This is a genomic window from Paenibacillus amylolyticus, assembly GCF_047302515.1.
Taxonomy (GTDB): domain Bacteria; phylum Bacillota; class Bacilli; order Paenibacillales; family Paenibacillaceae; genus Paenibacillus; species Paenibacillus amylolyticus_G.
In genome coordinates, this window is the sequence record NZ_CP168019.1 from 6,743,809 (window position 1) to 6,801,479 (window position 57,671).

The 57,671-nt window shown below is 48.1% G+C and carries 50 protein-coding genes, 13 tRNA genes and 4 rRNA genes (2 of these 67 only partly in view); 63 read left to right on the forward strand and 4 right to left on the reverse strand.

The annotated features are described in order from the left end of the window. The 29 genes from rpsS to rpsI form a co-directional block, all read left to right on the forward strand. A protein-coding gene (rpsS, locus tag ACDJ59_RS29480; protein ID WP_017692079.1) for a 30S ribosomal protein S19 crosses the window boundary here: on the forward strand, nucleotides 1-218 show its 3' portion. 61 nt of this gene lie to the left of the window's left edge; the window shows 218 of its 279 coding nt (coding positions 62-279); its start codon lies beyond the left edge, outside the window; the stop codon is at nucleotides 216-218. A gap of 35 nt (nucleotides 219-253) precedes the next feature. Next, the gene (rplV, locus tag ACDJ59_RS29485; RefSeq protein WP_017692080.1) at nucleotides 254-586 is read left to right on the forward strand and encodes a 50S ribosomal protein L22; all 333 of its coding nucleotides are present in this window, start codon (nucleotides 254-256) and stop codon (nucleotides 584-586) included. 15 nt (nucleotides 587-601) lie between these two features. After that, nucleotides 602-1,267 (forward strand): 30S ribosomal protein S3, encoded by a 666-nt coding sequence (rpsC, locus tag ACDJ59_RS29490; protein ID WP_036607182.1) that lies wholly within the window; start codon nucleotides 602-604, stop codon nucleotides 1,265-1,267. 2 nt (nucleotides 1,268-1,269) lie between these two features. Then, nucleotides 1,270-1,704 carry a 50S ribosomal protein L16 gene (gene rplP, locus ACDJ59_RS29495; protein ID WP_017692082.1) on the forward strand — a complete coding sequence of 145 codons (435 nt, stop codon included), beginning with the start codon at nucleotides 1,270-1,272 and terminating at the stop codon, nucleotides 1,702-1,704. Continuing rightward, nucleotides 1,694-1,891, forward strand: a complete 198-nt coding sequence (gene rpmC, locus ACDJ59_RS29500; protein WP_017692083.1) for a 50S ribosomal protein L29 — start codon at nucleotides 1,694-1,696, stop codon at nucleotides 1,889-1,891. Before rplP ends, rpmC begins: the two co-directional genes overlap by 11 nt. A gap of 48 nt (nucleotides 1,892-1,939) precedes the next feature. Further along, entirely contained in the window at nucleotides 1,940-2,206 is a 267-nt protein-coding gene (gene rpsQ / locus ACDJ59_RS29505; protein ID WP_017692084.1) for a 30S ribosomal protein S17, read from the forward strand. 35 nt (nucleotides 2,207-2,241) lie between these two features. Beyond that, nucleotides 2,242-2,610 carry a 50S ribosomal protein L14 gene (gene rplN / locus ACDJ59_RS29510; RefSeq protein WP_017692085.1) on the forward strand — a complete coding sequence of 123 codons (369 nt, stop codon included), beginning with the start codon at nucleotides 2,242-2,244 and terminating at the stop codon, nucleotides 2,608-2,610. A 39-nt stretch (nucleotides 2,611-2,649) separates the two neighbouring features. After that, nucleotides 2,650-3,003, forward strand: coding sequence for a 50S ribosomal protein L24 (gene rplX / locus ACDJ59_RS29515; RefSeq protein WP_017692086.1), 354 nt, complete (start codon nucleotides 2,650-2,652; stop codon nucleotides 3,001-3,003). Between the two features lie 32 nt (nucleotides 3,004-3,035). After that, the gene (gene rplE / locus ACDJ59_RS29520; protein WP_017692087.1) at nucleotides 3,036-3,578 is read left to right on the forward strand and encodes a 50S ribosomal protein L5; all 543 of its coding nucleotides are present in this window, start codon (nucleotides 3,036-3,038) and stop codon (nucleotides 3,576-3,578) included. A 73-nt stretch (nucleotides 3,579-3,651) separates the two neighbouring features. After that, on the forward strand, nucleotides 3,652-3,837 hold the full coding sequence (locus ACDJ59_RS29525) for a type Z 30S ribosomal protein S14 (protein ID WP_013312154.1): 186 nt from the start codon (nucleotides 3,652-3,654) through the stop codon (nucleotides 3,835-3,837). A 32-nt stretch (nucleotides 3,838-3,869) separates the two neighbouring features. Beyond that, complete coding sequence (gene rpsH, locus ACDJ59_RS29530) at nucleotides 3,870-4,268, forward strand: 30S ribosomal protein S8 (RefSeq protein WP_017692088.1); 399 nt, start codon at nucleotides 3,870-3,872, stop codon at nucleotides 4,266-4,268. 30 nt (nucleotides 4,269-4,298) lie between these two features. Continuing rightward, nucleotides 4,299-4,841, forward strand: a complete 543-nt coding sequence (rplF, locus tag ACDJ59_RS29535) for a 50S ribosomal protein L6 (RefSeq protein WP_017692089.1) — start codon at nucleotides 4,299-4,301, stop codon at nucleotides 4,839-4,841. Between the two features lie 117 nt (nucleotides 4,842-4,958). After that, nucleotides 4,959-5,327, forward strand: coding sequence for a 50S ribosomal protein L18 (gene rplR, locus ACDJ59_RS29540; RefSeq protein ID WP_017692090.1), 369 nt, complete (start codon nucleotides 4,959-4,961; stop codon nucleotides 5,325-5,327). Between the two features lie 27 nt (nucleotides 5,328-5,354). Next, entirely contained in the window at nucleotides 5,355-5,852 is a 498-nt protein-coding gene (rpsE, locus tag ACDJ59_RS29545) for a 30S ribosomal protein S5 (RefSeq protein WP_017692091.1), read from the forward strand. 13 nt (nucleotides 5,853-5,865) lie between these two features. Then, entirely contained in the window at nucleotides 5,866-6,051 is a 186-nt protein-coding gene (gene rpmD, locus ACDJ59_RS29550; RefSeq protein ID WP_017692092.1) for a 50S ribosomal protein L30, read from the forward strand. Between the two features lie 43 nt (nucleotides 6,052-6,094). Further along, nucleotides 6,095-6,535: a 50S ribosomal protein L15 gene (gene rplO, locus ACDJ59_RS29555; protein WP_017692093.1), complete on the forward strand. Its 441-nt coding sequence runs from the start codon at nucleotides 6,095-6,097 to the stop codon at nucleotides 6,533-6,535. After that, a complete protein-coding gene (gene secY, locus ACDJ59_RS29560) occupies nucleotides 6,535-7,833 on the forward strand; it encodes a preprotein translocase subunit SecY (protein ID WP_074096564.1) in 1,299 nt (432 codons plus the stop codon). The genes rplO and secY overlap by 1 nt, the downstream gene beginning before the upstream one ends. Before the next feature lie 90 nt (nucleotides 7,834-7,923). Then, nucleotides 7,924-8,568, forward strand: a complete 645-nt coding sequence (locus ACDJ59_RS29565) for an adenylate kinase (protein WP_036607188.1) — start codon at nucleotides 7,924-7,926, stop codon at nucleotides 8,566-8,568. Nucleotides 8,569-8,571: 3 nt separating this feature from the next. Continuing rightward, the gene (gene map, locus ACDJ59_RS29570) at nucleotides 8,572-9,324 is read left to right on the forward strand and encodes a type I methionyl aminopeptidase (protein ID WP_413407098.1); all 753 of its coding nucleotides are present in this window, start codon (nucleotides 8,572-8,574) and stop codon (nucleotides 9,322-9,324) included. 10 nt (nucleotides 9,325-9,334) lie between these two features. Continuing rightward, a complete protein-coding gene (locus ACDJ59_RS29575; protein ID WP_091039171.1) occupies nucleotides 9,335-9,643 on the forward strand; it encodes a KOW domain-containing RNA-binding protein in 309 nt (102 codons plus the stop codon). 3 nt (nucleotides 9,644-9,646) lie between these two features. Next, nucleotides 9,647-9,862: a translation initiation factor IF-1 gene (gene infA, locus ACDJ59_RS29580; RefSeq protein WP_017692098.1), complete on the forward strand. Its 216-nt coding sequence runs from the start codon at nucleotides 9,647-9,649 to the stop codon at nucleotides 9,860-9,862. A gap of 152 nt (nucleotides 9,863-10,014) precedes the next feature. After that, complete coding sequence (gene rpmJ / locus ACDJ59_RS29585) at nucleotides 10,015-10,128, forward strand: 50S ribosomal protein L36 (protein WP_003333770.1); 114 nt, start codon at nucleotides 10,015-10,017, stop codon at nucleotides 10,126-10,128. A gap of 20 nt (nucleotides 10,129-10,148) precedes the next feature. Further along, nucleotides 10,149-10,517 carry a 30S ribosomal protein S13 gene (rpsM, locus tag ACDJ59_RS29590; protein ID WP_017692099.1) on the forward strand — a complete coding sequence of 123 codons (369 nt, stop codon included), beginning with the start codon at nucleotides 10,149-10,151 and terminating at the stop codon, nucleotides 10,515-10,517. Nucleotides 10,518-10,536: 19 nt separating this feature from the next. Next, entirely contained in the window at nucleotides 10,537-10,932 is a 396-nt protein-coding gene (rpsK, locus tag ACDJ59_RS29595; RefSeq protein WP_017692100.1) for a 30S ribosomal protein S11, read from the forward strand. 136 nt (nucleotides 10,933-11,068) lie between these two features. Further along, the gene (locus ACDJ59_RS29600) at nucleotides 11,069-12,013 is read left to right on the forward strand and encodes a DNA-directed RNA polymerase subunit alpha (protein WP_017692101.1); all 945 of its coding nucleotides are present in this window, start codon (nucleotides 11,069-11,071) and stop codon (nucleotides 12,011-12,013) included. Between the two features lie 34 nt (nucleotides 12,014-12,047). Beyond that, nucleotides 12,048-12,413 (forward strand): 50S ribosomal protein L17, encoded by a 366-nt coding sequence (rplQ, locus tag ACDJ59_RS29605; protein ID WP_017692102.1) that lies wholly within the window; start codon nucleotides 12,048-12,050, stop codon nucleotides 12,411-12,413. A 159-nt stretch (nucleotides 12,414-12,572) separates the two neighbouring features. Beyond that, complete coding sequence (gene truA, locus ACDJ59_RS29610; protein WP_413407099.1) at nucleotides 12,573-13,346, forward strand: tRNA pseudouridine(38-40) synthase TruA; 774 nt, start codon at nucleotides 12,573-12,575, stop codon at nucleotides 13,344-13,346. Nucleotides 13,347-13,551: 205 nt separating this feature from the next. After that, a complete protein-coding gene (gene rplM / locus ACDJ59_RS29615; RefSeq protein WP_024633564.1) occupies nucleotides 13,552-13,989 on the forward strand; it encodes a 50S ribosomal protein L13 in 438 nt (145 codons plus the stop codon). A 19-nt stretch (nucleotides 13,990-14,008) separates the two neighbouring features. Then, complete coding sequence (rpsI, locus tag ACDJ59_RS29620; RefSeq protein ID WP_017692105.1) at nucleotides 14,009-14,401, forward strand: 30S ribosomal protein S9; 393 nt, start codon at nucleotides 14,009-14,011, stop codon at nucleotides 14,399-14,401. Between the two features lie 406 nt (nucleotides 14,402-14,807). Here rpsI and ACDJ59_RS29625 read toward each other — a convergent pair whose 3' ends face one another. Continuing rightward, nucleotides 14,808-14,999 (reverse strand): hypothetical protein, encoded by a 192-nt coding sequence (locus ACDJ59_RS29625; protein ID WP_413407100.1) that lies wholly within the window; start codon nucleotides 14,997-14,999, stop codon nucleotides 14,808-14,810. Between the two features lie 203 nt (nucleotides 15,000-15,202). Here ACDJ59_RS29625 and ACDJ59_RS29630 point away from each other — a divergent pair, with 203 nt between their 5' ends. The 4 genes from ACDJ59_RS29630 (at nucleotide 15,203) to ACDJ59_RS29645 (ending at nucleotide 19,092) form a co-directional block, all read left to right on the forward strand. Further along, nucleotides 15,203-15,895 (forward strand): phosphoadenylyl-sulfate reductase, encoded by a 693-nt coding sequence (locus ACDJ59_RS29630; RefSeq protein WP_413407101.1) that lies wholly within the window; start codon nucleotides 15,203-15,205, stop codon nucleotides 15,893-15,895. 23 nt (nucleotides 15,896-15,918) lie between these two features. Next, nucleotides 15,919-17,088: a sulfate adenylyltransferase gene (gene sat, locus ACDJ59_RS29635; RefSeq protein WP_413407102.1), complete on the forward strand. Its 1,170-nt coding sequence runs from the start codon at nucleotides 15,919-15,921 to the stop codon at nucleotides 17,086-17,088. Between the two features lie 68 nt (nucleotides 17,089-17,156). Then, nucleotides 17,157-17,912 carry an N-acetylmuramoyl-L-alanine amidase CwlD gene (gene cwlD, locus ACDJ59_RS29640; RefSeq protein ID WP_036607212.1) on the forward strand — a complete coding sequence of 252 codons (756 nt, stop codon included), beginning with the start codon at nucleotides 17,157-17,159 and terminating at the stop codon, nucleotides 17,910-17,912. A gap of 79 nt (nucleotides 17,913-17,991) precedes the next feature. Continuing rightward, nucleotides 17,992-19,092, forward strand: a complete 1,101-nt coding sequence (locus ACDJ59_RS29645; protein WP_413407103.1) for a P-loop NTPase — start codon at nucleotides 17,992-17,994, stop codon at nucleotides 19,090-19,092. Nucleotides 19,093-19,177: 85 nt separating this feature from the next. Here the strand turns inward: ACDJ59_RS29645 and gerD are convergent, their stop codons facing one another. Further along, nucleotides 19,178-19,927, reverse strand: coding sequence for a spore germination lipoprotein GerD (gene gerD / locus ACDJ59_RS29650; protein WP_413407104.1), 750 nt, complete (start codon nucleotides 19,925-19,927; stop codon nucleotides 19,178-19,180). Nucleotides 19,928-20,052: 125 nt separating this feature from the next. On the opposite strand from gerD, the gene ACDJ59_RS29655 reads away from it, so the two are divergent. Further along, nucleotides 20,053-20,685 carry a KinB-signaling pathway activation protein gene (locus ACDJ59_RS29655; RefSeq protein WP_413407105.1) on the forward strand — a complete coding sequence of 211 codons (633 nt, stop codon included), beginning with the start codon at nucleotides 20,053-20,055 and terminating at the stop codon, nucleotides 20,683-20,685. Nucleotides 20,686-20,783: 98 nt separating this feature from the next. Here the strand turns inward: ACDJ59_RS29655 and pdaB are convergent, their stop codons facing one another. After that, a complete protein-coding gene (gene pdaB / locus ACDJ59_RS29660) occupies nucleotides 20,784-21,560 on the reverse strand; it encodes a polysaccharide deacetylase family sporulation protein PdaB (protein ID WP_036607219.1) in 777 nt (258 codons plus the stop codon). 122 nt (nucleotides 21,561-21,682) lie between these two features. Between pdaB and ACDJ59_RS29665 the strand changes: the two genes are divergently transcribed. The 19 genes from ACDJ59_RS29665 to ACDJ59_RS29755 all read left to right on the forward strand — a co-directional run bounded on the left by ACDJ59_RS29665 (nucleotide 21,683) and on the right by ACDJ59_RS29755 (nucleotide 29,598). After that, entirely contained in the window at nucleotides 21,683-22,300 is a 618-nt protein-coding gene (locus ACDJ59_RS29665) for a stage II sporulation protein M (RefSeq protein ID WP_413407106.1), read from the forward strand. A 153-nt stretch (nucleotides 22,301-22,453) separates the two neighbouring features. Then, on the forward strand, nucleotides 22,454-22,684 hold the full coding sequence (locus tag ACDJ59_RS29670) for a hypothetical protein (RefSeq protein WP_017692114.1): 231 nt from the start codon (nucleotides 22,454-22,456) through the stop codon (nucleotides 22,682-22,684). Nucleotides 22,685-23,164: 480 nt separating this feature from the next. Then, a 16S ribosomal RNA gene (locus ACDJ59_RS29675) occupies nucleotides 23,165-24,717 on the forward strand. 158 nt (nucleotides 24,718-24,875) lie between these two features. Continuing rightward, nucleotides 24,876-24,992: ribosomal RNA gene (gene rrf, locus ACDJ59_RS29680) — 5S ribosomal RNA — on the forward strand. Nucleotides 24,993-25,028: 36 nt separating this feature from the next. Next, nucleotides 25,029-25,105: transfer RNA gene (locus ACDJ59_RS29685), tRNA-Ile, on the forward strand. A gap of 22 nt (nucleotides 25,106-25,127) precedes the next feature. After that, nucleotides 25,128-25,203 (forward strand) — tRNA-Ala (locus tag ACDJ59_RS29690). Nucleotides 25,204-25,413: 210 nt separating this feature from the next. Next, nucleotides 25,414-28,339 (forward strand): 23S ribosomal RNA (locus ACDJ59_RS29695). Between the two features lie 143 nt (nucleotides 28,340-28,482). Then, a 5S ribosomal RNA gene (rrf, locus tag ACDJ59_RS29700) occupies nucleotides 28,483-28,599 on the forward strand. The 16S, 23S and 5S rRNA genes sit together here with 13 tRNA genes alongside, the layout of an rRNA operon. Before the next feature lie 84 nt (nucleotides 28,600-28,683). After that, a tRNA-Asn gene (locus ACDJ59_RS29705) sits at nucleotides 28,684-28,759 on the forward strand. 3 nt (nucleotides 28,760-28,762) lie between these two features. After that, nucleotides 28,763-28,835, forward strand: a tRNA-Thr gene (locus tag ACDJ59_RS29710). 10 nt (nucleotides 28,836-28,845) lie between these two features. Beyond that, nucleotides 28,846-28,917 (forward strand) — tRNA-Glu (locus tag ACDJ59_RS29715). 7 nt (nucleotides 28,918-28,924) lie between these two features. Further along, a tRNA-Val gene (locus ACDJ59_RS29720) sits at nucleotides 28,925-29,000 on the forward strand. Nucleotides 29,001-29,009: 9 nt separating this feature from the next. After that, nucleotides 29,010-29,084, forward strand: a tRNA-Gln gene (locus ACDJ59_RS29725). 9 nt (nucleotides 29,085-29,093) lie between these two features. Then, nucleotides 29,094-29,169, forward strand: a tRNA-Lys gene (locus ACDJ59_RS29730). A gap of 6 nt (nucleotides 29,170-29,175) precedes the next feature. Next, a tRNA-Leu gene (locus ACDJ59_RS29735) sits at nucleotides 29,176-29,256 on the forward strand. 10 nt (nucleotides 29,257-29,266) lie between these two features. Continuing rightward, nucleotides 29,267-29,341, forward strand: a tRNA-Gly gene (locus ACDJ59_RS29740). A 7-nt stretch (nucleotides 29,342-29,348) separates the two neighbouring features. Beyond that, nucleotides 29,349-29,425 (forward strand) — tRNA-Arg (locus ACDJ59_RS29745). A 15-nt stretch (nucleotides 29,426-29,440) separates the two neighbouring features. Then, a tRNA-Pro gene (locus tag ACDJ59_RS29750) sits at nucleotides 29,441-29,514 on the forward strand. A gap of 13 nt (nucleotides 29,515-29,527) precedes the next feature. Continuing rightward, a tRNA-Gly gene (locus tag ACDJ59_RS29755) sits at nucleotides 29,528-29,598 on the forward strand. A 235-nt stretch (nucleotides 29,599-29,833) separates the two neighbouring features. Here ACDJ59_RS29755 and ACDJ59_RS29760 read toward each other — a convergent pair. Next, a complete protein-coding gene (locus ACDJ59_RS29760) occupies nucleotides 29,834-30,175 on the reverse strand; it encodes a WGxxGxxG family protein (RefSeq protein WP_413407107.1) in 342 nt (113 codons plus the stop codon). Nucleotides 30,176-30,752: 577 nt separating this feature from the next. Here ACDJ59_RS29760 and ppc point away from each other — a divergent pair. The 10 genes from ppc to ACDJ59_RS29810 form a co-directional block, all read left to right on the forward strand. Further along, nucleotides 30,753-33,545, forward strand: a complete 2,793-nt coding sequence (gene ppc / locus ACDJ59_RS29765) for a phosphoenolpyruvate carboxylase (RefSeq protein ID WP_413407108.1) — start codon at nucleotides 30,753-30,755, stop codon at nucleotides 33,543-33,545. Nucleotides 33,546-33,806: 261 nt separating this feature from the next. After that, complete coding sequence (gene sigW / locus ACDJ59_RS29770; RefSeq protein WP_036614044.1) at nucleotides 33,807-34,373, forward strand: RNA polymerase sigma factor SigW; 567 nt, start codon at nucleotides 33,807-33,809, stop codon at nucleotides 34,371-34,373. A gap of 136 nt (nucleotides 34,374-34,509) precedes the next feature. Then, entirely contained in the window at nucleotides 34,510-35,124 is a 615-nt protein-coding gene (locus ACDJ59_RS29775) for a zf-HC2 domain-containing protein (RefSeq protein ID WP_036614042.1), read from the forward strand. Nucleotides 35,125-35,438: 314 nt separating this feature from the next. Beyond that, nucleotides 35,439-36,275: a diadenylate cyclase CdaA gene (gene cdaA / locus ACDJ59_RS29780; protein ID WP_017692119.1), complete on the forward strand. Its 837-nt coding sequence runs from the start codon at nucleotides 35,439-35,441 to the stop codon at nucleotides 36,273-36,275. Continuing rightward, nucleotides 36,268-37,761 carry a YbbR-like domain-containing protein gene (locus ACDJ59_RS29785; RefSeq protein ID WP_413407109.1) on the forward strand — a complete coding sequence of 498 codons (1,494 nt, stop codon included), beginning with the start codon at nucleotides 36,268-36,270 and terminating at the stop codon, nucleotides 37,759-37,761. The genes cdaA and ACDJ59_RS29785 overlap by 8 nt, the downstream gene beginning before the upstream one ends. A gap of 71 nt (nucleotides 37,762-37,832) precedes the next feature. Further along, nucleotides 37,833-39,173 (forward strand): phosphoglucosamine mutase, encoded by a 1,341-nt coding sequence (glmM, locus tag ACDJ59_RS29790; RefSeq protein ID WP_413407110.1) that lies wholly within the window; start codon nucleotides 37,833-37,835, stop codon nucleotides 39,171-39,173. A gap of 748 nt (nucleotides 39,174-39,921) precedes the next feature. After that, complete coding sequence (gene glmS / locus ACDJ59_RS29795; RefSeq protein ID WP_036668148.1) at nucleotides 39,922-41,754, forward strand: glutamine--fructose-6-phosphate transaminase (isomerizing); 1,833 nt, start codon at nucleotides 39,922-39,924, stop codon at nucleotides 41,752-41,754. An 804-nt stretch (nucleotides 41,755-42,558) separates the two neighbouring features. After that, nucleotides 42,559-43,842: a diaminobutyrate--2-oxoglutarate transaminase gene (gene ectB, locus ACDJ59_RS29800; protein WP_413407111.1), complete on the forward strand. Its 1,284-nt coding sequence runs from the start codon at nucleotides 42,559-42,561 to the stop codon at nucleotides 43,840-43,842. Between the two features lie 423 nt (nucleotides 43,843-44,265). Next, nucleotides 44,266-44,388 carry a hypothetical protein gene (locus ACDJ59_RS29805; protein WP_413407112.1) on the forward strand — a complete coding sequence of 41 codons (123 nt, stop codon included), beginning with the start codon at nucleotides 44,266-44,268 and terminating at the stop codon, nucleotides 44,386-44,388. Between the two features lie 161 nt (nucleotides 44,389-44,549). Beyond that, a protein-coding gene (locus ACDJ59_RS29810) for an amino acid adenylation domain-containing protein (RefSeq protein ID WP_413409943.1) crosses the window boundary here: on the forward strand, nucleotides 44,550-57,671 show its 5' portion. 1,857 nt of this gene lie beyond the right edge of the window; 13,122 of the gene's 14,979 nt are visible here — the first part of the coding sequence; its start codon is at nucleotides 44,550-44,552; its stop codon lies beyond the right edge, outside the window.

Here is a 57,671-nt window from a genome sequence, read left to right on the forward strand (position 1 = left end):
AGATGGAAGCTTCAGGTAAGAAGAATGTGATCAAAACCTGGTCCCGTCGTTCTACAATTTTCCCGCAATTCATCGGACACACATTTGGCGTTTACGATGGTCGTAAACACGTGCCAGTGTATGTAACTGAGGACATGGTCGGACACAAACTGGGTGAGTTCGCTCCAACCCGTACGTACAAAGGCCATACTGCTGATGATAAGAAAACAAGAAGATAAATGAATATCTTTAATGTTTGAAAGGAGGTTACACAATGGAAGCAAAAGCACATGCTAAGTTTATCCGGATTGCTCCTCGTAAAGCTCAACTCGTTGTTGACTTGATTCGTGGCAAGCAAGTAGGTGAGGCGGTTGCCATTCTCCGTCACACTCCGAAATCTGCTTCTCCAATCGTTGAGAAGTTGCTTAACTCCGCTATTGCGAATGCGGAACATAACTATTCTTTGGATGTTAACAACTTGGTTATCTCGCAAGCTTACGTGAACCAAGGACCGACAATGAAACGTTTCCGCCCTCGTGCAATGGGACGTGCAAGTCGTATTAACAAACGTACTAGCCACATTACTTTGGTGGTATCTGAGAAGTAGAAGGAGGGGAAATGTGTGGGCCAAAAGGTAAATCCAGTCGGACTCCGTGTCGGAATTATCCGTGACTGGGAATCTAAGTGGTATGCAGGCAAAGACTTCGGTGATCTTTTGATGGAAGACGTGAGAATTCGTGAATTCCTGAAAAATAAATTGAAAGACTCCGCTTTATCTCGTGTAGAAATTGAGAGAGCGGCTAACCGCGTAAACGTAACGATTCACACTGCTAAACCAGGTATGGTTATTGGTAAGGGTGGTTCGGAAGTTGAAAATCTTCGTAACCAAATTACGAAAATTGCTGGCGGTAAAAAAGTACACATCAACATTTCTGAAATTAAGAACCAAGACTTGGACGCTGTTCTTGTAGCTGAAAGCATTGCACAACAATTGGAACGTCGTGTTTCTTTCCGTCGTGCTCTGAAACAAGCAATTCAAAGAACTATGCGCTCCGGTGCTAAAGGTATCAAAACTCAAGTAGGCGGACGTCTTGGCGGTGCTGAGATCGCACGTTCTGAAGGCTACAGCGAAGGAACTGTTCCACTGCACACACTGCGTGCTGACATTGACTATGGTACAGCAGAGGCTCATACTACTTACGGACTTATCGGCGTAAAAGTATGGATCTATCGTGGAGAGGTTCTTCCTACGGCTAAGAAACAAGCTGCTAAGGAAGGAGGCAACTAATCATGTTGGTACCAAAACGCGTAAAACACCGTAAGCAACAACGTGGACATATGAAAGGCCAAGCTAAAGGCGGAACGACTCTGAACTTTGGCGAATACGGTCTGCAAGCTACGGAACCGGCTTGGATTACGAACCGTCAAATCGAAGCGGCTCGTATTGCGATGACTCGTTACATCAAACGTGGTGGTAAAGTTTGGATCAAAATTTTCCCAGACAAACCAATCACTCAAAAGCCTCTCGAGGTTCGGATGGGTAGCGGTAAAGGTAACGTAGAAAAATGGGTTGCAGTAGTGAAACCAGGTAAGATCATGTTTGAACTTGCTGGTGTACCGGAGGAAATTGCACGCGAAGCAATGCGTCTTGCCGCTCACAAACTGCCAATCAAAACGAAGTTCGTGAAACGTGAAGAATTGGGTGGTGAAGCAAATGAAAGCTAGTGAATTTCGCAACCTTACCTCTGCTGAAATCGAGCAAAAGATTGCCGGATTTAAAGAAGAACTCTTTAACCTCCGCTTTCAATTAGCTACCGGTCAGCTGGATAACCCGACTCGCATCCGTGATGTGCGGAAAGAAATAGCTCGTGCTAAAACCATTATCCGTGAGAGAGAATTGGGAATCGGTTAATTAGGGATAGGATGGACAATCCGTCCGTAATCAGGAAGGAGGCCAACAATGAGCGAAGAACGTAACGCACGTAAAGTGCAAACTGGTAAAGTGGTCAGCGATAAAATGGACAAAACGATTGTTGTTGCTGTAGAAACTTACAAAAAACACAACTTGTACCATAAACGCATTAAGGTTACTAAAAAATTCAAAGCGCATGACGAAGAAAACACTGCGAAAATCGGTGACACGGTGAAAATCATGGAGACTCGTCCGCTTTCGAAAGATAAACGCTGGAGACTTACTGAAATCGTAGAAAAAGCGGTTATCATCTAATGCATCAGCAGCATTGCTGAAAGGAGGAATACTAAATGATTCAACCATTTACACGTTTGACTGTGGCTGACAACTCCGGTGCGAAGGAACTGATGTGTATCCGCGTACTCGGCGGTACGGGACGTCGTACAGCTCAAATCGGTGATCTGATCGTTTGTTCTGTTAAACAAGCAACACCAGGCGGCGTTGTCAAAAAAGGTGATGTAGTTAGAGCGGTTGTCGTTCGTACGAAACGTTCTGTACGTCGTAAAGACGGTTCCTACATCGGTTTTGATGAAAATGCAGCGGTTGTTGTAAAAGACGACAGAAGCCCACGTGGAACACGTATTTTCGGACCAGTTGCTCGCGAACTTCGCGATAAAGACTTCATGAAAATCGTTTCCTTGGCTCCAGAAGTTATCTAAAGCTTAATCTCGTGATGTTAGAAACAGGAGGTGTACGAAATGCCAAGAGTGAAAAAAGTTCTGGAATCCCATAACAACAAACTTCACGTTAAAAAGGAAGATACGGTTATGGTGATCAGCGGTAAAGACAAAGGTAAAAAAGGCCGTGTCATCGCTGCTTATCCTCGTGAGAACCGCGTCCTTGTGGAAGGTGTTAACATGGTGAAAAAACACCAGAAGCCTAACCAGCAAAATCCGCAAGGCGGCATTATCGAGAAGGAAGCTCCGATTCACGTTTCCAACGTAATGCACATCGATCCGAAGAGCGGAAAAGTAACCCGTGTAGGTTACAAAGTTTTGGATAACGGTAAGAAAGTGCGCGTTGCTAAACGTTCCGGAGAAATTATCGACTAATTGAACCGAATGAGAAAGGAGGGCTATGATTCATGGCATCAAGAATGAAAGAACGTTACCTGCAAGAAATCGCTCCTGCTTTGATGCAGAAGTTTAACTATACAACGGTAATGCAAGTGCCGAAAATCGAGAAAATCGTTATCAACATGGGTGTGGGCGACGCTGTCCAAAACTCTAAAGTGTTGGATTCTGCAGTAAACGATTTGCAACTGATCGCGGGTCAAAAACCTGTAATCACTCGTGCTAAAAAATCTATCGCAGGTTTCAAACTGCGTGAGAATATGCCTATCGGTGCGAAAGTTACATTACGCGGTGAGCGTATGTACTTCTTCCTAGATAAGCTGCTCAACGTAACGCTTCCTCGTGTCCGCGACTTCCGCGGTGTATCGAGTAATGCTTTCGATGGACGTGGTAACTATACACTGGGTCTGAAAGAGCAATTGATCTTCCCGGAGATCGAATACGATAAAGTTGATAAAGTCCGCGGTATGGATATTGTCATTGTAACAACGGCGAAAACAGACGAAGAGTCCCGTGAATTGCTTACGCAAATGGGAATGCCTTTCGTTAAGTAATGTTGGCATAACGTTTCCGGGTGTCTGGAAAGACTCCCTTTTCTCCGAAATTATTTAGGAGGTGTCAGGCTAAGTGGCAAAAACTTCGATGAAAGTTAAACAACAACGTACACCTAAGTTTAAAGTACGTGCATATACACGCTGTGAGCGTTGCGGACGTCCACATTCGGTCCTGCAAAAGTTCAAAATTTGCAGAATTTGTTTCCGTGAATTAGCTTATAAAGGCCAGATCCCTGGCGTGAAAAAAGCAAGCTGGTAAAAAGTCCTGAACGGGAAGGAGGTTAACTCACAATGACTATGTCTGATCCAATTGCAGATATGCTTACTCGTATTCGTAACGCGAACACTGTTCGTCACGAAACGGTAGAAATGCCTGCTTCGACAATGAAAAAACAAATCGCCGATATCCTGAAGCGTGAAGGTTTCATCCGTGACGCTGAAGTTATCGATGATAACAAACAAGGGATTATCCGTGTTTTCCTGAAATACGGTCAAAATAACGAGCGCGTTATCACTGGTCTGAAAAGAATCAGTAAACCTGGTCTTCGTGTTTACACGAAAAGCAACGAAGTACCTCGTGTACTTGGTGGCCTGGGAATCGCGATCATCTCGACATCTAAAGGTATCATGACGGACAAAGAAGCTCGTCAATCGAAATCCGGCGGAGAAGTCGTTTGCTACGTTTGGTAATATAACGTCACAAGATAGGAGGTGCAACATATGTCTCGTATTGGTCGCAAACCAATCACAGTACCAAGTGGTGTAGACATCACCCTGGACAACACCGTTATTACGGTAAAAGGACCTAAAGGAACTTTGACTCGTGAGCTTCATAAAGACATGAAGGTTACAGTTGAAAATAACGAAATCACAGTTGTGCGTCCTTCCGATAACAAAACTCACCGTTCTTTGCACGGCACAACGCGTAGCGTTGTAAACAATATGGTGAGCGGCGTTACTGAAGGATTCGCGAAATCTCTGGAATTGGTTGGGGTCGGATATCGTGCAAGCAAATCCGGAGATAAAATCGTTCTGAACGTTGGTTACTCTCACCCGGTTGAAATTACACCGGAAGCGGGAATCGAATTCGAAGTACCTTCGAATACAAAAATCATCGTTCGCGGAATTGACAAAGAGCGTGTAGGTGCTTACGCTGCTAAAATCCGTTCCGTACGTGAACCTGAGCCGTACAAAGGTAAAGGTATTAAATATGAAGGCGAGCGTATCATCCGTAAGGAAGGTAAAGCCGGTAAGAAGAAATAAGATTTCTCTTACCGCCTTTGCGCGGCTTTCGGCTTGCTTGCTTCGTGTGTTTCTAATATACCCCGTGGCTTCTGCTTTGAAGCCAGCGAGGTAACCTGAAAGGAGTGAATCTTTGAGATGATTACGAAACCAGATAAAAATAAGGCTCGTCTGAAAAGACACCTTCGTGTTCGTAAGAAAATCCAAGGAACGGCAGCACGTCCTCGTTTGAACGTATTCCGTTCTGGTAAACATATGTATGCTCAAATCATCGATGATGTTGCTGGTGTAACAATCGCTTCCGCGTCTACCGTAGACAAAGAATTGAGCACTGACATCAAAAATGGTGCATCTGTTGAATCAGCTCGTAAAGTTGGCGAACTCGTTGCTAAACGTGCGAAAGACAAAGGTGTTTCCAACATCGTATTTGACCGTAGCGGTTATCTGTACCATGGTCGTATCGCAGCATTGGCTGAAGCGGCTCGTGAAGCAGGACTTGAGTTTTAAGATATTTTTCAAAAGGAGGTTAACGACTTGCGTGTAGATCCGAATACTTTGGAACTGACTGAAAGAGTTGTAAATATTAATCGCGTAGCTAAAGTAGTAAAAGGCGGACGCCGTTTCAGCTTTAGCGCACTGGTTGTAGTCGGCGACGGCAACGGCTGGGTTGGAGCTGGTATCGGTAAAGCGGGCGAAGTACCTGATGCAATTCGCAAAGGTATTGAAGACGCTAAGAAAAACCTTGTACACGTTCCACTCGTAGGAACATCGATTCCTCACTTGGTAACAGGTAAGTTCGGCGCAGGACGCGTGCTGTTGAAACCAGCATCTGAAGGTACTGGTGTTATCGCTGGTGGTCCTGTACGTGCGGTTCTCGAACTTGCTGGTGTAGGTGACATTTTGACAAAATCTCTGGGTTCTTCGAATTCCATGAACATGGTCAATGCGACTTTGGAAGGTTTGTCCCGTTTGAAGCGTGCTGAAGACGTGGCTAAACTGCGCGGAAAATCCGTCGAAGAGCTTCTGGGTTAAGGAGGGAATTCTCATGGCTAAATTAGAAATTACCCTCGTCCGCAGCTTGATCGGACGTCCGGAGACGCAAAGAACAACTGTGAAAACATTGGGTTTGCGCAAAATCAATAGCAAAGTGGTACAAAACGATAATCCTGCCATCCGTGGTATGATTAACAAAGTAAGCCACTTGGTTGCTGTTAAAGAAGTAGAAGCTTAATAACGGGTTAATCCCACAAATCTTTAAGGAGGTGCAACGAACGATGAAGTTACATGAGCTTTCACCATCTCCTGGATCCCGCAAAGAACGTAAACGTCTTGGTCGCGGTCCAAGTAGTGGTACAGGTAAAACATCAGGTCGCGGTCACAAAGGACAAAATTCTCGTTCTGGCGGTGGAGTTCGTCCAGGCTTCGAAGGTGGACAAAATCCATTGTATCGTCGCTTGCCAAAACGTGGTTTTGTAAACCCAACTCGCAAAGAATATGCAGTTGTGAATACTGAAGACCTGAACAGTTTTGCTGCGGGTACTGAAGTAACTCCAGAATTCTTGATGACGAACGGCGTAGTTAAAAACGCTAAATCCGGAATCAAAATCCTGGGTAACGGTGATGTCACTGTGAAGCTGACTGTTAAAGCTAACAAGTTTTCTCAATCTGCTATTGAGAAAATTGAAGCTGCCGGCGGTACAACCGAGGTGATTTAATGTTCAAGACCCTAAAGAATATCTGGCGGGTTGAAGATCTGCGCAAAAGGGTATTATTTACCCTTTTTGTACTGATCATTTACCGCATCGGCTCCTTTGTTCCCGTACCGGGAGTTAACAAAGACGTGTTCGAAGCGACAAATTCTGCGGGTAAAGAAGTTTTTGGACTTCTCAATACGTTCTCGGGTGGAGCGCTCTTCCAGTTCTCGATATTTGCGCTCGGGATCGTGCCTTACATCACTGCGTCTATCATAGTACAGTTGCTTTCCATGGACGTTATTCCTAAATTAGCGGAGTGGGCAAAGCAAGGTGAACAAGGTAAGAAGAAATCTGCACAGTTAACCCGTTATTTAACCATCGGGCTGGCATTGATTCAAGCGTTTGGTACGTCGATCGGATTCAACCGCTTGTACAATACAGAGATGGTGCCTAACGCTACATTTGCAGATTATATCTTGATCGCGATTGTACTTACGGCCGGTACTTCATTCCTGATGTGGCTTGGTGAGCAGATCACCGAGAAGGGCATAGGAAACGGGATTTCGATCTTGATCTTTGCGGGTATCCTATCTACGGTGCCTAACATTATCAAACAAACGATCGAATCTGACTTCATTCAACCTGACCAACTGTTTATGAATATTCTTAAAGGTGTTATCATCGCAATTGTTATTGTGTTGATCATCATAGGGGTCATTTACATTCAGCAGGCGATTCGGAAGATTCCAGTACAGTACGCTAAACGTGTCGTAGGTAACAAAATGTACGGTGGACAGAATACACATATCCCGCTGAAAATTAATGCAGCAGGTGTTATCCCTGTCATCTTTGCTTCATCGCTGTTGATGTTCCCAACGATCATCGCCAACTTCTGGGCAGATCGCCTCTGGGCACAGTGGATCGGACAGAATCTGACTACACACAAACCTCTGGGTATGTTGCTGTATGTCGTGATGATCTTCGGTTTCACATTCTTCTATACTTTTGTACAGATGAATCCACAGCAGATGGCTGATAATATGAAAAAGAACGGCGGTTACATCCCAGGCATTCGCCCGGGTAAAGCAACCGAGAAATATCTGACCCGTGTCATGACTCGTTTGACAATGGCCGGTGCCATGTTCTTGGCAGTCATTTCCGTTCTGCCTGTAATCTTAGGGGCACTGTCTGGTTTGCCTCAATCTGCGCAAATTGGAGGAACATCCCTCCTGATCGTTATCGGTGTTGCGCTGGATACGATGAAGCAAATCGAAAGCCAATTGATCAAACGCCACTACAAAGGTTTTATCAATAAATAGGCAATAGGTACCGGTCGAGTGAAGATTTACTTGCCGGCACCTATTGTGCTGTTTGTTGATGTAGGGTAGTCTTGGAGGGAGTGACATAACGTGAACATCCTATTCATGGGCCCTCCGGGGGCAGGAAAAGGAACGCAAGCAGACGTCATCGTGAAAGAGTTCGGTATTCCCCATATTTCAACAGGCGATGCATTTCGTCTCGCGATCAAACAGGGAACTCCCATTGGCATGAAAGCCAAGGAATATATGGATCAAGGATTGCTTGTACCAGATGATGTAACCATTGGCATCGTTGAAGAACGTTTGCAGCAGCCTGACTGCAGAGAAGGTTTCCTCTTGGACGGATTTCCAAGAACCCTTTCGCAAGCAGAAGCGCTCGATGGCATTCTGGATCGATTGAACTCAGGTCTCGATCATGTAATCAACCTGAAAGTGGATCGCAACAAATTGCTCGCTCGTTTGACGGGTCGTCGAATTTGTAAAAACTGTGGTTCCACTTATCATGTGGTATTCAATCCGCCTAAGCAGGAAGGTATTTGTGATAAATGCGCTGGTGAGTTGTATCAACGCTCTGATGATAATGAAGAGAGTGTAGGTACACGACTGGACGAGTATATCAACAAAACAGCACCACTCCTCACGTTCTATGAGACTAAAGGTCTTCTTCGTCAAATGAACGGAGAACAGGATATCGATCAAGTTTCTCAAGAAATCGTGTCCTTACTGAGAGGTTAATTGATGATCATTGGTAAGTCCGAAACGGAACTGGGCTTGATGAGGGAAGCAGGGAGAATTGTTGCGGAAACGCATCGTCTCTTGGCAGAGCATATCGCTCCCGGTATTACGACTGGAGAACTTGACCATATGGCTGATCAATATATCCGCAGTCAAGGAGCTGTGCCGTCTTTCAAAGGTTATAACGGTTTCCCTGCCAGTGTGTGCGCTTCAGTCAATGAAGAGTTGGTACATGGATTTCCCGGCAAACGCAAGTTGAACGAGGGCGATATCGTTACGTTTGACATTGGCGCGCAGTACCAGGGGTATCATGGAGATTCCGCCTGGACTTATCCGGTCGGCCGTATTTCCGAAGAAGCCCGTCGTCTTCTGGACGTTACCGAGGCTTCGTTATACGCAGGTCTGGCGCTGGTAAAACCGGACGTTCGCTTGTTTACAATATCTCATGCGATTCAGAAATATATTGAAGATGAAGGGTTCTCCGTAGTTCGTGAATATGTCGGTCACGGCATAGGCACAGATCTGCACGAAGAACCACAGATTCCGAACTATGGTCTTCCTGATCGGGGACCACGGCTTAAAGCGGGCATGGTGCTGGCCATAGAGCCGATGGTTAACGTAGGTAGACGGTATGTGAAAACGTTGGAAGATAACTGGACTGTCGTCACGGTTGATGGTAAGTTATGTGCCCACTTTGAACACACCGTAGCAGTTACACCAGATGGTATGGAAATTTTCACAAAACTGAATGCGTAGGTGATGAGGCATGAACAGTCAGTCTAATCCGCAGCTCGGTCAACTTGTGAAGATCCGTAAAGGCCGCAATGCGGACCAAGCCGCAGTAATTGTTGCTATAGCGGACAGTAAGTTCGTATATATTGCGGATGGAGACAAACGTAAGTTTGATCAACCAAAGAAGAAGAATCTTCTTCATCTTGAACTCCAGCCCATGATTAGCAGCGAGGTTGTGAACAGTTTAAACGAGAGTGGTCGGGTGACAAATGGAAAGCTCCGTTACGCGGTTCATTCATTTCTGGAATCCACCAACATTCAAGCTGAAGAGAAAGGAGACTGACTAATGGCTAAGGAAGATGTCATTGAAGTGGAAGGTACGGTTCTCGAACCGCTACCGAATGCAACATTCAAGGTTGAGCTTGAGAACGGTCATCAAATTCTCGCTCACGTTTCCGGAAAACTGCGGATGCACTTTATCCGTATCCTGACTGGAGACAAAGTAGTTGTTCAGTTGTCGCCTTATGATTTAACAAAAGGTCGCATAACTTACCGTAAATAGTAGTAGACAGTTGCAATGAACTGTGAAGCTTATGTAGCGGGTTTTGCCCGGCAAAACTTGCGAAAGCTTCGAAGCCGGTTTTACAATAGTAGAACAAGGTCAATGCTTACGAAGAGGGTTTTGCTTAGCAAAACTTTGAGGAGGTAATTCACATGAAGGTAAGACCTTCGGTCAAGCCGATTTGCGAAAAGTGCAAAGTCATTCGCCGCAAAGGGAATGTTATGGTTATCTGTGAAAATCCGAAACACAAACAAAAACAAGGTTAAAGAAGGGGGTGTAGCGTAAAATGGCACGTATATCTGGTGTGGATTTGCCACGTGATAAGCGCGTTGAGATCGCCTTGACTTATATTTTCGGAATCGGTAAAACGACTTCCCAGAAAATTCTGAGCACAACAGGCATCAATCCGGACACTCGTGTTCGTGATTTGACGGAAGATGAAGTCGGCAAATTGCGTGAAAGTATCGATAAAGAGGTCAAAGTAGAAGGTGACCTGCGTCGAGAAATCTCTTTGAATATTAAACGTTTGACGGAGATCGGTTGTTACCGTGGAGTTCGTCATCGTCGTGGTCTGCCTGTTCGTGGACAACGTACGAAAACGAATGCTCGTACTCGTAAAGGTCCTCGTCGTACAGTAGCGAACAAGAAGAAATAATAAGGGGGGATAAGAGAAAATGGCTAAACCGAAAAAAGTCGTACGTACTAAACGTCGTGACCGTAAGAATATTGAATCTGGCGTGGCGCATATCCGTTCCACTTTCAATAACACTATCGTTACTATTACGGATCCTCACGGAAATGCAATTTCGTGGGCAAGCTCCGGCGGCCTCGGATTCAGAGGTTCCCGTAAATCGACTCCGTTTGCTGCACAAATGGCTGCTGAGACTGCTGCCAAAGCTGCAATGGAACATGGGATGAAAGCCGTTGAGGTTATGGTTAAAGGACCAGGCGCAGGCCGTGAAGCAGCGATCCGCTCTTTGCAAGCTGCTGGTCTTGAAGTTAACCTGATCAAAGACGTAACTCCAGTCCCGCATAACGGATGCCGTCCTCCAAAACGTCGTCGTGTCTAATGAGATTTGCCCCTGCGTGTGGTATATTTCCGGCACAATCTGCTAATAATGGTTGTTTAGGCATACTACTACATGTTTTCGCAAGAGAAGGTAAATGTTTCATAGAGGACCGACGTTTTGAAGGAGGGGTATTGCAGTGATTGAAATCGAAAAGCCGAAAATTGAGACGGTAGACGTCAACGATGATGGCACCTATGGGAAATTCGTAGTAGAACCGCTTGAGCGCGGATACGGTACGACGCTTGGAAACTCGCTTCGCCGAATCTTGCTCTCGTCACTGCCGGGTGCGGCAGTGTCTTCGGTTCAAATCGATGGCGTTCTGCATGAATTTGCTACAGTTCCTGGCGTAATGGAAGATGTTACGGAGGTTATTCTTAACCTGAAAGCTTTGTCGCTTAAGATTCATTCAGACGAGGAGAAAGTGCTCGAGATTGATGCTGAAGGCGAAGGAGCAATTACGGCTGGAGATATCCGTGCTGACTCCGATGTGGAGATCCTTAACCCGGATTTGCACATTGCTACGCTCGGACCAGGTTCGAGACTTCACATGCGTATTTTTGCCAATCGCGGTCGCGGCTACGTCCAGGCAGATCGGAATAAACGCGATGACCAGCCGATCGGCGTCATCCCAGTCGATTCCATCTTCACCCCGATCAGTCGCGTTAACTACGCTGTGGAAAATACGCGTGTCGGTCAAGTGACCAACTATGACAAGCTCACGTTGGAAGTTTGGACTGATGGAAGTATTCGTCCTGAAGAGGCTGTAAGCCTCGGCGCTAAAATCTTGACTGAGCATTTGATGCTCTTCGTGGGTCTTACAGACGAAGCGAAAGATGCAGAGATCATGGTCGAAAAAGAAGAAGACAAAAAAGAAAAAGTACTCGAAATGACGATCGAAGAGCTGGATCTCTCTGTTCGTTCCTACAACTGCCTCAAACGTGCCGGTATTAATACCGTGCAAGAGCTGACTACGAAAACGGAAGAAGACATGATGAAAGTCCGTAACCTCGGACGCAAGTCTTTGGAAGAAGTTCAAGAGAAGCTTGAGGAACTTGGTTTGGGACTACGTACAGAAGAATAGACAGCCGAGTGCTTGAAGTGAAGGAGGGAAAACAATGGCATACCAAAAGTTGGGCCGTAATTCCAGCGCACGTAAAGCTTTGTTCCGTGACCTGGTAACCGACCTGTTCTTATACGAACGCATTCAGACAACTGAAGCGAAAGCAAAAGAGGTTCGCTCTATTGCTGAAAAACTGATCACTAAAGCGAAAAAGGGAGATCTTCATGCCCGTCGCCAAGTGGCAGCTTATGTTCGCCGCGAAACTATCGATGGTGAGCAAGATGCAATCCAAAAACTGTTTAGCGAATTGTCCGGTCGTTACGCTGAGCGTCCAGGTGGATACACTCGTATCCTGAAACTGGGACCTCGTCGTGGTGACGCAGCGCCAATGGTTTACTTGGAACTGGTAGACCGCGCGTAAAACAGATGAGATGAGGAAAGGGGACAGAATCAAAGATTCTGGATTAACCCTTTTTTTCTCTTCATTTCGGAATTCGTGCTGTAATAGAAGCTCCGTAAGGGGCTTCTTTTGCTGTTCGGGATAGGGATATGTATAGTATGGAACAAAGGTGTGGTAATAATGCGGAACTTATGTATGACGTTAACTTATGATGGCACTGCCTATTTCGGCTTCCAAGTACAGCCGGGTGGGAATACCATTCAGGATCATCTTGAAGATGCGATTCGTGCTTTAACCGGTGAGAAGGTTAAAATTACAGGTTCAGGCCGAACAGATGCAGGTGTTCACGCCCGCAGACAAATCTTCAATTTTCCTACGGAGTCCCAGATCCCGATTGAACGTTGGTGTATTGCACTCAACTCCAGATTACCCTCCGATATTGTCGTTATTGATGCGATTGAAGTTTCGGCTGATTTTCATTCTCGCTATGCAGCGAAAAAGAAAACGTATCGTTATACAGTCAATGCGAATCAATTCCCGGATGTATTCAACAGAAGACTGCAATATCATCATCATGCGAAGCTTGATATTTTGGCAATGCAGGAGGGCTTACGACATTTCATAGGGACGTATGATTTTACCTCTTTTGCTTCACGCAAGTCTCAGAAAGAGAATCATGTCCGTTCGGTGTACGAAGCATGGATGGAAGTGGACCGATCAATGTGCAGAGACCATCCGCGCGATCAGGGTGTCATTCACATTTATGTGAGTGGTAACGGCTTTTTGCAGCATATGGTTCGTATTATTGTAGGGACACTGCTGGAGATCGGAGAGGGCAAACGGAAAGCCTCTGATGTACCAAATATGATTGCTGCATGTAATCGATCTGCTGCAGGACCTACTGCAGTTAGCTGCGGTTTAATGCTCTGGGATCTTGAATACAAAAAAGATTGAATTTGGTGAGTGAAAAGCTTAATTAACACTTGCGATTTAATCGCCTATCATGTAATATAAAAGTTGTGTTTTCTTAATGGCTTTCCCACAGCCCCAATTAAGAGGTTCACATCAAATTTACAATCCATCAACACCTAAAGTTATAACTTAACGAACGAAGATAAATGAAAATGATGATTTTGAACATTTTAAGGAGGAACTTTTCATGCGTACTACGTACATGGCGAAGCCTAACGAAGTTGAGCGCCAATGGCACATCATTGATGCTGAAGGCAAAACCCTCGGACGTTTGGCGAGCGAAGCAGCAGCTTTGATTCGCGGCAAACACAAGCCACAATTCACTCCACATGTGGACACTGGCGATTTCGTTGTTATCATCAATGCTGAGAAAATCGTATTGACTGGTAAGAAAATGCAAGGTAAAAAATACTACCGTCACTCAATGCACCCAGGTGGTTTGAAAGTAACTACAGCTGAAGAGATGGTTAAAAACAAACCTGAGCGTATGTTGGAATTGGCTGTTCGCGGTATGCTTCCTAAAACTCGCATGGGCGAGAAAATGAAGTTGAGACTTAAAGCGTACAGAGGCACTGAGCATCCACATGCAGCACAAAAACCAGAAGTTTACGAACTTCGCGGTTAATTAAAAGGAGGACAGTTTCATGGCACAAGTACAATACTATGGGACAGGTCGTCGTAAACATTCGGTAGCACGTGTTCGCCTTGTACCGGGTGAAGGACGCATTGTCATCAATAAACGTGATATTAATGAATACTTCGGTTTGGAAACACTCAAACTGATCGTAAAACAACCACTGAACTTGACAGAAACGCTCAACAACTATGACGTTCTTGTTATTGCTCATGGTGGCGGAATCTCCGGTCAAGCCGGCGCAATCCGTCATGGTATCTCCCGCGCTCTGCTCAAAGCAGATCCGGAATACCGTGCATCCCTGAAAAAAGCAGGATTCCTGACTCGTGACCCACGTATGAAAGAGCGTAAAAAATACGGTCTTAAAGCGGCTCGTCGCGCACCTCAGTTCTCCAAACGTTAATATTAAAAGCCTTTGGCCTCGGTCAAAGGCTTTTTTATATATTCATGACTATTACGCCATATATTATATTAGTTTATGCGATAGCTCTCATATCTCTGATGTCTCTCCCCATGCTTGTGCATTTTTCCTTCATTGCCTTTTCAATGTGCTCTTAATGTCCCTCAATACAGTCCTATAATATGTACGTTAATACATCTACATCTTACTGAACCTCTCTAATCGTTTTAGATCATTGGATTTGCTCTTACGCTCTTACCCATCGCTCACCACACATTCTATAACAGCTCATATAAATCATCGTTTAGAACTCGCGCCGGATTTCTTGAATGCACTCAGCTTACTGTTTTGCGCTTAAATCTTTATTGCAAACCATATCAGTATTTCTTATGGAAACGATAAAAGTCTCTTACATATCAACAGCTAAAATTCGCAACGTTGCTCCCCTTAAAACTTTAGCTTTTCTTCCTTCATCTTCAAACGCCCAGTGATTTTTGGATGCTGTTCTTGACGACAAGAACTGTCCAAACCCAATAACAGCAAAGGTTTCCCAGGCTAAGAGATGTATTTTTACCTGTCTAATGACCTGGGCCAATATCATTGTTTTTATCTCATTAACAGAGAAATGAATAAATTGAACCAATATATTGTGTGAAAGCGACGATCAAACATGGGCAAAAACTGATTTATTTTACCATATGGCAGGCATTGACATCCCCAATGAAAGATTTATACTAAACATAATTCATATTAGATTAGTCGGCTTTAAGATGTATTGAAATGCAGAATGGGGGAAATTCACAGATGAACTTGTTGGAGAAAGAAGAATTGGCACGGACGAAGGCAGAGGAACTGGAACATGCCAGTCCAGAGGATATTATTCGGTATGCTATTGAAACATTCCCAAATATCACTTTTGCATGTAGCTTTGGTGCAGAAGATGTTGTACTTGTAGATATGGTGCAGAAAATCAGCCCATCCACAGATATTTTTTATCTGGATACAGATTTTCACTTTAAAGAAACATACGAAACACGTGATAAGATGCAGGAGAACTACAACCTTGAATTTGTACGCGTGTCACCTAAGATTACTCCGGAAGAGCAGGCAGCTCAACACGGTGAAGAGTTGTGGAAGTCTGATCCCAATGGGTGCTGTAACATTCGCAAAGTCGAACCGTTAACACGTATTCTTTCTCAATATGATGCATGGATTACAGGTATACGTAGAGATCAAGCACCAACTCGTGCAAACTCGAAGAAGGTTGAATATGATTCCAAATTTGGCCTGATGAAGTTTAATCCGATTGCGCACTGGACGACTGAGGATGTATGGCAATATATTCGTGACAATAACGTTGTGTATAATCCTCTTCATGATCAGAACTACCCAAGTATTGGTTGTGAGCATTGTACACGTCAGGTTATGCCTGGTGAGGACCCACGTGCCGGACGCTGGTCTGGTAATGATAAAACGGAATGTGGCCTTCATAAATAATAGATATACAAGGAGCTGACAAGATGACATCGATTCTGCCTCATGGAGGTACGTTGGTTCAGCGTATCGTACAAGGAGAAGAACGGGAGCAATTGTTGCAAGACAGTAAAAACTTATCCTCTTTGCTTATTAATACCTGGACAATATCAGATTTGGATCTGATTGGTGTAGGTGCGTTCTCACCACTAGAAGGTTTCTTGAATGAGGAAGATTACCTTTCGGTGATATCTCGCATGCGTCTTGCCGATGGAACAGTCTGGAGTATACCGATTACACTTGCTGTTGACGATAAACAAGCCGCATCCCTCCAGATTGGTGAACTTGTGAAACTTGTTGGTGATCAAGATGGGGTAACTTATGGATTGCTCGAAGTCCAAAGTATATACCAGGTAGATCAGGGCGAAGAAGCCCGGCGTGTATTCAAAACCGATGATCCCGAGCACCCGGGTGTTAAAAAACTGTTGGAGCGTCCTGCAACATACGTAGGAGGTCCAATCCAAGTGTTGAATCGTCCAAAACCTTCGAAATTCGAAGAATTCTATTATGATCCTGCAGATACCCGGAAGATTTTTCAGGAGAAGGGTTGGAAGACGGTAGTTGGTTTTCAGACACGTAATCCGGTCCATCGGGCTCATGAGTACATCCAGAAGAGCGCTATGGAGATTGTCGATGCACTCTTCCTGAATCCGCTTGTTGGAGAGACGAAGTCGGACGATGTTCCCGCAGATGTTCGGATGAAGAGTTATCTGGTATTACTGGAGAACTATTACCCGGCCGATCGTGCGTTCCTTGGTGTGTTCCCCGCAGCCATGCGGTATGCCGGACCACGTGAAGCTATTTTCCATGCGATGGTTCGCAAAAATTACGGGTGTACCCACTTTATTGTTGGTCGTGACCATGCGGGTGTGGGTGATTATTATGGAACATATGAAGCACAGGAGATCTTTACTAACTTTACAGCAGAGGAATTGGGGATCACTCCGTTGTTCTTCGAACATAGTTTCTTCTGTACCAAATGTGGAAATATGGCATCCAGCAAAACTTGTCCACATGATAAAGAACACCATATGGCGCTTTCCGGCACCAAAGTACGCGGACTGCTCCGTGACGGTCAGTGCCCTCCACCTGAATTTACACGTCCTGAGGTAGCTGAGGTGCTGATTGAAGGAATGGCGGAACAAGTCCGGTCCTAGCGGTATATTTGTCCATCTTGTCCCATATAGATGATTAGAGTCATTTATAGGGACGAGGTGGTTTTTTTATGCGTAAAAATATGGGGAAACACTTTGTAGTCTGGATTAGGTTAAAAACAATCAAAAGGGTCATGCTGAGTCTCTGTCTACTGGCCATGTTAGTGGCGGTAATGTCCTATGAGCTGCCTTCCGCAAAGACTTCAGGTTATTGGAGTTTGCCGATGGCGGGTAAAGTCATTGCCATTGATGCAGGACACGGAGGTCCCGATGGAGGAGCGGTAAGTAAACAGGGAGTTATTGAAAAAGATATCAACCTGTCTATCGCCCTGTATGTGAGAGATTATTTGCAACAGGCAGGGGCCTTAGTGGTTATGACAAGAGAAATAGACACGGATTTGGCGGAATCAGACACCAAGGGGTATTCTAAACGCAAGACGGAAGATCTGAAACAAAGAGTACGGCGGATAGAGGATAAGCAAGCAGATCTCTTTATTAGCATTCACATGAACAGTGTCCCATCCAACCGCTGGAGTGGAGCGCAGGTTTTCTATACAACTAACCATCCGGATAACGAAGGTTTGGCTAATCTGCTTCAACAAGAGATGGTTCGTAATCTGGAGAATACAGATCGAATCGCCAAAACAGTGAATACGGTTTATCTGTTACAGGCGCTGAAGATCCCTTCGGCGCTGGTAGAAGTGGGTTTCCTTTCTCATCCGGAAGAGGCACGTATGCTTGCCGACGAAGCTTATCAACGCAAGGTGGCTGCTTCGATCTATAATGGAATTCTCAGATATTCCTCAGGAGAACGGCCTAAAAGTTAGTCAGAACAAGAAAGGTAATGATATAATTGGATCAGCATACCTAATTACATGCCAATAGATAAAGCTGAGGTGCTGTCTGATGTTATCAAAAGAACAGATACTTGAACTATTACAGCCATTACAAGAACCACAATTGGGAGTAAGTCTGACCGAACTGGAATGGGTTCGAGATATTATGGTGAAAGAAAATCATGTGGCTCTGACCATAGTGACACTGGAAAATCGACCTGAGGATACAACAGCCTTGAGTGATGCAGCGCGTAATCTGTTGTCCCAGCGCGGACTGAAGGATGTGCATATTCGTGTGCGTGCAGCTTCTGAGCATGATCGTGAGAGCCTGAGTATGGGACAACCCGATGATGAGCCAGATCGGGACGAAGTGCTCGTAAAAGGTCACGCAGCGGGTCTGGATGGACATGAGCTGTTAAGTCCTGAATCAGGTGTTCGTTTTATTGCTGTGGCCAGTGGTAAAGGTGGCGTTGGTAAATCAACGGTAACCGTTAATCTGGCTGCAGCCTTGGCACGTCAAGGCAAGAAAGTGGGCTTAATTGATGCGGATATCTATGGTTTCAGTGTACCCGACATGATGGGGATTGAAGAATATCCGGTCGTTGAAGATGGCGTTATTCAACCAATTGAACGTTTCGGTGTCAAAGTTATGTCGATGGGTTTCTTTATCCGTGAGAACAATCCGGTAATCTGGCGTGGACCTATGCTCGGTCGGATGCTGCGTCAATTCTTTACTGATGTCCAGTGGGGCGAGTTGGATTATATGTTACTGGACTTGCCACCGGGTACGGGGGATGTCGCTTTGGATGTGCATCAGATGTTGCCCCAAAGCAAGGAGATTATCGTTACTACACCGCATGCAACAGCAGCTTTTGTTGCAGCACGTGCAGGTGCAATGGCCATCCAGACCGATCATGAGTTACTTGGTGTGGTTGAAAACATGGCTTATTACGAGTGTGGCAGTTGCGGAGAGAAGGATTATGTCTTTGGTCGTGGAGGCGGGGGGAGGCTTGCAGAAAGTCTGCATACCAGCTTGCTTGCCCAGATTCCTTTGGGTACTCCAGATAATCATCCTTCTGAGCCTGACTTCTCACCGTCTGTATACAAAGCAGACTCCCGTATCGGGGCCATCTACGATGAAGTGGCTCAGTCCATTGAATCCAAATTCTAACGGGATGTTCGTTATCAATAAAAATAAAGCCTGCGTCCATTCGGATGCAGGCTTTTAGTTTCTGGAATATACCAACATCTACAGTTTATGAACCTCCACCGCCGCCAGAATCTCCACTTCCACCATCTCCGCCATCACTACCCTCTTGTCCTTGCCCTTCTTGTCCACCTTGCTCTTTTCCTTGTTGTCCGCCACTTTCTACTTTTGGTTGCAATTCGTCCTGCACAACCTTCTTGAGCAAAGTGAGGACTTCCATGCGGAACAACGGGTTCTGCATCACTTCCTGCATAACAGTCATCGTCTGTTTACGATAATCTGGAGTCTTCGTCATATCCATGAACATCTTGGATACTTCAGGTGACTTCATGATGTCTCCAACAGATTTCTGATATGTGGGATCTTTAATCAATTGCATATGAAGTTGTTTACTTTGTGCGTTGATTACTTTGGCAAATTCACCCGCAAACTGCGGATCGGTCATGATCTTTTCGAATTCCTTCTTATATTCGGGAGCTGTGATGGTATCTTTTACTGCAATACGTATTTGTTCCGAAGATTGCACAGGCATTAACATTTTCATACCAATGGATCCTGAAGCACCACCCGAACCTCCACCTTCTTCAGAACCGCTGCTTCCGCTGGATGAGCTTTGACCTGTAAGAGCTTCCTCCACCGCTTTCTTGCCTTCGTCACTTTTTAAAATATCTACAACCATTGTTTTCATCTCTTTATAACTGCCCTGAGGAGGCGAAGAACTCTGATCTGAACCGCAGCCGGCAAGCATGACGGATAGCCCCAGTACGACACAGCATAGCTGCCACAAAGGCCGTTTCATGTGTACAATCCCTCCTTGATTAGATACTGGATGTAGTATGTGATGGGAAAGGGGGAAATATGTTGAGCAATGATGGTTTTTTGCTGAGAAGGTTGGTAAAATAAACACTCGGGGGTGGAAAACTTTTGAATTTACGTAGATGGTTTTTCCTGTTTTGGACAGCCTTGCTTATTGGGGCCGCGGGAGCATTGGGTACAGGATTGATTATGATGCTGGTGAACGGGGAGAAAACAAATGGATTGAATGATTTTCTTCTGTATCTTTTGATCTTATTTGGATCAGGGGTTATGATCAGCGTGTATTCACAAATGGGTTTCTTTGCATATCTGATATTAAATTATATGGGTAAAGGTGTATTTCCAAAGCGCGGTTGGCAGATCGTGCAAATTGTACTAACGGTGTTAGCCCTGCTTGACGTGATGTTTTTACGCCTGTTTGTTGGGGGAGACCGGGAGCGTATATCGGATATTGTGTTAGGTATCATTATTTTGGCAGCTGCAATTGTTACCGCTTACGTTAAAGTAAAGCTGACTCATATCTCAGCGCTTGTACCCACACTCTTTTTCATGATTGCCGTCACCATAGTGGAGACGATCGGCGTATTACGTATTGATGTGAATGCTGCAACCATATTTATTGTGGTTCCCTTGCTCCTATGTAATGCATACCAAATGCTGATATTGCACAGGCTGGTGGATGTATCTACGAACCAGAGTGTAAGTGGAAAGGCAGAACAGTTGAAAGAAAGCCGAGCATAGAATTCATTTTGCATAAAAAACATACCAAAAAGAGCTAACCTGGTTAGCTCTTTTTAACTTTTACGCACCTATTTGAGCTATAGCTCATAATTGAGTAATCATTGACCGCTGGCTTGGTCACGAACTTCTTTGCCCTCGACACTAGAATGGTTCAGCAGTTCCGAGACGGTAACGAATTCATAGCCCTGGTTTTTTAATTTGTCGATAATGACAGGGAGTGCTTCATGCGTTTGTTTGGAGGAATCGCTTGCATGCAGCAGTACGATGTCCCCTGGATGTGCCTTGCTTACTACGCGATCAACAATGGTCTGTACACCAGGGTTTTTCCAATCCAAGGAGTCGGTATCCCACTGCACAACCTGATAATTCAGACTATTGGCTACCTGAAGCACTCGCTTGTCAAAGTCCCCGTTGGGCAGACGTAGTAATTTCGGTTCTTTTCCCGTTAAATCGGTTAAAATGCTATGAGCTGTCGAAATTTCTTTGCGAATTTCTTCTTCGGTCAGGCTGCTGTAGTTCTCATGTCTGTGACCATGGCTGCCAATTTCATATCCTGCCTCTTTGATGGCAGTAACAATTTCGGGGTGTGTCTTGCTCCAGGGGGAGGAAAGGAAAAAGGTTGCCTTCTGCACTTTATTTTCCTGAAGAACTTTCAGAATCGGCTCTGTCCGTTTATCCCCCCAGCTAATGTCAAAGGTAAGTGCGATTACCTTCTTCTCGGTTGGAACGCTGTAGACGGCTGATGGTGCTTCCTCCGAGAATACGGAGACATTGCCTCTCTCCAGATAAATAATACCGATCGCAAAGATGGCAGCAACGAGGACAATCAAGTACCGTTTAATCTTTTTGCCGCTAAATACATAGAACGAGTTCATTTCAATAAGCGCCCCTCTCCCATAAGAAATGCTTGTTTACTCTCCAATGTATGCTCGTACTGCCCAGTTATTCGTCACTGATCCTTGTTTGTCCATCATTTTAGATTCTACAGGAGGTTATTATGTTAAAATTCAGTACATTTCTTAAAGATCTTGGTTCCATCCGCGGTGCATTAATCTGGTCCGTAGTTTTGTTTGCTGTTGGAATAGGAGCAGGGTGGGTGAGTACAGGACCACTGGAAGAACTGTTGTTGAACCAAATCGGAGGATTACGTGAAGTCAGTGAACGGCTGGAGCAGGGGGGCAATGTGCAATGGAACTTCTTCCTGTTTATCTTTTTCAATAATGCCATCAAAAGTGTACTTGTCATCTATGCCGGTATATTCTTCGGAATTCTGCCTGTCATCTTCCTGCTGATCAATGGGATGGTCCTTGGATTTGTGGTGCACACCACGATGAATTATGGAGCAAGCTTCTATGATATTGTGGTTAAAGGTTTACTTCCGCATGGCATTATTGAGATTCCGGTCATTATTATTGCTTGCGCCTTCGGACTGAAGTTTGGTGGTCTGGTTATCAAAAGCCTTGCACAACTTGGAAGTGACAAGCGAAATACGATGGGTACCCGGTGGAAAGCATTCATGAATAGGACGTTAACGGCATCCTTCTGGGTTGTCATCTTGCTTCTTGTTGCAGCAATCATTGAAAGTACACTTACGTATACTCTGGTGAGAGGATAAAATTTTGTGCTGGTTGGCATTCATAAATTTTCAGAAAGTTGACCATAACAATAAAACGGGTTCCAGCAGCACCCACAAAAGCGAATGCACGGGGTGTTGCGTGAAACTTGTGTAAGTGTGATAAAGAGGCTATGCACAAAAAGGAGAACTCTAATGCTGGGTATGTTGTTTAACGAGAAGGAATGCAAGGAACTAGACTATGTGCTGCGTAAAGAATTAGATGAGATGCTTTTCGATCTAAGTGATAATCGTCTTGACCAAGAGATCAAATATGCTATCGCGAGCCGATATAAGACTGTGTTCCGCATGTATGCACGCTTTGCCCCGCCAAAAGAGTTGTCCAAGTATGCAAGAGGTGGGAAGCTGAAAAAGTCGAAGCCGTAATGCTGAAGCTGGTCATATATTCGATTTACAGTAGTGGAAGTGAGGTGCGGCTCTTCATAGCGGGTGCTGTACCTCTGAACCATGAGAATGTGAAATTGTTAAGGGGTTCATACTTTTTGTCGAAAAAGGGTTGACCTTTCTAAATTCATATGGTAAATTAATTCTCGTTCCTTTTTTAGGAGCGGTTCACCGAAGCAAGCATGAAAACAAAGCGATTGAAAATAATCGAAAAAAATAATGTTTGCAAAGAGAACTTCAACATGATATATTATAAAAGTCGCCGCTGAAACGACGACAACATGAAAAACAGCACTAAATTGAATGTTTGATCTTTGAAAACTGAACAACGAGTGAGTAAACATTCTGCTTGCAGAATGAACGCAAAAGTTTGAGACAAGCCTTGGCTTGAATTGACTGGAGCACAAATGAGATTTTTAATCTCGTCAGATTCAAAATGAGCTTATCGCTCTTTTCAATACTTTATTGGAGAGTTTGATCCTGGCTCAGGACGAACGCTGGCGGCATGCCTAATACATGCAAGTCGAGCGGAGTTGATAGGAAGCTTGCTTCCTTGATACTTAGCGGCGGACGGGTGAGTAACACGTAGGCAACCTGCCCTCAAGTTTGGGACAACTACCGGAAACGGTAGCTAATACCGAATAATTGTTTTCTTCGCCTGAAGGAAACTGGAAAGACGGAGCAATCTGTCACTTGGGGATGGGCCTGCGGCGCATTAGCTAGTTGGTGAGGTAACGGCTCACCAAGGCGACGATGCGTAGCCGACCTGAGAGGGTGATCGGCCACACTGGGACTGAGACACGGCCCAGACTCCTACGGGAGGCAGCAGTAGGGAATCTTCCGCAATGGGCGAAAGCCTGACGGAGCAATGCCGCGTGAGTGATGAAGGTTTTCGGATCGTAAAGCTCTGTTGCCAGGGAAGAACGCTTGGGAGAGTAACTGCTCTCAAGGTGACGGTACCTGAGAAGAAAGCCCCGGCTAACTACGTGCCAGCAGCCGCGGTAATACGTAGGGGGCAAGCGTTGTCCGGAATTATTGGGCGTAAAGCGCGCGCAGGCGGTCATTTAAGTCTGGTGTTTAATCCCGGGGCTCAACCCCGGATCGCACTGGAAACTGGGTGACTTGAGTGCAGAAGAGGAGAGTGGAATTCCACGTGTAGCGGTGAAATGCGTAGATATGTGGAGGAACACCAGTGGCGAAGGCGACTCTCTGGGCTGTAACTGACGCTGAGGCGCGAAAGCGTGGGGAGCAAACAGGATTAGATACCCTGGTAGTCCACGCCGTAAACGATGAGTGCTAGGTGTTAGGGGTTTCGATACCCTTGGTGCCGAAGTTAACACATTAAGCACTCCGCCTGGGGAGTACGGTCGCAAGACTGAAACTCAAAGGAATTGACGGGGACCCGCACAAGCAGTGGAGTATGTGGTTTAATTCGAAGCAACGCGAAGAACCTTACCAGGTCTTGACATCCCTCTGATCGATGCAGAGATGTATCTTTCCTTCGGGACAGAGGAGACAGGTGGTGCATGGTTGTCGTCAGCTCGTGTCGTGAGATGTTGGGTTAAGTCCCGCAACGAGCGCAACCCTTATATTTAGTTGCCAGCACTTCGGGTGGGCACTCTAGATAGACTGCCGGTGACAAACCGGAGGAAGGTGGGGATGACGTCAAATCATCATGCCCCTTATGACCTGGGCTACACACGTACTACAATGGCCGGTACAACGGGCTGCGAAATCGCGAGATGGAGCCAATCCCAACAAAGCCGGTCTCAGTTCGGATTGCAGGCTGCAACTCGCCTGCATGAAGTCGGAATTGCTAGTAATCGCGGATCAGCATGCCGCGGTGAATACGTTCCCGGGTCTTGTACACACCGCCCGTCACACCACGAGAGTTTATAACACCCGAAGTCGGTGGGGTAACCGCAAGGAGCCAGCCGCCGAAGGTGGGATAGATGATTGGGGTGAAGTCGTAACAAGGTAGCCGTATCGGAAGGTGCGGCTGGATCACCTCCTTTCTATGGAGAATCGTTTCCTGCAACGGAAACATTCAAATAAGCAGGTTCTCAGAACCTGCGACAGCGATTCATTTCGGTCCGTCACTTCGGTGTGGATGAAATGAAGAGCACAAGCAACTCACTCGTTGCTCAGTTTTGAGAGCTCAAACTCTCAAACGTTTGGTGGCGATAGCGAAGGGGTTCCACACGTTCCCATCCCGAACACGACCGTTAAGCCCTTCAGCGTCAATGGTACTTGGACCGCAGGGTCCTGGGAGAGTAGAACGTCGCCAAGCGTAACCCATTTTGGGTTCAAATAGTATATATAATGTGGGCCCTTAGCTCAGTTGGTTAGAGCGCACCTCTGATAAGGGTGAGGCCGGTGGTTCGAGTCCACCAGGGCCCACCATTTGTATCTTTTAATTTTATATGGGGCCATAGCTCAGCTGGGAGAGCGCCTGCCTTGCAAGCAGGAGGTCAGCGGTTCGATCCCGCTTGGCTCCACCAAAAATGTTTTACAAGTTTGTTCTTTGAAAACTAGATATCGAAACGAAACAAACGCGAATTAGAACATTCCTTTTTAGCTGAACTTGTGCAAACAAGATTCAATAAAAACGGTAGTCAAATTGCTTTTGTGATGGTATCGGGTGAGAGCGACTTTTGGATTTGGACGCAGTCCAAACCAAGGGAAGCGAGCGACCGAAACCGGAACAAAATGGTTAAGCTACTAAGAGCACACGGAGGATGCCTAGGCGCTAGGAGCCGATGAAGGACGTGGCGAACAACGAAACTGCCTCGGGGAGCTGTAAGCAAGCTTTGATCCGGGGGTGTCCGAATGGGGAAACCCAGCTGGGGTAATTTCCAGTTACTCATAACTGAATACATAGGTTATGCAGAGGCATACCAGGGGAACTGAAACATCTAAGTACCCTGAGGAAGAGAAAACAATAGTGATTCCGTCAGTAGCGGCGAGCGAACGCGGAGAAGCCCAAACCAAAGAGCTTGCTCTTTGGGGTTGTGGGACGTCTCACATGGAGTTACAAAGGAACCGGTTAAGCGAAGAGGTCTGGAAAGGCCCGCCAAAGAAGGTAAAAGCCCTGTAGTTGAAAGTTGGTTCCCTCCGAGACGGATCCCGAGTAGTGCGGGGCACGTGAAACCCCGTATGAATCCGGCAGGACCATCTGCCAAGGCTAAATACTTCCTAGCGACCGATAGTGAAGCAGTACCGTGAGGGAAAGGTGAAAAGCACCCCGGAAGGGGAGTGAAATAGAACCTGAAACCGTGTGCTTACAAAAAGTCAGAGCCCGTTTTAGGGGTGATGGCGTGCCTTTTGTAGAATGAACCGGCGAGTTACGTTCCCGTGCAAGGTTAAGGTGAAGAGCCGGAGCCGCAGCGAAAGCGAGTCTGAATAGGGCGACTTAGTACGTGGACGTAGACCCGAAACCGGGTGATCTACCCCTGTCCAGGGTGAAGGTGCGGTAACACGCACTGGAGGCCCGAACCCACGCATGTTGAAAAATGCGGGGATGAGGTGGGGGTAGCGGAGAAATTCCAATCGAACTCGGAGATAGCTGGTTCTCCCCGAAATAGCTTTAGGGCTAGCCTCGGAAAACAGAGTCGTGGAGGTAGAGCACTGATTGGGTGCGGGGCCCGCAAGGGTTACCAAGCTCAGTCAAACTCCGAATGCCATAGACTTACTTCCGGGAGTCAGACAGTGAGTGCTAAGATCCATTGTCAAAAGGGAAACAGCCCAGACCATCAGCTAAGGTCCCCAAGTGTGTGTTAAGTGGGAAAGGATGTGGAGTTGCACAGACAACCAGGATGTTGGCTTAGAAGCAGCCATCATTGAAAGAGTGCGTAATAGCTCACTGGTCGAGTGACTCTGCGCCGAAAATGTAACGGGGCTAAACACACCACCGAAGCTATGGCTTGATGCTTTGCATCAGGGGTAGGGGAGCGTTGTATAAGGGTTGAAGGTGTACCGTAAGGAGCGCTGGACATTATACAAGTGAGAATGCCGGTATGAGTAACGAAAAGATCAGTGAGAATCTGATCCGCCGAAAGCCTAAGGGTTCCTGAGGAAGGCTCGTCCGCTCAGGGTAAGTCGGGACCTAAGGCGAGGCCGAAAGGCGTAGTCGAAGGACAACAGGTCGAAATTCCTGTACCACCGTAAGCCGTTATGAGCAATGGGGGGACGCAGTAGGGTAGTGACGCGGACTGATGGATGTCCGTCTAAGCAGTAAGGCTGATGTGTAGGCAAATCCGCACATTGTAAGGCTGAGCTGTGATGGGGAGCGAAAATTGTAGTAGCGAAGGTCATGATCTCACACTGCCAAGAAAAGCCTCTAGCCAGGTGATGGTGCCCGTACCGCAAACCGACACAGGTAGGCGAGAAGAGTATTCTAAGGCGCGCGGAAGAACTCTCGTTAAGGAACTCGGCAAAATGACCCCGTAACTTCGGGAGAAGGGGTGCCCCGGTAGTGTGAATAGCACGAGGGGGCCGCAGTGAAAAGGCCCAAGCGACTGTTTAGCAAAAACACAGGTCTGTGCGAAGCCGTAAGGCGAAGTATACGGGCTGACGCCTGCCCGGTGCTGGAAGGTTAAGGGGAGTGGTTAGGAGCAATCCGAAGCTGTGAACCGAAGCCCCAGTAAACGGCGGCCGTAACTATAACGGTCCTAAGGTAGCGAAATTCCTTGTCAGGTAAATTCTGACCCGCACGAATGGCGTAACGACTTGGGCGCTGTCTCAACGAGAGATCCGGTGAAATTTTAATACCTGTGAAGATGCAGGTTACCCGCGACAAGACGGAAAGACCCCATGGAGCTTTACTGCAGCTTGATATTGAATTTGGGTACGATCTGTACAGGATAGGTGGGAGCCTTTGAAACGTGAGCGCCAGCTTGCGTGGAGGCAACGTTGGGATACCACCCTGATCGTATCTAGGTTCTAACCTGGTACCGTAATCCGGTGCGGGGACAGTGTCAGGTGGGCAGTTTGACTGGGGCGGTCGCCTCCTAAAGAGTAACGGAGGCGCCCAAAGGTTCCCTCAGAATGGTTGGAAATCATTCGAAGAGTGCAAAGGCATAAGGGAGCTTGACTGCGAGACCTACAAGTCGAGCAGGGACGAAAGTCGGGCTTAGTGATCCGGTGGTACCGCATGGAAGGGCCATCGCTCAACGGATAAAAGCTACCCTGGGGATAACAGGCTTATCTCCCCCAAGAGTCCACATCGACGGGGAGGTTTGGCACCTCGATGTCGGCTCATCGCATCCTGGGGCTGAAGTAGGTCCCAAGGGTTGGGCTGTTCGCCCATTAAAGCGGTACGCGAGCTGGGTTCAGAACGTCGTGAGACAGTTCGGTCCCTATCTGTCGTGGGCGTAGGAAATTTGAGAGGAGCTGTCCTTAGTACGAGAGGACCGGGATGGACGTACCGCTGGTGTACCAGTTGTTCCGCCAGGAGCACCGCTGGGTAGCTATGTACGGACGGGATAAACGCTGAAAGCATCTAAGCGTGAAGCCCCCCTCAAGATGAGATTTCCCAGTATGTAAGACCCCTTGAAGACGACGAGGTAGATAGGCTGGGGGTGGAAGTGCAGCAATGCATGGAGCTGACCAGTACTAATCGGTCGAGGGCTTATCCAATTGCAAGTGATAATTCGCATGTTTCGTTTCGAATCTAGTTTTCAGAGAATGATCTCTGAAATGAAAATTGGTACATCACAGAACGTGTGTATGATTTTCAGTTCCATATCTGATTTTAAGAAGCTATGCTTCGATAAATCGCGTTTGGTGGCGATGGCGGAGGGGTTCCACACGTACCCATCCCGAACACGACCGTTAAGCCCTCTAGCGCCGATGGTACTTGGACCGCAGGGTCCTGGGAGAGTAGGATGCCGCCAAGCGAACTCTTTCATCATACATAGAAAACAGGCTCTGCATGTGGACGTTGTACGATGAATTGCATTTGCACTGCAAATGCATATTATTCCCTGATAGCTCAGTTGGTAGAGCACTCGACTGTTAATCGAGTTGTCACAGGTTCGAGCCCTGTTCGGGGAGCCATTTGCTCTCATAGCTCAGTAGGTAGAGTGCATCCATGGTAAGGATGAGGTCACCGGTTCGATCCCGGTTGAGAGCTTTGGAAATGGGGCCCGTTGGTCAAGGGGTTAAGACACCTCCCTTTCACGGAGGTAACAGGGGTTCGAATCCCCTACGGGTCATATAGTTGGAGGCTTAGCTCAGCTGGGAGAGCATCTGCCTTACAAGCAGAGGGTCGGGGGTTCGATCCCCTCAGCCTCCACCATATTTTTATTGGGGATTAGCCAAGCGGTAAGGCAACGGACTTTGACTCCGTCATGCATAGGTTCAAATCCTATATCCCCAGCCATTTTAGTATGAGTCATTAGCTCAGTTGGTAGAGCACCTGACTTTTAATCAGGGTGTCGAAGGTTCGAGCCCTTCATGACTCACCATCATATGCGCGTGTGGCGGAATTGGCAGACGCACTAGACTTAGGATCTAGCGTCTTTGACGTGGGGGTTCAAGTCCCTCCACGCGCATCCTTTATTTGCGGAAGTGGCTCAGCGGTAGAGCATCGCCTTGCCAAGGCGAGGGTCGCGGGTTCGATTCCCGTCTTCCGCTCCAATATTTTGCGCCCTTAGCTCAGCTGGATAGAGCGTTTGACTACGAATCAAAAGGCCGGGAGTTCGAATCTCTCAGGGCGCGCCATTATTTTTTTAGTATCGGGATGTAGCTCAGCTTGGTAGAGCACCTGGTTTGGGACCAGGGGGTCGCATGTTCAAATCGTGTCATCCCGATTTTTTTGTTTATGCGGGTGTAGTTCAATGGTAGAACTTTAGCCTTCCAAGCTAATAGCGTGGGTTCGATTCCCATCACCCGCTTACAGGACATAATAAAAGAGCCTTTGCAGATGCAGAGGCTCTTTTATTTTTATTAACGTAAGAATTAGCAGTTATTTTATATAATATTTTATGTAAAGAACAGTACAGGTTTATTTAAAAAAGAGCGAAGACCTCCCTATTTCAATAGTAAAGGGGTCTTCGCTCTTCTGTTTATCTCTGTGGATGAGCTGCTTCTAAGACGTAGCAGCTATTCTATAGTGACGTGAGTACAATTTTAACGTTCGTTATGATCAGTGACTCTTTTACGCATGCCAGCTAAACCAAGCAACCCTAGCAAACCGAGCCAGCCCCAATCCATGCCGTTGTCACGGTTGGTTGTCGTGGCATTAGCACGAACACTGTTGGTACGATAGTCACCATTGTTGCGGTAGTTTCCATCCATATTCAGGTTGGTGTTTGCGCGATCCATGTAGTTGGTGTCCTGATAAGACCGGACACGTGATCCGTTGGTGTTGGTATCCATTCCTTTGGACATTTGACCATCAGCAGCAGCAGGGCCAGCCATCGCGGCCACCAGAAGCACGGAAGCAATAATTGTTGTACCTTTCTTCATCATTTGGATTCCTCCTTTTTAGTAAGAGCTATAGATTAATCTGCCCAAAAAGCTAAGAACAATATGTAGAAATGGTCTGTTAAGATATCCCTACGTTTACAGTAGGTTAGGAACATACATAAGAACCTCCCCTAATAAGCAGACTTGTAGTGGGAAGAAATTTGTAATTACATCTTTAATTTATTGCGTCACTGTGGTAAAGTATACAAAAGCTTGCTTTGCCGGTCATGTTTCTTTGTATATCATCTGTTCTCAAACAATGAAATTATGCGTTTTACCTTAATATCAGGTACATGGGATCATATCTAAAAGAACTGTATATTTATGAGTTTTTAAGAATAGGTATGAGACTTTTGATTTATCTAAAGTACGTGAAAAAGGTATCATGCGACAGTATATGACCATTAATTGAAGCAGAACAAGAAAATGAATAAAAAAGCGTGTTTTTGTGCTGTAAATCGGGGATAATCCCCATTTTTTCTAGTAGAAAAATAAAGATTTTCGTACCATTTTATTGTATGATGTTATGAAGGTGTCAAATTTACGTGTACGAATGGAACGATCAGATGGGAGGATAAGCATGACTGAAACTATGGTAACCGCCAGCAAAAGCCAATCCAACAACCTGCTTCGGCGAGACGTGCGGTTCCTGGGCAATATACTCGGAGAAGTTCTTGTCCATCAAGGCGGCACGGAGCTTCTAGATATCGTTGAGAAGATTCGGGAAACGAGCAAATCGTTGCGTGCAGAATTTCTGCCAGAACTCTATGCAGAGTTCAAAACGATGATCCAGGAATTAGACTCGGACAATCGTCACCAGGTTATTCGGGCTTTCGCTATTTATTTTCAATTAGTTAATATTGCTGAACAAAACCATCGGATCCGGCGTAAACGGGATTATGAACGTTCTGCTGGGAACGCTGTGCAGCCAGGATCGATTGAGAAAGCAGTACAGGATCTTAAGGAGCGTGGACTGTCTCATACAGAGGTGGAAGAGATTCTTGACGATTTGTCGTTGGAACTTGTTATGACAGCTCACCCAACCGAAGCTATGCGCCGGGTTATTCTGGACATCCATAAACGGATATCCGAAGATGTCATGTCACTTGATAATCCTACGCTGACGTTGCGTGAACGTGAACAGTTGCGGGAGAAGCTGCTGAACGAAGTTATTACGCTCTGGCAGACAGATGAACTTCGCGACCGCAAACCGACTGTACTCGATGAAGTGCGGAACGGGATGTATTACTTTCATGAAACGTTATTCCACGTACTTCCGGATGTATATCAGGAGCTGGAACGCTGCCTGAACAAATTTTATCCTGACCATGACTGGCATGTGCCGACGTATTTGCGGTTCGGTTCCTGGATCGGTGGAGACCGGGATGGAAATCCTTCGGTAACTTCAGATGTAACATGGCAGACGCTGTTGATGCAACGCAAGCTCGCTTTGCGAGAATATCAACGGATTATGATTGAACTTATGGGCCATCTCAGCTTCAGCACAAACATCATTCATGTATCGGATGAGCTGGTGCAGTCGATTGAGCAGGACCGTAATTCTGTTACATTGAAAAAAGTGGATATCTGGCGGAATGAAAAAGAGCCATACCGCATCAAATTGGCCTATATGATTGCCAAGCTGAACAATGTACTGGATGAAAACAAATTAGGTCAGCCTGACCGTTATCATAGCGCACAGGATTTGATTGATGAACTGATGATTATTGATCGAAGTCTGCGCCATCATTTTGCCGATTACGTAGCAGATACGACCATTCGCAAAATGATTCGTCAAGTCGAGTTGTTTGGTTTCCATACCGCAGCATTGGATGTGCGTCAGCACAGTAAGGAACATGAAAATGCGATGTCGGAGATTTTGGCGAAAATGAACATTGTAGAGGATTATGCGCGTCTAACTGAAGACGGTAAAATCGATCTGCTTGCTCGTTTGCTGGATGATCCACGTCCGCTTACTTCTCCTTATCACCAATACACGGAGGGAACCAAAGAGTGTCTGGATGTCTTCCGTACCATTAAGCGTGCCCAGAACGAATTTGGGAACGGCTGTATCACAAGTTACCTGATCAGTATGACGCAGGGCGCAAGTGATTTGCTGGAGGTTATGGTATTTGCCAAGGAAGTGGGCTTATTCACCAAAGGTCACAACGGTGACGTTGTATCTACACTCCAAGCGGTGCCGCTGTTTGAAACGATTGATGATCTACATGCGGCTTCGGACATTATGCAGAAGCTGTTCAACCTTCCTGTATACCGCGCAAGCGTAAAAGGACGGAATGAACTGCATGAAATCATGCTTGGTTATTCAGATAGTAACAAGGATGGCGGCGTGGTTACAGCCAACTGGGAACTGCGCGTAGCGATGAATGCCATCACGGCTGTAGGGAATGAACACGGCGTTAAGCTGAAGTTCTTCCATGGACGTGGCGGGGCTCTTGGACGTGGCGGCATGCCACTCAACCGCAGTATTCTTGCTCAACCACCACATACGATTGGTGGGGGGATCAAGATTACGGAGCAGGGAGAGGTTATTTCTTCCCGTTATTCCCTTCAGGGGATTGCATACCGCAGTCTGGAGCAGGCAACTTCGGCTCTAATCACAGCAGCACTTAATGGGCTTGAGCCGCAAGAGTCAGCATCCGAACGTCATTGGGACAGCATCATCAAAGAGATTTCGGAAGTATCTCTGACGAAATATCAGGATCTGATTTTCCGTGATCCAGACTTCTTCACCTTCTTCAAAGAATCAACGCCGCTTCCGGAGGTTGGTGAGCTGAATATTGGTTCCCGTCCATCCAAGCGTAAAAATAGTGATAAGTTTGAAGATCTGAGAGCGATCCCTTGGGTATTCGCCTGGACTCAAAGTCGATATCTGCTTCCGGCATGGTATGCGGCAGGAACAGGATTGCAAAGTTACTATCAGGATAAAGAGGAAAATCTGGTTGTCCTGAAAGAAATGTATGCAAGCTTCCCATTCTTCCGCACATTAATTGATACGGTACAGATGGCTGTAGCCAAGGCAGATCTGGTCATTGCCAAAGAATATTCAGCCATGACTTCGAACAAGGAAGCCCGTGATCGCATCTACGGTCAGATTGAAGCCGAATTCAAGCTCACAAAAGAGCTGATTCTGAAAATTACCGGAGAAGCTGAAATTCTGGATGATGTACCGGTTATTCAAGAATCCATTCGCCTTCGTAACCCTTATGTAGATCCGTTGTCCTACATGCAAGTTCAACTTCTGAGCGAGCTCAGAGATATGCGTGAACGTGGTGAGGATGATACGGAACTGCTCAGAGAAGTGTTGCTGACAATCAATGGCATCGCTGCAGGACTGCGTAATACAGGTTGATTATTGAACTGCTGCATTTGAATAATTATATGTAACAAAGTACCCATTACTTTGTTAACTAAAAAGCTCCATTCTCTGCTCTACGGAGTGAGAGATGAAACGGGACTCCTGAGGGAGTTCCCGTTTTTACTGTTTTTAGCGGATATTTGTCATACAGTCTTGATTTTTGACCAAAGTTGATTTACGATTTGATTGGTGAATTACAAGTGTGGACGGGTATCAGAAGACGGAAGACCCATCAGCATGTCTGGGGGAATAAGGGTGGACAATTTGGAGAACAGGCTTATTAAACTGGTGCTCAAGGGCGACCAGAGAGCCTTTGCAGAAATCGTTGAACTATATAAGGACAAGCTATTTCATTTGGCATACCGGATGCTGAACAATCGTCATGAAGCTGAAGACGTTGTGCAGGAGACGTTTTTGCGTGTGTTTCGTAATATGGAGAAGTACGATCCGAACCAGAAGTTCTCAACCTGGATCTACCGGATCGCAACGAATCTTTGTATTGACCGACTGCGCAGGAAGAAACCTTCATACTCATTGGATGCTGAACTGAATGATCAGGAAGGATCTGATGGTTATGCGATGCTCCCGAGTGATGATCGTACACCGGAGAGTGAAGCGCTCCTGTCAGAAACGCAGACACTCATTCGTGAGGCCATTGACAGTTTGCCAGCCAAGTATAAGTCCGTTATGATTCTGAGATATTTACAGGACTTGTCGCTACAGGAAATCAGTGATGTGACAGGTATGCCCGTAACAACGATCAAGACACGCGTTCATCGGGGCCGTGATTTTCTACGTAAAAAATTGGAGTATAAGTTATAAATGTTAAACGCCTTTAAATATGGGCGAAATTATTTGAAACATATCCGAAACGGATGCGTATGTAATGTATGCAAGTCTTATGCGCGCTTTTTAATGGCACATGGACTAAGTGATTTAAGAAAGGATTGGCTCTCATATGGATTGCAACTCGGCCGTCTCTTTAATGCATGAATGTTTGGATGAGTCGTTGTCCCCGGCCCAGAAGGTTGAACTGAAAAGTCACCTTGTGATCTGTCCGGATTGTCGCATGCGCTTTAAAGAGTTGGAACAGACGGAAATGTTACTCTTTGCCATGAAACACTATTCACCGTCTGCCTCTGATGAGCTGACCAATCGAATTATGAATGCTCTGCCCCAGCCCAAGAGACAGCAAGCATGGCTCAAATGGGTCAAAGGACATCCCGCGCTGACGGCGGCAGCCTTCTTTTTGGTCGTGATGCTCTTTAGCGCCTTGAATTTCTGGAATCAGAATAACGAAATGGTTGTTAAGGGAAATAATCTGGACCAGATCGTGATTCAGGGTAACACGGTTATTGTTCCTGAAGGTAAGTCAATTGCTGGCGATCTTACGATAGAAAATGGAACCGCACAAGTATATGGTGATGTGAACGGCAATCTGACGGTTATCGACGGACAACTGTTTCAGGCTTCAACGGCGCATATTTCAGGTCAGGTGAAAAGTATTGATCAGGCGCTGGACTGGTTCTGGTACAAAATAACCAATATGGTAAATGAAGTGGCTTATCGCTAGAACAGGGTAAAATCTTCAATGGTATATACCAAGCAGGGTACCTCCAGATTGCATGGGGTACTCTTTTTTTATACGCAAACTTTGTAATTCATGGTAAATGTGATGTTTATGTGCAGTTTGAGACTGCCGTAACTTGCAACCTGAACGTTAACGTTATAACCTAGATACTAAAGAGAACATACTACTACATATAGATAAGCATTTTGCACAAATCGAATGATGCAAAAATGCGGAGACAAAGGATTATATAAAATCCTAATGGGTTAATATGAGATCAGGGTTTACTCATCAATGGGGATAGCGGGGGCTGGCTTATGAATTATTTTGCTGACTTAACGTGGACTGAGTCCATTAAGGACGTTATCGATATATTGATCGTTACCTATATTATGTACAAACTGATTTTGCTTGTGCGGGGGACACGTGCGGTTCAGCTCCTGAAAGGGATTCTGTTCCTTGTGCTTATCTGGGCATTAAGTACGTGGCTAAACCTGTATACGCTCAAATGGTTAATGAACCAGATGTTTACGTTTGGTGTCGTTGCGGTCTTCATTATCTTTCAGCCGGAACTACGTCGTGGTCTGGAGCAATTGGGACGCGGTAAGCTGTTTGGACGTTCAGCGGCAGCGAGTGATGAAGAACTAACCGTGTTAATTGGTGAGATTATTAAGTCAGTTAATTATTTGTCACGGCGTAAAATTGGCGCTTTGGTCGTATTTGAACGTGAAACAGGTCTGAACGATTACACGGAATCGGGCATTAAGATGCACTCTCTGGTCAGCTCGGAGCTGATGATTAACATCTTTATTCCAAATACACCGCTCCATGATGGAGCCGTTATTATACAGGGAAAACAGATTTCGGCGGCAGCTTGTTATTTGCCATTATCAGAGAATCCTTTTATCAGTAAGGAATTGGGAACACGTCACCGTGCAGCAATCGGGATTACCGAAGTTGCAGATGCGATCTGTTTGGTTGTCTCCGAGGAGACTGGACAAGTGTCACTGGCAATGAATGGACAGGTCGTTCGTGATATTAAGGAAGAATCGCTGATTGCCAAACTGTATGAGGAGTTGCGCCCTACATCCAATCTGAAAAAGAATGGCTGGACAACCTTCTGGAAACGGAAGGGAGGACGTAACAATGGATAAGTGGTTTAACAATAATAACTTTGCCAAAATACTTGCGCTTGCGGTGAGCCTGCTGCTCTGGTTCATGATTCATCTGGATGAAGTACCAACCACCCCTACGATTACAACAGGGACAACCAACAAGGTTGTGGAACGCACGGTGCCTGTTCAACCTTATGGATTAGACAGCAACAGCTATGTGCTCACTTCATTAAGTACGGATGAGGTCCGGCTGGAGATCAAAGGACAGCGCTCGATGCTAACATCGATTTTTACGAATGACGATTACAAGGTACTGGTCGATCTGAGTCAGGTGAAAGATGGGTCCAATACACTGCCACTTGTACCTGATTTGCCTTCCGGGGTAGAAGTGGTCAGCATGGAACCTTCCATGGTTACGGTGAATGTAGAAAAATTGGGCACCAAATCCTTCAATGTGAATATTGTACCCGAAGGGGAACCATCCGCCGGATACAGCGCTGGAACGCCCGTAATTGAACCTTCGACGCCGGTTAAGGTAACTCTGCCCGAAGGACAACTCGAGGCTGTAGCGAAGGTCCAGGGCAGTGTGAGCGTGAAAGATGCCAAGGAAGATGTCATACAGAAAAAAGTGAAACTTCAAGCATACGATGCTGAAGGCAAGGTCCTTGAAAATGCGATTATAACGCCTCAAACGGTTGAAGTCCGAGTTCCGGTCAATCAGCCCTATACATCTGTACCCTTAAGAATCAAATATTCGGGACAGCTTCCGGAAGGCCTGGTACTCTCCACGGTAGAGCCAAGCGTGAAAGAAGTCTCGGTTTATGGATCAGAGGATGCGCTTGCAGGTATACAGTCCTACGACCAAGTAACCCTTGATCTTACACAGTTTGATCAGTCGGGTACATCGACAGTTAACGTGGACTTGACGCCGCCTTCCGGTTTTGAGAAAATCGAGCCTAGTTCGATTCAGATCAAGGTAACCATATCACCATTTGACGAGGCAGAGGAGACAACCAAAGTCTTTCCGAACGTCCCCATCACACTTACCGGTGCGGGGAATGGACTGGAAGGGACGCTGGTTACGCCTCGAAGCGGCGGACTGAACCTTACACTTACAGGCTCAGCAAGTATGCTTGAGGGTCTGAGTAGTGATGATCTCACGTTAACCGGGGATCTTGCTGGACTTGCGGTCGGAACGCATGAGATCAAGCTTGAAGCCGACCTGCCCCGTTATGCCAAACTGGATGAATCATCCACTGCATTGAGTGCGACGGTCAAAATTAGTGAAAAGGCTGAAGACACCACGACCACTCCTGGCGAAGAACCGACGGACGAGGGAACGGTAGCACCTGACCCTTCACCAGCCGAGGTCGAAAACGGGGAAACGGAGCCTGTTCCTGATGAAGAAGAAACGGAATCGAATACGGATACTCAGGATCAGGGCCAACAGGGGAGCACAAGCAGTCGAGGTAATTTAAATAATAGTAACAGCGGTACTGGCAGTAAAAGTGGCGCGAATCCGTAAACGTTCTAATTTAAAATTCTCAAAAAATAATAATAGTGCTCGTATATGATGCGAATAGAAGGAGTTAAATCATGGGGAAATATTTTGGTACAGACGGTGTAAGAGGGGTTGCCAATAAAGAGTTAACGGCAGAGCTGGCTTACAGCATTGGACGTTGTGGTGGTTACGTGCTTGCAGGCGGTGTGGAAAGACCAAAAGTGGTTATCGGCATGGATACTCGTATCTCGGGATTGATGTTGGAATCCGCACTGGTTGCAGGTCTGTTGTCCATTGGCGCTGATGTGATTCGTCTGGGCGTTGTATCCACTCCGGGAGTGGCGTACATTGCACGTTTGTTGAAAGCTGACGCGGGCGTGATGATCTCGGCTTCCCACAATCCGGTTGAGGATAACGGAATCAAGTTCTTTGGTGGAGATGGCTTCAAGCTGTCTGATGAAACAGAGAACCGGATTGAAGAGCTGATGGATGCGGAGACAGATCAATTGCCAAGGCCAGTTGGTGGCGGGCTGGGTACTGTAACGACAGATGAAGAATCCCGTTATCGTTACCTTGATTTCTTGAAAACGACTGTAAATGAATCGTTCTCTGGACTTAAAATTGTTTTGGACTGTGCAAACGGAGCAGCTTATGAGCTGGCACCAAAATTGTTCAGTGAACTTGGTGCAGAAGTCATTGCCATTGGCGCTGAGCCTAACGGCCTGAATATTAATGAGCAATGTGGATCAACTCATCCAGAGAACCTGAAACAAGAAGTGCTCAAACATAAAGCAGATCTGGGTCTTGCTTTTGACGGGGATGCGGATCGTCTGATTGCTATTGATGAGACAGGCGCTGAGGTGGATGGAGACTTCATTCTGTGTATCTGCGGTGATGCGATGAATCGTGCAGGCAAGTTGAAGGACAGTACCGTTGTATCAACTGTTATGAGTAACATCGGATTCTACAAAGCAACAGAGAAACTTGCACTGAAAACAGCTAAAACGGCAGTAGGTGACCGTTATGTGATGGAGGAAATGCGTCGCGGCGGTTACAACTTGGGTGGAGAGCAATCTGGCCATGTTATTTTCTTGGATTACAATACAACTGGAGACGGTATGCTGACTGCGATTCAACTCGTGGATACGCTCAAGGCTTCAGGTAAAAAACTGAGTGAACTAAAAGCATTAATGACCCAGTACCCACAAGTATTGGTGAATGTGCGTGTTGAAGATAAGAGCAAATACGAGGGCAATGCTGCAATCGAGCAAGCTATTGCTACAGTAGAACAACAACTCGGGGATAATGGACGTGTACTCGTTCGTGCTTCAGGTACTGAATCTCTGATCCGTGTTATGGCGGAAGGACCAGATAAAGCTGAACTTGAACAATTTGTGTCTCAAATCGCAGATGTAGTGCAAAAAGAACTGGTATAGGACTGGAAGATGTAAGAGAAACCTTCTGCATACTGCTTTCTTAAGGGAATTGTTGTGTAGAACGAGGCTTAATATAACATGATTTAGGACTTATGCATGGATATTCCTGCGTCCCGGCCTGATGAGACCATAGGTCCGTTTATCCGGTCGGGATTGTAGGTAAATATGCTAAAATTGTCACAGGTACTTTGCTCCATTGCAAAATGGACCTGACGTGCATATAATGAGTGGAGTCGTCATTCAGACACAGAAAGTGAGGAACGTAAGGTTACAGTTACACAAGCGCCAGAGCTTGGAGTTGCGCGGGATGATGTTGATCAGGATTTCTTCTAGGTTGAAGAACGGCTGATTAAGATCAACGGCAATCAAGCTGACGAGGTGGAGGTGTTCGGATTGTTCGGCGGGGACCTCCCGGTGAAGCACCAGAGCCGTAAACCGGATTGCGGAAAATGGATAGGTGACTGTCCACACAACGCGCCGGTGCAGGTGCAAGAGTTAAACTAAAATTCAAATGAATGTGCGTGAAGACGTAAACAGTACGCGGACGGGAAAATGATGTACATTCATGATTGCATTCATTACAGCTTATGATGACAGCGGGGCGACACGAGGTCGCTCTGATCATTGATAATTGAATAAGTACCAAGTATTCATGAAACGCTAGGCAATCACTCATTTTTCCGATGTGCCGCCTCTGCCTGTTTCTCTTCGTGACACAGTATTCATATACAAACGGAGGAAATAAATTATGTGCGGTATTGTTGGATATATTGGTAATAAGAACACTCAATCGGTATTGGTCGAAGGATTGAAGAAACTCGAGTATCGTGGTTATGATTCTGCAGGTATCGCAGTATTCACACCGGAAGGTCTGCAAATCACGAAAGCTCTTGGTCGTCTTGCGAACCTTGAAGCCAAGCTGGATGGTGCACCACTGGTAGGTAATGCCGGAATCGGACACACACGTTGGGCAACTCATGGTAAACCATCGGATGAGAACTCTCATCCACACACAGATGGAAGCCAGAAGTTCTCTGTAGTGCATAACGGTATTATTGAGAACTACTTGGATCTGAAGGACGAATTGATGGCTCAAGGTCACACGTTCACTTCCGAGACAGATACTGAGGTTATCTCTCACCTGATCGCACGTGAATACAATGGTGATATCGTCAAAACAGTACAAAAAGTGATCACGTTGTTACGTGGCGCATTTGCACTGGGTGTATTGACAGAGCATGAGCCAGAGAAACTCGTAGCAGTGCGTCAAGCAAGCCCATTGATTATTGGTATTGGTGAAGGCGAGAACTTCATTGGTTCCGACATCCCGGCAATTCTGGAGCATACACGTAATGTGTACATTCTGAATGATGGTGAAATGGCGGTATTGACACATGATGCTGTCGAACTGATGACGATTGAAGGCAACTTTATTTCTCGGGAAATGATTCGTGTCGATTGGGATGCTGTAACCGCAGAAAAAGGCGGATTCGAGCACTTCATGCTGAAAGAAATTCATGAGCAACCAAAAGCATATCGTGATACTATGCTGGGTCGCATCGATAATGAAGGCAAAAAAGTTCAACTTCCTGAGTTGAAAATGACTGAAGAACAAATTAAAAATATTCGTAACGTTCAAATCATTGCATGTGGTACAGCGTACCATGCAGGTCTGGTTGGACGTACAGTGATTGAGCAATTGGTACGTATTCCGGTTGAAACAGATGTGGCTTCCGAGTACCGTTACCGTTCCCCAATCGTGCACAAAGATACACTTGTAATCGTAGTGAGCCAATCCGGTGAAACTGCCGATACGCTTGCTGCATTGCGTGAAGCACAATCCAATGGTGCACATGTACTGGCAATCACAAACGTAGTGGGCAGCTCCATTGCACGTGATGCAGATGATGTTATCGCAACATTGGCAGGTCCTGAAATTGCAGTAGCTTCTACCAAAGCGTATACTTCGCAGTTGATTGCGTTCAACTTGCTGGGTCTGTACCTTGCACAAGTTCGTGGTACTCAATCTGCAGAAGAGATTGAACACACGCTGGCAGCGATGCAAGCATTGCCTGAGCAAGTGGAATCCATGTTGGAGCAAGCGGAAGCAATCAAAGGATATGCAGAGCAAATCTCCAAACATGAACATCTCTTCTTTATTGGCCGTGGTCTTGACTATGCAGTAGCTCAAGAAGGATCTTTGAAGCTGAAAGAGATCTCCTATATTCACTCCGAGGCGTATGCTGCTGGTGAGTTGAAACATGGTACGCTTGCATTGATCGAAGACGGTATCCCTGTTATTGCCCTGGCAACGCAGGAGAACGTACTTGAGAAAACAGTGAGCAACATTAAGGAAGTAAAAGCACGTGGCGCAGATGTATTGGCAATTACGTATGAAGAGCACGTAGCACCATTGCTGAAATCCGTAGACCAAGCGTTTGCGATTCCTAAGACGCTGCCACTGCTTAGCCCTGCTTTGTCTGTAGTTGCGCTGCAATTGCTGGCATACTATGCTTCCCTGGCACTGGGTCATGATGTAGATAAACCACGTAACCTGGCGAAAAGTGTAACTGTTGAGTAAGGTATTCTGTACAAATTAGTTTATTGTCCAATGATAAATAAGTGTAGAACCATTAACAAAAGTATGGAACTACACGAACTATTGTCCGATGATATGGACAACGGGTTGATCAAAAGATTCAGTTCAGTAAACTAATAAAGTATAAACAAAATAATGTTCCTGATGACTCTAAGTCATCAGGACTTTTTTGATGTTTCAGGAGGGTGGTTCTGAATATTAGAACCACCTTATTTGTGTTTGTGCATTGTAGATTGCGGTCAGTCATTGAACGAAAATCAACAGAAATTGGTCAGGTAATCATGTTCAAAATTACAAAGTACAAGGAATCGGAACACCGGCAAAGAATATTTAAAGGGAATATATACCAAATTTACCTGTTAAGTGACTGAATGTCAACACTCGTCGAATTCCTCGATTGATGTCAAGTCATTCCCAACGTTTCTTCTCCATTCACTTTTTTTAACGAAGAATGTTAACACAATATGTTTTATAAACCAAATTTAACAATATAATGACTATATTTAACAAAAATTTCACTATACATTCTTGTAAATTTTGATATAATTCAACCTAGGTCTTATTCCCTATTATTCTAATAAATGGAATTGTAGGGTTTTTTATACCCATCCAAGCTGTGTGCGAGAGACCAGTATACTGGCTAACCAACAAGCCGGCATGTGGGGACCAACAATTGTGGAAAATGACAGCCTAGAATATGTTGCTCCATGACGTCAGAAGGTTCAGAAAGGAAGGTTCAGAAAGATGGAGCCAACCTTATCCCAATTCCGATGGAGGATGAAGTGAGTGAGCATTTTTGAAAAGCTGGAATCCAACGTAAGATCTTACTGCAGAAGCTTTCCGGTGGTATTCGACCGGGCCAAGGGAGACCTTTTATATTCTGAGGACGGAAGAGCATATATTGATTTCTTTGCAGGTGCCGGGGCACTCAATTACGGCCATAACAACGATTATATTAAAGACCGGGTTCTCGATTACTTGACCTCCGACCGGATTATGCACGGTCTGGATATGTATACAATGGCCAAGCGTGAATTCATCCAGAGCTTCTCCGAGCGGATCCTGGAGCCGAAGAAGCTGAATTACAAGCTTCAATTCTGCGGTCCAACAGGGACAAATGCGGTGGAAGCGGCCCTGAAGCTCGCACGCAAGGCGAAGAAGAGAAGTGGAATATTCGCATTCATGGGTGGCTTCCACGGCATGTCGCTCGGCAGTCTGTCGGCGACAAGCTCCAAGTCCATGAGAGAAGGGGCGGGGCTTCCTCTGGACGGAGTTACGTTCATGCCGCACCCGAGCGGGGCTTTCGCAGAAATGGATACGCTCGGCTATATCGAGAATATCCTGACTGATTCGCACTCCGGAATCGACAAGCCAGCCGCGATCCTGCTTGAAACGGTACAAGCCGAAGGCGGAATTCACGTTGTCGACGCGCAGTGGCTACGTGAGCTGCAGCAGCTTTGCCGCAGGCACGATATTCTGCTCATTACAGACGAGATTCAAGTAGGATGCGGCCGGACAGGCGAATTCTTCTCCTTCGAACGTGCGGGGATCGAGCCGGATCTCATTACCCTGTCAAAGTCGATCAGCGGGTACGGCCTGCCGATGTCCCTCCTGCTGCTGAAGCCCGAACTGGATATCTGGACGCCGGGCGAGCACAACGGCACCTTCCGCGGCAACCAGCTGGCTTTTGTGGCCGCGAAGGCTGCTCTCGAGTTCCGGGACAGAACCGAACTGGAAGCTCAGGTGAAGCAGAAGGAAGAATATGTGCGCTCGTTCCTTGATCAAGAAATCAAGCCTCTGCATCCGTCCATCGCCATCCGCGGAATCGGCCTGATCTGGGGCATTGACGTCTCGGGGTTCATGGATGAAGCCGGGGCGAAGCGGGTGACGGATATCAGCTTCGAGAACGGGCTCATCATTGAAAGAGCCGGCAGAGGAGATTGTGTGCTGAAGATCATGCCTCCGCTGACCGTCTCGATGGAGCATCTGACCGCCGGCTGCGCCATTATCAAGTCCAGTATGCAGCAGGTGATCTCTCAGGAGACCAAGGATTTGTTAGTAACGACCTAAGCTTGGCCAAGCCGATGGCCGCCCCCGGCTAGAGGCATGAAAGTGCCTTCCGGAGGGCGTGCGGACTTGATGTTAAGGTAGCGCTTTCACCTCATGCTACCTGCGGTAACGTCAATCAGCATGGAATTTCCCGTCAATCCAAGGGCAGTCCCGTTCATGCCATACGGAGTATTCCTTGAGTCTCATGCAGTACCCTCGTTAAATTTAATCGTCAGGAAAAGCTCACTACCCCGCAGCCGAATCTTTACTTATCCACACCAGGGCTGTGGGGGAATACGCAAATCGTACATAGAGTGTATCAATACCCCTTAAACATAGGCTTCGTCAAAGGCAGCTCGGGTGCCAAATCAGGAGGTACGGTCGACTTCCTGCTGGTCGGCCGGAACCCTGCGGCAAGCCTTACATCGACAGGAGGAACATTCCTTGTCGTCTATCCCCAAATCCAATTCCGAACCCCATGTTAAACCAAATCCCGTCTTCGGGTGGCTCGTCCGCAGCAATCATATTGAAGCAGAGGAGTCCGCAGCAGCCGCATCTCTTGCGTAGAACGATGTTTGTTGTTGTCCTTTACGCATGGGAGCCGAGCGGGACAGCTGAGGCAGAGGATTGCCGCAAGCGATCAACCGGGCAATCCAAGCGGTGACATGGCGTAAGCCATTGATATTGTTGTCAGATGTTTGAAAAGGAGGGGAGCGTTGCTTCGGCATATGCTCTGCCGGATTGCTTTTACCGATGAAGAGAGGGGAACGATCCAGATGGCTTTTGAAAAAGAAACGTTGTTTTGGAACGAAAAATTCGGTAGTGACGATTATACCTTGACGCGGTTGCCTTACAGCAAAGCTCCAAACTCCCTGGTGCCCAATGTGAAGACCGTTGGTGGTTCGCTTTCGGAGGAAGCGGCGCAGCGCGTCCTTCAAATGAGCAAGGGTGCTCCGCTGGCTGCTTTTATGATTTTGCTCGCCGGTGTTCAGGCACTCTTGCATAAATATACAGGAGCTTCAGATATTCTGGTCGGCATGCCGGTTGTGCCGAAAAAGGGGGAGACGCGTCGATCCGTTAATCATACGGTCATTTTGAAAAACTCGCTTTCGGTGGGGGCAACTTTTAAAACGCTACTGAGCGAGCTGAGGACTTCCTTGCCGGAAGCCATTCAGCATCAACATATTCCGTTCTTGAAAATGACGGAGAAGCTGGATCTGCAATATGCAGAAGGGATACCCTTCGTCCATACGCTAGTATCCCTTAAGGAGCTGCATCTGGACAAAATTGGGCAAAACGTGGTCACAGACTGTTCGTTTGAATTCAGTTTAGCCGGCGGGACGATACAGCTAGCGCTGTCATATAACGAGCACTTATATGACTCCGAGTTCATGAATCGGGTCGTCGGCCATCTGAATCGCCTGCTGTCCGTGGGGCTTCATGGGCTGGAGCTGGACATCGTGCGAGTGGACATGCTGTCGGAGGACGAAAAATTTAAATTACTGCAAAGCTTTAACGATACCGAGAAGAACTATCCTCGTGATCGGACGATTCATCAGCTTGTGGAGGAGCAAGCGAAGCGTGTGCCCGAGGCGACTGCGGTTGTCTTTGAGGGGCAGCGGCTTTCATACGCAGAGTTGAACGAACGGGCAAACCAGCTGGCGCGTACGCTACGATCGGTTGGTGTGCTGCCCAATCAGTTAGTAGGCTTGATGGTCAGGAGATCACTGGAGACGGTCATTGGCATTCTGGCGGTTCTGAAAGCTGGCGGTGCCTACGTGCCGATCGACCCGGAGTACCCGGAAGAACGTATTCGCTACATTCTGGAGAACTCGAACGCGCAGCTGCTGCTGACTCAAAGAGAGCTGTTACAGCAAGTCCCGTTCGAAGGGACGGTATTGGCGCTAGATGATAAACAAGCCTATAGCGCCGATGGCTCGAACCTGGAGGCGGCCAGTGGTCCACACGATCTTGCTTATGTCATTTATACGTCAGGTACAACGGGCAAACCCAAAGGGGTCATGCTGGAGCACCGTGGTTTGGTCAGCTTGAAGCTGATGTTCGCAGACAGGCTGGGCATCACGGAGCATGACCGGATCGTTCAATTTGCGAGCTTGTCCTTCGACGCATCCTGCTGGGAAGTGTTCAAAGCACTCTATTTTGGCGCGGCTTTGTACATCCCGACGGCCGAAACAATTCTCGACACTCGTCTGTTCGAGAGTTATATGAACGAGCATGCGATTACGGCGGCGATTTTGCCTCCGACGTACAGCGCTCATTTGGACCCGGACCGTCTTCCCAACTTAACAAAGCTTGTAACGGGAGGTTCGGCGGTATCGGCCGAATTCGTGCAGCAGTGGAAAGCGAAGGTTCACTATTTCAATGCTTACGGTCCTACCGAAGCTTCGATTGTTACGACGCTCTGGGATGCGGATGAGCAGCAGCCGGAGCGCAGAGTCATTCCGATCGGGCGCCCGCTGGCTAATCATCAAATTTTTATTTTGGATGCCCACCTGCAACTTGTGCCTCCCGGAGTTGACGGAGAGCTGTGCGTGGCAGGCGTGGGGCTTGCGAGAGGTTACCTGAACCAACCGGAGTTGACGGCAGAGAAGTTTGTGGAACATCCGTTTGCGCCGGGAGAACGCCTTTACCGGACAGGAGATCTCGCCCGCTGGCTGCCGGACGGTAATATGGAGTACTTGGGTCGGATCGACCATCAAGTGAAAATCCGTGGATTCCGAATCGAGGTCGGTGAGATTGAAGAGCAACTTCTGAAGATCGACTCCGTGCAGGAGACGATTGTAATCGCGCGGGAAGGCAAAAGCGGGCAAGAACTGTGCGCTTACTTGGTCGCGAGCCTTCCTCTTACGCTCGGCGAGCTGAGAAGCGCGCTGGCGCAAAAATTGCCGAATTACATGATTCCTGCGCATTTTGTTCAGCTTCCGCGGATGCCGCTCACGCCGAACGACAAAATCGACCGCAAGGCTTTGCCTGCCCCTGAAGGAAACGCACTGACCGGCGGCGCGTACGTAGCTCCCCGCAATGAAGCTGAGCGAACGCTCGCTGATGTGTGGCAGGCGGTATTGAACGCCGATCGTGTTGGGGTAACGGATCATTTCTTTGAGCTAGGCGGAGACTCGATCAAGTCCATCCAAGTATCTTCGCGGCTTCATCAAGCCGGGTACAAGCTGGAAATCCGGGATTTGTTCAAATATCCGACGATTTCACAGCTCAGCCTGCATGTGAAACCGATCAGACGTACCATCGATCAAGGCGAAATAACGGGTGAAACAGCGTTGACGCCGATTCATCATTGGTTTTTCGAGAGTTCCTTTGCGGATCCACATCATTTCAACCAGTCGGTGATGCTGTACCGGAAGGAACGGTTCAACGAAGAGACAGTGTATAAGGTGCTGCAAAAGCTGGCCGAGCATCATGACGCCTTGCGCATGGTGTTCTGCAAGACGGAACAAGGGTTTAGTGCATTAACCCGAGCGATTCAGGATGGTGGACTGTTCACGCTTGACGTGTTCGACTTTAAGGATGCGGAGAATCCCGCGCAGGCTGTGGAAGGGAAGGCAACGGACATTCAAGCAGGCATCGATCTGGTGAACGGGCCCCTTATGAAGGCGGCACTGTTCCAGTGCGAGGACGGAGATCATTTGCTGCTCGCGGTTCATCATGCCGTGGTAGACGGCGTGTCTTGGCGCATTTTGATGGAGGATTTCGCTCTAGGTTACGAGCAGATTGGCAAAAGCGAGGGAATTCGTTTCCCGGCGAAAACAGATGCGTACCGCACTTGGTCCGAGCAGCTGGCTGCTTACGCGCAAAGTCCGGAGATGGCAAAGGAACGGGCCTATTGGCAGGCCGTGGAACAAATGGAGGTTCTGGCCGTGCCGAAGGATATGGAGGCGGACGTTACGACGCAGCATGACAGCGAATCGCTGTTTGTCCGTTTGACTCCCGAAGAAACGGAGCTGCTACTGAAGCGGGTTCACCGTGCCTACAACACCGAAATGAATGATATTTTGGTAACGGCGCTCGGAAAAGCCTTACGCAAATGGACGGGGCATGAACGGGTGCGGATCAATCTCGAAGGACACGGACGTGAATCGATCGGAACGGATATCGACATCACGCGTACAGTTGGCTGGTTTACGACCAAGTTTCCAGTCGTCCTGGAACCGGAAACCGACCGAGATTTGTCATATCAGATTAAACAGGTCAAGGAAAACTTGCGCCGTATTCCGAACAAGGGGCTAGGGTACGGCATATGCCGCTATCTCTCGAAATCGGAGGATGGATTGGTTTGGGGCGCAGAGCCGGAAATTATTTTTAACTACCTCGGCCAGTTCGACGATGATGTCGACCAGGACGAGATCGGCATATCTTCTTATTCCAGCGGCAGCCCGGCTAGCGACCGGCAGGCCCGCAGCTTTGTGCTGGATATCAACGGTATGGTGCTGGACGGCACTTTATCGCTCGATCTCAGCTACAGCCGGAAGCAGTATCGCAAGGAAACGATGGAAGCCCTCGCTCAGCGGCTTGAGCAAAGTCTTCGAGACCTCATTATCCACTGTGCAGGCAAAGAAAACACTGAATTGACGCCGAGCGACATGCTATTTAAAGGCTTGACCATTGCAGAATTGGAGCAAATCTCCCGGCGCTCGGGCCATCTCGGGGAAATCGAAAATATTTACTCACTTACGCCGATGCAGAAGGGGATGTGGTTCCACAGCGCGCTTGACCGGCAAACGGCAGCTTATTTTGAGCAGACGCGGTTTACGATGCGGGGAGCGCTCGACGTCCAGCTTTTTGAGAGGAGTTGGATGGAACTTGCGAAACGCCATCTGGTGCTGCGGGCGAATTTTGTGAAAGGACCGGCGGGCGAGCCGCTGCAAATCATCTACCGCGACAAACCGGTCGGTTTTGAATATGAAGAGCTGCTTCATTTGCAGATGGACGAGAAACAAGCTTACTTGGATAAAAAGGCCGAGGAGGACAAGCTTCGCGGCTTCGACATGGAACATGACGCGCTCGTTCGGTTCACGATCCTGCGCACCGAAGAGCAAAGTTATCATGTACTGTGGAGTTTCCAACATATTTTGATGGACGGCTGGTGCCTTGCTCAGCTGACGCAGGAGCTGTTTGAGGCATACTCGGTCTTGGCATCCGGCGAGCAGTCAGCGGGAGATAAGGGAGCGGATTATGGTGCCTATATCGAATGGTTGGAGAAACAGGACGATCAGGCGGCATCAGCCTATTGGATGGCATTCCTGGCAGGTTATGAAGGGCAAACTGTACTCCCCGGACAAAAGGAACTGGCGCCCAACGGCAGATTTACGGCTGATCACGTCACCGCCGAGCTGGGCAAGGACTTGAGCGAGCGGATGGACCGGGTGGCGAAAAAGCGCCTGGTTACGGTCAATACACTGCTGCAAGCTATTTGGGGCGTGATGCTACAAAAATATAACGGAACAAACGATGCCGTATTCGGCAGCGTCGTGGCCGGAAGACCTGCGGAAATCCCGGGCATTGAGTCCATGATCGGGCTGTTCATCAATACGGTGCCGGTCCGGGTCACGAGTGAAGCGGACACCGTGTTCGCCGACCTGATGGCGAAGCTTCAAGAGCGGGCACTGGAGTCCGGGCGTTATGATTACTATCCGCTGTATGAAATTCAGGCCCGCAGCGTGCAAAAGCAGAACCTGATCAACCATATCATCGCTTTTGAGAACTATCCGGTGGACGAGCAGATGGAGCAGGCGGGGGACCAGCAGCACGGCGACCTGACGATTGCCGATGTTCAGATGGAGGAGCAGACAAACTATAACTTCAACGTGACTGTAGTGCCGGGAGACGAGATTGAAATTCGGTTCGACTTTAACGCCGAAGTGTTTGATAAAGATAGCATTGAGCAGCTCAAGGGGCATCTCGTTCATTTGCTGGAGCAGGTGACGGATAACCCGGAGATTACCGTGGGCGAGTTGGAACTTGTGACGGAGGCGGAAAAGGCTGACCTTCTCGGACGTTTTAACGACACCACAACAGAATTTCCACGCGGGAAAACGCTCATTCAATTGTTCGAAGAGCAGGCGGAGCGCATTCCGGATGCAGCTGCAATCTCTTTAAATGGGCAAGAGCTGACCTACCGCGAGCTGAACGAACGCGTTAACCGTCTTGCTCGTACCTTACGTAGCCACGGGATATCCAAAGACCGTCTGGTCGCCATTATGGCTGAGCGTTCTATCGAAATGGTGGTGGGTATGCTGGCGGCACACAAAGCCGGTTCGGCTTACGTACCGATTGACCCGGAATATCCAGAGGAGCGTATCCGTTTCTTGATCGAGGATTCGGGTGCACAGGTTATGCTGACGCAAAGCCGATTGCGCGAGCGCCTGGCGGGATCGGACTCCGTGATTTTACTGGATGACGAGTGCTTCTATCACGAAGACGGTACAAATCTAAATCCAGGTAGCGAAGCGGCAGATCTGGCTTGCATCATCTATACGTCAGGCACGACGGGCAAGCCCAAAGGCAACCTTGTTTCGCACCGCAATATCGTGCGGATCGTGCGAAATACGAATTATATCGACATCACTGAGCGGGATCATGTCCTCCAGCTTTCGAGCTATTCGTTCGACGGAGCGATTTTTGATATTTTCGGCGCTTTGACCAACGGGGCACGGCTGGTGCTGGTTCCCCACGAGACTTTGCTGGAGATCGGCCAGCTAGCGGATCTCATCCAGCGCGAGCGAATTTCGGTCATGCTGATTACGACGGCTTTCTTCAATGTCCTTGTGGATGTGAACGTCGACTGCCTGCGGGATGTCCGGGCGATTTTGTTCGGAGGAGAGCGCGTGTCAGTCGGCCATGTGCGTAAAGCGCTCGCCCATATCGGACCAGGTAGGCTCAACCACCTGTACGGCCCATCGGAAAGCACGGTATATACCACGTATCTTCCGGTCGATTTCGTCGATGAGTCGGCGGTTACCGTACCCATCGGACGGCCGATCAGCAATACGACGGTGTATATCGTCGACAGCCAGAATAAACTTCTGCCGATCGGCGTGGCCGGGGAGCTTTGCGTCGGCGGAGAAGGCTTGGTACGGGGCTACAATAACCGGCCGGAGCTGACTGCCGAGAAATTTGTGGACCATCCGTTTGTGCCGGGAGAGCGCATGTACCGGACAGGGGATTTGGCGAAATGGCTACCGGACGGCACGATTGAATACGTGGGGCGTACGGATGACCAAGTGAAAATCCGCGGCTTCCGTATTGAGCTGGGCGAGATCGAAGCTCAGCTTCAGAAAGTGGAGGGAATTCGAAAAACGACGGTATTTGCACGGGAAAACGCCTCCGGCGAGAAGCAGCTTTGCGCCTATTATGAAGCGGACCGTGAACTTCCGGCGGCTGAGCTAAAGAGCGTTCTTTCTCAGGAACTTCCTGCCTATATGATCCCGGCGTACCTGATCCAGTTGGAACGGCTTCCACTGACAACGAACGGCAAGGTTGACCGCCGCTCCCTCCCGGCACCTGAGGAGAGCTTGCAGCCGGGCGAAGGACATACTCCGCCTCGGACTCCGCTCGAAGCCAGCTTGGCTGAAATATGGAAAAGCGTGCTTGGATTGGAGCACATAGGGGTTCATGACAACTTCTTTGACTTGGGCGGCCATTCCTTGCGGGCAACGACATTGGTGAGCAAGGTTCATCAGGAGTTGAACGTCGAGTTGCCTCTGCGCGACGTATTCCGCTACTCAACGATCGAAGAGATGGCTCTCGCCCTCTCCCGGATTGAAGAGCAGTTGTTCTCGTCGATTCCGCTGGCAGATGAAAGAGCGTATTATCCACTTTCCTCAGCTCAGAAGCGGCTGTTTATTCTGAATCAGCTGGAAGGAGCCGATCAGAGCTACAACATGCCGGGTGTGCTGCTGCTCGAAGGATCGATTGATCATAGCCTGCTGGAGAAAGCTTTCCGCGGACTAATCAAACGTCATGAAACGTTGCGAACCGGATTTGAGATTATACAAGGCGAAGTGGTACAGCGTATTTACGAGAGCGTTAATTTTGCCGTCGAGTGCCGTCATGCGATCGAGGAAGAAGCGCCTGCAGTCGTGCAGGCATTTATCCGGCCTTTCGACTTGGCGAAGCCACCGTTGCTGCGTGCCGAGCTCGTAGAGCTGGCAAACGAACGTTATTTACTGATGTTTGACATGCACCATATCATCTCCGACGGGGTTTCGATGGACGTGTTCGTTGAGGAACTCGTTCGTCTGTATGGCGGCGAGTCATTAGAACCTTTGCACATTCAGTACAAGGACTATACGGTATGGCAGCAATCGGACGAGCAAAAAGTGCAATTGAAACGCGAGGAAGCTTACTGGCTGGACCGTTACCGGGGCGAGCTGCCGGTTCTGGAAATGCCGACGGACTATCCGCGTCCTGCTGTACAGAGCTATGAGGGACATACGCTGACGTCCTTCGTGGACGAGGCAACGAACGAAGGCTTGAAACAGCTGGCCGCTCAAAGAGGAACGACGCTATATATGGTGTTGCTTGCCGCATATACCGTGCTTTTGCATAAATACACAGGTCAGGATGATTTGATCGTCGGAACGTCGATTGCAGGCAGAACGCACGGCGACATGCAGCCTTTGATTGGAATGTTCGTCAACACGCTGGCGATCCGCAATTATCCGGCTTCGGAGAAGGCCTTCCTGTCGTATTTGGAAGAAGTGAAAGAAACGACTTTAGGTGCTTACGAGCATCAGAATTATCCGTTCGAAGAACTCGTCGATAAAGTGCAGGTTAGCCGGGATTTGAGCCGCAACCCGCTGTTTGACACGATGTTCTCCCTGCAAAACCTGGAGGAGTCAGAGTTTGAGCTGGAAGGGCTAAAATTGTCCCCGTACCCTAGCGAATATGGTATGGCCAAGTTCGACCTGAGTGTGGATGTTAAGGAAGAAAATGGCGGACTGGAGTGCAACTTTGAATTCGCAACGGCACTTTATAAAGAAAGCACGATCCGGCGGCTGTCGATTCATTTTGGACATTTGCTTGCGGCGATTGTAAGCCATCCGAATGCAAAGATCGCTGAGCTGAACTTGTTGACGGCAGATGAAAAAGAGAAGATTCTCGGCGCGTTTCACCCGATGCAATCGGAAGTGGCTCCTTTGGCCGCGTTCCACCGACTGTTCGAGGAACAGGCGGAACGCACACCGGAAGCGGAAGCCGTCGTGTATGAAAATAACCGCCTAACGTATGTGGAGATGAACGAGCGGGCGAACCGCTTGGCGGCTACGCTGCGCACAAGCGGCATCGGCCGGGAGTCAATCGTTGGCATTCTCGCCGAGCGCTCGGTGGACCTGCTGGTGGCCGTGCTGGCCGTCTGGAAAGCAGGCGGGGCATATGTACCGCTTGACCCGGATTATCCGGCGGACCGCGTGCGGTTTATGCTTGAAGACAGCGGAGCGAAGGTGCTGCTGACACAAACGCTGCTGAGAGAGCGTGCTGAAGCCTGGCTTAGCGAAGAGGAACTGGCACTTGCAAAGGTGCTGTACCTCGACGATGAAGCGTCGTACAGCGAAGACCGGGAGAATGCACCGCTTGGCTCCAGCATGGTTTCCGGTAAAGTCTCCGGCGAGCTGACGGGTGCTGTGAACAGCGATGATCCGAGTCATCTGAAGGTTGCTGGCTTGGACAGCTTCCATGAAGCTCGTCCTGAGGACCTAGCGTACGTGATCTACACGTCGGGGACAACAGGCAAGCCGAAGGGTGTAATGATTGAGCACCGCAGCTTGGTGAACACGGCAGCGGGCTACCGACGGGAATACCGGTTGGATCAGTTCCCAGTCCGGCTACTGCAACTCGCAAGCTTCTCGTTTGACGTGTTCGTGGGCGATATCGCGCGGACGCTGTATAACGGAGGCACCATGGTCATTGTACCGAAAGAAGACCGGATCGATCCGTCTCGTCTGCACTATTGGATAGAGAGGGAGCAAGTGACGATCTTTGAATCAACGCCGGCGCTGATCGTACCGTTCATGGAGCATATGCATGAGCAGGGGTTGGAATTAAGCGGTATGGAGCTGTTGATCACAAGCTCGGACAGCTGCAGCGTGGCAGATTACCGTACCTTGCAGGAACGGTTTGGCCCGTCGTTCCGCATCATTAACGCCTACGGTGTGACGGAAGCGGCAATTGACTCCAGTTTCTATGACGAAGAATTGGCGAAACTGCCGCAGACAGGCCATGTGCCGATTGGCAAAGCGTGGTTGAATGCGAAGTTTTACATCGTGGATGCACATCTAAATCCTGTTCCAGTCGGTGTGCTGGGCGAACTGGTTATCGGCGGAGTCGGCGTGGCACGAGGGTACTTGAACCGTCCAGAACTGACGGAAGAGAAGTTTGTAGACAGTCCTTTCACCGCTGGTGAGCGGCTGTACCGCACAGGAGACTTGGCGCGGTGGATGGAGGACGGCAACGTGGATTTCATCGGTCGGATCGACAACCAGGCGAAAATCCGGGGGTACCGAATCGAGACAGGTGAGATCGAGTCGCAACTGCTGCGGGTGGAAGGTGTGCGCGAAGCGGTGGTGCTGGTTCTAAGTGATGCGAACGGGCAGAAGGCGCTGTGTGCGTATTACACGCCGGATACCGGCGCGGAGCTGTTAGTGCACGATCTGCGTAGTGCGCTGGCACAGGAGCTGCCGGGTTACATGATCCCGTCGTACTTCGTGGAGCTGGAGCGTCTGCCTCTGACACCGAACGGGAAAATAGACCGGAAGGCGCTGCCAGCGCCAGAAGGAGAAGCGGGGAGCGGAACGCAGTACGTCGCACCACGTAATGAGCTGGAAATGAAGCTGGTGGTTATTTGGCAGGAAGTGCTGGGGCTTACGAAGGAGATTGGTGTTCACGACAACTTCTTCGACATCGGTGGGCACTCCCTGCGCGCGACAACGTTGGTCAGCAAGATTCATAAAGAGTTGAACGTGGATCTGCCGCTGCGCGACGTGTTCCGCCATTCCACGATCGAGAGCATGGCGGCCGTCATTTACCGGCTGGATGAGCAGACATTCGTTGCTATTCCGGTGGCGGATGACCGAGAGGTGTACCCGCAATCTTTTGCTCAAAAACGTCTCTTTATCCTGAACCAGCTGGAAGGTGCGGAGCTTAGCTACAACATGCCGGAAGCGATGCTGCTGGAGGGTGCTTTGGACCGGACAAGGTTTGAAGAAACGTTCCGTAAGCTCGTGGCGCGGCATGAAATGTTGCGCACCGGGTTTGAAATGGTGGATGGGGAAGCATCACAGCGGGTTTACCAGGACGTGAATTTTGCGGTGGAGTTCTATCAAGCGGATGAGCAAGAGGTCGAAGCGGTGGTTCACAGTTTCGTCCGTCCCTTTGACTTGGCTAAGCCACCGCTGTTGAGGGTAGGCCTTGTTGAGCTGGCTCCGGAACGCCATATTCTGATGTACGACATGCATCATATTATTTCTGACGGCGTTTCAATGGAAATCTTTGTTGAAGAATTCGTGCGCTTGTATGGTGGAGAGCAATTGGAGCCGCTGCGCATTCAGTACAAAGACTACACCGTTTGGCAGCATTCGCAGGAGCAGCAGGAACGGCTTCAGCATCAGGGGGCGTATTGGCTGGACATGTTCCAGGGCGAGCTTCCAGTGCTGGAAATGCCGACTGACTATCCACGTCCGGCCGTACAGAGTTATGAGGGTCAAACGCTGGAGTTTTTCTTCGACGCTTCAAAAACCGACGGCCTGAAACAGCTGGCTTCGGAAACGGGCACGACGCTGTTTATGGTGCTGCTTGCAGCGTATAACGTGCTTTTTCACAAATATTCAGGTCAGGAAGACGTGATTGTTGGTACGCCGATTGCCGGAAGGAATCATGGAGATGTACAGCCGTTGATCGGGATTTTCCTAAACACGTTGGCGATTCGCAGTTATCCGTCTTCGGAGAAAACATTCCTGTCATATCTGAATGAAGTCAAAGACACAACTCTGCACGCCTTTGAGCATCAAAACTATCCGTTTGAACAATTGGTGGACAAGGTGCAAGTCACCCGTGATTTAAGCCGTAATCCACTCTTCGACACGATGTTTACGATGCAAAATACGGAGAATGAGCAATTTGAGCTGGAAGGGCTTCGCCTGATTCCTTATCCGAGCGTACTGGATACTGCGAAGTTTGATATCAGCTTGGATGTGGGCGAGGAGAACGGCGGGTTGGATTACAGCTTCGAATATGCAACGGCTCTTTATAAAAGGGAGACGATTGAACGGCTGGCAAAACATTACGAGCAGTTGCTCGTGACAATTGTAAACCGTCCAGATGCAAAGATTGCCGAGCTGAACTTGTTGACAGCAGAGGAAAAAGAACAAGTTCTCAGTGCGTTTAATCCAGCGCAGCTAGAACCGGCTCCTGCGACGGCGTTCCACAGGTTGTTCGAGGAACAGTCGGAACGCACACCGGAAGCGGAAGCCGTTGTGTATGAAAATAACCGCCTAACGTATGTGGAGTTGAACGAGCGAGCGAACCGCTTAGCGGTCACGCTGCGTGCAAGTGGCATCGGCCGGGAGACGATCGTTGGCATTCTCGCCGAGCGTTCGGTGGATTTGCTGGTGGCCGTGATGGCCGTCTGGAAAGCGGGAGGGGCGTATGTACCGCTCGACCCGGATTATCCAGCAGACCGGGTGCGGTTTATGCTCGAAGACAGCGGAGCGAAGGTACTGCTGACACAAACGCCACTGCGAGAGCGTGCCGAAGCCTGGCTCGGCGAAGAGGAACTGGCACTGGCGATGGTGCTGTACCTCGACGATGAAGCGTCGTACAGCGAGGAGCGGATGAATGCGCCGCTTGGCTCCAGCATGGTTTCCGGTAAAGTCTCCGGCAAGCTGACGGGTGCTGTAAACGACGGAGATGAGAGCCATTCGAATGTTGGTATGGACAGCTTCCATGAAGCCCGTCCGGAGGATCTGGCGTACGTCATCTACACGTCGGGAACAACGGGTAAACCAAAGGGTGTAATGATAGAACATTGCAGCCTGGTGAACACGGCAGCGGGCTACCGACGGGAATACCGGTTGGATCAGTTCCCGGTACGGCTGTTGCAACTCGCCAGTTTCTCGTTTGACGTGTTCGTGGGTGATATCGCGCGGACGCTGTACAACGGAGGGACCATGGTGATTGTACCGAAGGACGACCGGATTGATCCGTCTCGTCTGCACTACTGGATAGAGCGGGAGCAAGTGACGATCTTTGAATCAACGCCGGCGCTGATCGTGCCGTTTATGGAATACGTGCATGAGCAGGGGCTGGAGTTGAGCGAGATGGAGCTGCTGATCACAAGCTCGGACAGCTGCAGCGTGGCAGATTACCGAACCTTACAGGAACGGTTCGGCCCGTCGTTCCGCATCATTAACGCCTACGGTGTAACGGAAGCAGCAATTGACTCCAGTTTCTATGACGAGCAGTTGGAGAAACTGCCGCAGACAGGCCATGTCCCGATTGGCAAAGCGTGGTTGAATGCGAAATTCTACATCGTGGATGCGCACCTGAACCCAGTGCCGGTCGGGGTGCTGGGCGAGTTGGTTATCGGCGGAGTTGGGGTAGCACGTGGATACTTGAACCGTCCGGAGTTGACGGAAGAGAAGTTTGTAGTTAGTCCGTTTATCGTAGGTGAGCGACTGTATCGCACGGGAGACTTGGCGCGGTGGATGGAAGACGGCAACGTGGACTTCATCGGGCGGATCGATAACCAGGCGAAAATCCGGGGCTATCGGATTGAGACGGGCGAGATCGAGTCGCAGCTGCTACGGGTGGAAGGTGTGCGC

What these genes read in the sequence shown, in the direction of transcription:
- rplV (WP_017692080.1), top strand. Translation starts at nt 254, where the DNA reads ATGGAAGCAAAAGCACATGCTAAGTTTATCCGGATTGCTCCTCGTAAA.
- rplP (WP_017692082.1), top strand. Translation starts at nt 1,270, where the DNA reads ATGTTGGTACCAAAACGCGTAAAACACCGTAAGCAACAACGTGGACAT.
- rpmC (WP_017692083.1), top strand. Translation starts at nt 1,694, where the DNA reads ATGAAAGCTAGTGAATTTCGCAACCTTACCTCTGCTGAAATCGAGCAA.
- rpsQ (WP_017692084.1), top strand. Translation starts at nt 1,940, where the DNA reads ATGAGCGAAGAACGTAACGCACGTAAAGTGCAAACTGGTAAAGTGGTC.
- rplN (WP_017692085.1), top strand. Translation starts at nt 2,242, where the DNA reads ATGATTCAACCATTTACACGTTTGACTGTGGCTGACAACTCCGGTGCG.
- rplX (WP_017692086.1), top strand. Translation starts at nt 2,650, where the DNA reads ATGCCAAGAGTGAAAAAAGTTCTGGAATCCCATAACAACAAACTTCAC.
- rplE (WP_017692087.1), top strand. Translation starts at nt 3,036, where the DNA reads ATGGCATCAAGAATGAAAGAACGTTACCTGCAAGAAATCGCTCCTGCT.
- rpsH (WP_017692088.1), top strand. Translation starts at nt 3,870, where the DNA reads ATGACTATGTCTGATCCAATTGCAGATATGCTTACTCGTATTCGTAAC.
- rplF (WP_017692089.1), top strand. Translation starts at nt 4,299, where the DNA reads ATGTCTCGTATTGGTCGCAAACCAATCACAGTACCAAGTGGTGTAGAC.
- rplR (WP_017692090.1), top strand. Translation starts at nt 4,959, where the DNA reads ATGATTACGAAACCAGATAAAAATAAGGCTCGTCTGAAAAGACACCTT.
- rpmD (WP_017692092.1), top strand. Translation starts at nt 5,866, where the DNA reads ATGGCTAAATTAGAAATTACCCTCGTCCGCAGCTTGATCGGACGTCCG.
- rplO (WP_017692093.1), top strand. Translation starts at nt 6,095, where the DNA reads ATGAAGTTACATGAGCTTTCACCATCTCCTGGATCCCGCAAAGAACGT.
- secY (WP_074096564.1), top strand. Translation starts at nt 6,535, where the DNA reads ATGTTCAAGACCCTAAAGAATATCTGGCGGGTTGAAGATCTGCGCAAA.
- map (WP_413407098.1), top strand. Translation starts at nt 8,572, where the DNA reads ATGATCATTGGTAAGTCCGAAACGGAACTGGGCTTGATGAGGGAAGCA.
- ACDJ59_RS29575 (WP_091039171.1), top strand. Translation starts at nt 9,335, where the DNA reads ATGAACAGTCAGTCTAATCCGCAGCTCGGTCAACTTGTGAAGATCCGT.
- infA (WP_017692098.1), top strand. Translation starts at nt 9,647, where the DNA reads ATGGCTAAGGAAGATGTCATTGAAGTGGAAGGTACGGTTCTCGAACCG.
- rpmJ (WP_003333770.1), top strand. Translation starts at nt 10,015, where the DNA reads ATGAAGGTAAGACCTTCGGTCAAGCCGATTTGCGAAAAGTGCAAAGTC.
- rpsM (WP_017692099.1), top strand. Translation starts at nt 10,149, where the DNA reads ATGGCACGTATATCTGGTGTGGATTTGCCACGTGATAAGCGCGTTGAG.
- rpsK (WP_017692100.1), top strand. Translation starts at nt 10,537, where the DNA reads ATGGCTAAACCGAAAAAAGTCGTACGTACTAAACGTCGTGACCGTAAG.
- rplQ (WP_017692102.1), top strand. Translation starts at nt 12,048, where the DNA reads ATGGCATACCAAAAGTTGGGCCGTAATTCCAGCGCACGTAAAGCTTTG.
- truA (WP_413407099.1), top strand. Translation starts at nt 12,573, where the DNA reads ATGCGGAACTTATGTATGACGTTAACTTATGATGGCACTGCCTATTTC.
- rplM (WP_024633564.1), top strand. Translation starts at nt 13,552, where the DNA reads ATGCGTACTACGTACATGGCGAAGCCTAACGAAGTTGAGCGCCAATGG.
- rpsI (WP_017692105.1), top strand. Translation starts at nt 14,009, where the DNA reads ATGGCACAAGTACAATACTATGGGACAGGTCGTCGTAAACATTCGGTA.
- ACDJ59_RS29625 (WP_413407100.1), bottom strand. Translation starts at nt 14,999, where the DNA reads ATGATATTGGCCCAGGTCATTAGACAGGTAAAAATACATCTCTTAGCC.
- ACDJ59_RS29630 (WP_413407101.1), top strand. Translation starts at nt 15,203, where the DNA reads ATGAACTTGTTGGAGAAAGAAGAATTGGCACGGACGAAGGCAGAGGAA.
- sat (WP_413407102.1), top strand. Translation starts at nt 15,919, where the DNA reads ATGACATCGATTCTGCCTCATGGAGGTACGTTGGTTCAGCGTATCGTA.
- cwlD (WP_036607212.1), top strand. Translation starts at nt 17,157, where the DNA reads ATGCGTAAAAATATGGGGAAACACTTTGTAGTCTGGATTAGGTTAAAA.
- ACDJ59_RS29645 (WP_413407103.1), top strand. Translation starts at nt 17,992, where the DNA reads ATGTTATCAAAAGAACAGATACTTGAACTATTACAGCCATTACAAGAA.
- gerD (WP_413407104.1), bottom strand. Translation starts at nt 19,927, where the DNA reads ATGAAACGGCCTTTGTGGCAGCTATGCTGTGTCGTACTGGGGCTATCC.
- pdaB (WP_036607219.1), bottom strand. Translation starts at nt 21,560, where the DNA reads ATGAACTCGTTCTATGTATTTAGCGGCAAAAAGATTAAACGGTACTTG.
- ACDJ59_RS29665 (WP_413407106.1), top strand. Translation starts at nt 21,683, where the DNA reads ATGTTAAAATTCAGTACATTTCTTAAAGATCTTGGTTCCATCCGCGGT.
- ACDJ59_RS29670 (WP_017692114.1), top strand. Translation starts at nt 22,454, where the DNA reads ATGCTGGGTATGTTGTTTAACGAGAAGGAATGCAAGGAACTAGACTAT.
- ACDJ59_RS29760 (WP_413407107.1), bottom strand. Translation starts at nt 30,175, where the DNA reads ATGATGAAGAAAGGTACAACAATTATTGCTTCCGTGCTTCTGGTGGCC.
- ppc (WP_413407108.1), top strand. Translation starts at nt 30,753, where the DNA reads ATGACTGAAACTATGGTAACCGCCAGCAAAAGCCAATCCAACAACCTG.
- ACDJ59_RS29775 (WP_036614042.1), top strand. Translation starts at nt 34,510, where the DNA reads ATGGATTGCAACTCGGCCGTCTCTTTAATGCATGAATGTTTGGATGAG.
- cdaA (WP_017692119.1), top strand. Translation starts at nt 35,439, where the DNA reads ATGAATTATTTTGCTGACTTAACGTGGACTGAGTCCATTAAGGACGTT.
- ACDJ59_RS29785 (WP_413407109.1), top strand. Translation starts at nt 36,268, where the DNA reads ATGGATAAGTGGTTTAACAATAATAACTTTGCCAAAATACTTGCGCTT.
- glmM (WP_413407110.1), top strand. Translation starts at nt 37,833, where the DNA reads ATGGGGAAATATTTTGGTACAGACGGTGTAAGAGGGGTTGCCAATAAA.
- glmS (WP_036668148.1), top strand. Translation starts at nt 39,922, where the DNA reads ATGTGCGGTATTGTTGGATATATTGGTAATAAGAACACTCAATCGGTA.